Below are 57296 nucleotides of genomic sequence, written 5' to 3'. Positions count from 1 at the left end.
CCCGTGCGGCAGAGAGGCGGATCGGCCGAGGCATGTGGACAACCCGTATGCCGCCTGCGACGCATCCCCTACTCTCGACGGCATGGAATGGGACCGGCTGTTCGAAGACCTCGAGGACCAGGTGGCCTCGGGCTGGGAGGCGGAGCGCGCAGCCCTCGACGCCGAGACCGAGCGTCTGCGCATCGCCCGGCTCGACCTTCGCACGCGGCTGGGGGCGCTCGTGGACGACGGCGCGGCGCTCACCGCCGTCCTCACCGATTCCACCCGGGTGCATGGCCGGCTGCGCGCGGTCGGCGCGGACTGGACGGCCGTGCAGCCGCAGGGTGCGCCGGGGATCCTGCTGCTGCCCTCGCACGCCGTGGAACTGTGGGCGCTGGACCACGGGGCGCTTCTGAACAGCAGCAGCGCCCCCGCGCCGCTCTCGCCGTTGCGCGAGCGGATGACGTTCGGGTTCGTGCTGCGGGACCTCGCCCGGCGACGCAGCGGCGTCACGGTGCGCACCCGCTCCGGCACGGTGCTGGCCGGGACGATCGACCGCGCGGGATCGGACCACCTCGATCTCGCACTGCACGACGCAGGCTCGCCGCGAAGAGCCCGCGCGGTCGCGGGGTTCCGCATCGTGCCGTTCGCCTCGGTGCTCTCCCTCGGCACGGACCGCCCCGCCCCCGGCCTCGGCTGAAGGATCCGAGTCGTCCCCACCAACGCACGCCATAGCCCCCGCTCACGGGGACGACCCGAAGGAGGTTTGCCCCGATGTTCCGAGTCGTCCCCGTCAGCGCACGCCGGGGGCTCCGCTGACGGGGACGACTCGGATGAGGGGTTCGGACGGCGCGGGCCTCACTCGCCGAGGCGGACGGGCGGCCCCCACAGCTCGGGGAAGCTCGCCGCGTTAGCCTGCCGCCACAGCGCCCTGCGCCGCGCGTCCTCCGCCTGCTCGGCGAGGTACTCCGCGATCGAGGCCTCCTCGACCCGCCATACGGGAGGAGCCCCGAGCCTCGCTCCGCGCAGCCGGCTCTGCATGATGAGTTCGACGATCTCGTCGACCTGCACCCCGAGGAGCTCTGCCGCCTGAGCCAGGGCGAGATAGCGCACGGCAGGCGTGAATGCGTCCGGCATGCCTCCATTGTGCTCCGCGGCGGAGCATCCGAGGCGGAGGCGGGGGCGCTGTGGATAACTTCCTCGCCTGCGTCCGGATTCTGTGACCATGGGCGGATGACCACCGCACGCGCCGTTCGCCGGCCCTGGACCGATCTGCGCTTCTTCATCGGCCTCGCTCTGATCGTCCTGTCGGTCGCCGGGGTCTGGCTGATCGTGGACGCGGCGAAGCAGACCCGTCCTGCGCTGCAGGCGGTGCGCACGATCGTTCCCGGCGATCCGCTGACCTCGGCCGACGTGCGGGTGGTCGACGTCGTGCTCGGCGCCGTCGGATCCGGCTATCTCACCCCCGCCACGCTCGAGCCGGGCCTGATCGCGACGCGCACGATCACCGAAGGCGAGCTCGTGCCTTCGGCCGCTGCCGCCGACGCCGACGAGGGGCGCACCACCTCCGTCGTGGTGCGCAGCGCAGTGCCGGTTCCCGGCTCGATCGGCCGGGGCTCCGTGGTCGAGCTGTGGGCGGCCGATCCGCGCGCCGAGGGAAAGGGCTTCGATGCACCGCGCGTGCTGCTGCCCGAGGCGACCGTCGCCTCGGTCGACCGCGAGGACGGTCCGCTGTCGGCGAAGTCCACGACGCTCGAGCTCGTGGTGAGCCGGGCGACGGTCGGCGAGGTGCTCGCGGCGCTGACCGGCGGATCCTCCCTATCCGTCGTGCCGGTCGGAGCCCGCTCGTGACCGGCGTCGTCCTGGCCATGCCCCCGGACCGCGCCGAGACGCTCGCGGAAGAGCTGGAGCTCGCGGGCGTCGCAGTGATCGCGCGGATGCCGCCGCACCAGGCCGCCCGCCTGGTCGCACATGCCGAGGAGCTCCGCGATGCCGAGGCTCTGCTGATCCCGGCGGAGCGGACGTGGCTGAGCCCGGCGCTGCGCGGGGCCTGCGACCGCGCGGGCGTGCGGATCCTGACCCTGGGCGACGGATCGGCCGCAGCACGGCTCGCGCACCGGCACGGACTGAGCGCGCCGCTGCCCGCGGCCGCGAGCGGATGGGACGTCGCGGACGCGCTCCGCGACGGGGGCGCGGACTCGGAGAGGGATGAGACGAGCACCGACAGCCCCGGTGCCGGAGCCTCAGCGAACCGGCTGATCACGGTGTGGGGTCCGCACGGCGCGCCCGGACGCAGCACGGTCGCGGTGCAGCTCGCCGCGCTCCTTGCGGCACCGGATCGCGGGGTCGCCCTCGTCGATGCCGACACCCACGCGCCGGCCCTCGCCCTCCTGCTGGGTCTCACCGACGACGGACCCGGCATCGCCGCGGCATGCCGCCGTGCGGAGCTGGGCCTGCTCGACGGCGCCGAGCTCAGCCGTCTCTCCCGTCCCGCCGAGTCCTCCGGCGGCACCATCGACGTGCTGGTCGGCATCAACCGCCCGTCGCGCTGGCCCGAGCTGTCCGCCGCGCGCCTGCATGCCGCCTTGGACGTCTGCCGGCGCTGGAGCACGATCACCCTCGTCGATGTCGCCGCTTCGCTCGAGGCCGATGAGGAGATCAGCAGCGATCTGGACGGCCCACGACGCAACGCCGCCACGCTCACCGCCCTGCACAGCGCCGACCGCATCGTGGCGGTGGCCGCCGCTGACCCGCTCGGGATCGCCCGGTTCGTGCGCGGCTATGCGGAGCTGTGTGCCGAGGTCGGCGACATCCCCGTCACGGTCGTGGTGAACAAGGTGCGTCCCGGCCCCCTCGGCGTCGACGCGCGCGGTCAGGTCCGGCGCGCCCTCGACCGGTTCTCCGGCATCCGCGACGTGCATTTCCTGCCGTACGATCGACGCGCGCTGGACGCCTCGGTCCTGCACGCGAGGCCTGTGCCCGACGTGGCAGGGCGCTCCGCGCTCACCATCGGAGCGCGCGCCCTTGCCCTGACACTGCTGCGCGACGCGCACAGCCCCGGGACGCGGCGCGAACGGCGTCTCGGGGCTGCCGCGGGGGTCTGATCCCCACCGACCGCGGGCTACTGCTTGTAGCTCGCCAGGAAGTTCCCGAGACGCTCGATCGCCTCGGTGATCACACGCGGCTCCGGCAGCGTCACCACGCGGAGGTGGTCGGGCGTCGCCCAGTTGAAACCGGTGCCCTGCACGAGCAGGATGTGCTCCGCGACCAGCAGATCATAGATGAGCTTCGCGTCGTCGTGGATCTCGTGAACGTTCGGATCCAGCTTCGGGAACGCGTACAGGGCGCCCGTGGGCTTCACGCAGCTGACGCCGGGGATCGCGGAGAGCCCCTCCCAGGCGGCGTCGCGCTGCAGATGCAGGCGCCCGCTCGGGGCGATCAGCGACGCGATCGACTGCACCCCGCCGAGCGCCGCCTGCACCGCGTGCTGCGCCGGCACGTTCGGGCACAGGCGCGTGGATGCGAGGAGGGTGATCCCCTCGATGAAGCCCCTCGCGTGCTGCTGCGGGCCCGTGATGACGAGCCACCCCGAACGGTATCCGGCGACGCGGTAGGTCTTGGAGAGCCCGTTGAAGGTCAGGCAGAGCAGGTCGGGCGCGAGCGTCGCGGTAGGGATGTGCTGCGCGTCGTCGAACAGGATCCGGTCGTAGATCTCGTCCGACAGCAGCAGCAGGTCGTTCTCCCTCGCGACCTGCACGATGCCCTGCAGCACTTCGCGCGAGTACACGGCGCCCGTCGGGTTGTTCGGGTTGATGATGACGATGGCCTTGGTGCGCGGGGTCACCTTGGAGCGCAGATCCTCCAGATCCGGGTTCCAGCCGTTCTCCTCGTCGCACAGATAGTGCACCGGGGTGCCTCCGGCGAGGCTGGTCATCGCGGTCCACAGCGGATAGTCCGGGGCGGGGATGAGCACCTCATCGCCCTCGTCCAGCAGCGCCTGCATGGTCATCGTGATGAGCTCGGAGACGCCGTTGCCGAGGTAGACGTCCTCGGGATCGACGAGCGGGAAGCCGTCGACCTGCTCATAGCGGCTGACCACGGCGCGGCGCGCGGAGATGATGCCCTTGCTCTCGCTGTAGCCGTGCGCACTGGGCAGCGTCGCGAGCATGTCGCGCACGATCTGCTGCGGCGCCTCGAATCCGAAGACCGCGGGGTTGCCCGTGTTCAGCTTGAGCACCGAGTGGCCTGCCGCCTCCAGCCGCGCCGCCTCGACGAGCGCGTTGCCGCGGATCTCGTACAGGACGTTCTTCAGCTTGGACGACTGGTCGAAGGTTCTCGGTGTCATCGGCCAAGATTACCGCCCGCGCGAGGCCTCCTCGTGCACGCGGGTCTCGCTACCCGCCGCCGGGGGCGCGCATGCCGTCGAGGATCGCGTCCCGCAACCACGACGCAATCCGCGTGGATTCGAGCTGACGTCCCCCGTGCTGATCACGGCCTCCTTCTTCCATCGAGCGATCGCCCGGAACGCCACGCGAAGGAGGCCGGCACCCTGGACGGGTGCCGGCCTCCTTCGCGTCCTGGAACCGGAGTTACTTCTTCTTGGCCTGGGCGCGGCGCTCTGCGCGGTTGACCGGAGCGGCCTCGTCGGCCTCGACGCGCTGCCCGAAGGCGCCGCGCGCGGCGGGCTCTGCAGGCTCCTCGCTCTCGGACTGGGCGCGTGCGGCCGCCTGGCGGAGGCGATCCGTCGCCACCTGCTGCACCTGGCCGCGGTCGTTGCGGACCTCGACGTCACCCGCGTCGTTGGGAGCGGAGTACTCGAGGCGCTGATCGCCCGCCGACTCGGCGAGACCCTTCGCCTCGACCTCGGTGATGCCCTCGTCGCCGGCCTGGCGCACCTCGACCTCGAGGTTGTAGAGGTAGCCGACCGACTCCTCCTTGATCTGGCCCATCATGGCCTGGAACATAGAGTAACCCTCGCGCTGGTACTCGACCAGCGGGTCGCGCTGCGCCATCGCGCGCAGGCCGATGCCGTCCTTGAGGTAGTCCATCTCGTAGAGGTGGTCCCGCCAGCGGCGGTCGAGCACCTGCAGCACGACGCGTCGCTCGAGCTCGCGCGTGGCGGCCTCGCCGAGGGCGCTCTCGCGCTTCTCATAGGCGACCATCGCGTCCGAGACGAGCTCGCGCTTGAGTCCCTCCGCGGTGATCCCGCCCTTGCGTCCGCCTGCCTCGGCGACCACCTCGTCGATCGTGACGTCGACCGGGTAGAGCGTCTTCAGCTCGGTCCACAGACTGTCGAAGTCCCAGCTCTCGGTGTGGCCCTCTGCGGTGTGGTCGTCGACGACCGCGCCGATCGCGTCCTCCACGAAGTGCTTCACCCGGTCGGCGATGTCGTCACCCTCCAGGATGTGCCGGCGGTCGGTGTAGATCGCCTCGCGCTGACGGTTGAGGACGTCGTCGTACTTGAGGACGTTCTTGCGCATCTCCGCGTTGCGCGCCTCGACCTGGCTCTGCGCGCTGCGGATCGCGCGGGTCACGAGGCCCGACTCGATCGGCATGTCCTCCGGGAAGTTCGTGCGCGCGAGGATGGCCTCGGCGGCGCCCTGCTGGAAGAGACGCATGAGGTCGTCGGTGAGGCTCAGGTAGAACCGGCTCTCACCGGGGTCGCCCTGACGACCGGAGCGTCCGCGCAGCTGGTTGTCGATGCGGCGCGACTCGTGGCGCTCGGTGCCGAGCACGTAGAGGCCGCCGGCGTCGACGACCTTGGCGCCCTCGACGGCGACCTTCTCCTTCATCGCCTCGTAGGTCTCGTCCCACGCGGCCTCGTACTCGTCCGGCGTCTCCACCGGATCCAGTCCCTTGGCCTTCAGGTCCTGCACCGCAAGGAACTCGGCGTTGCCGCCGAGCATGATGTCGGTGCCGCGGCCGGCCATGTTGGTGGCCACGGTGACGGCGCCCAGGCGTCCCGCGCGGGCGACGATCTCGGCCTCGCGAGCGTGGTTCTTGGCGTTCAGGACCTCGTGCTTGATGCCCTTCTTGCTCAGCAGCCGGGAGAGGTACTCGCTCTTCTCGACGCTCACGGTGCCGACCAGCACCGGCTGCCCGTTCTCGTGGCGCACCGCGATGTCCTCGACCACCTGCGCGAACTTGGCCGTCTCGTTCTTGTAGACGAGGTCGGACTTGTCCTGGCGGATCATCGGCCTGTTGGTCGGGATGGGCACGACGCCGAGCTTGTACGTGGACATGAACTCGGCGGCTTCGGTGTCGGCCGTTCCGGTCATGCCCGCGAGCTTGTCGTAGAGACGGAAGTAGTTCTGCAGCGTGACGGTGGCGAGAGTCTGGTTCTCGGCCTTGACCGGCACGGCCTCCTTGGCCTCGATCGCCTGGTGGATGCCCTCGTTGTAGCGGCGTCCGACCAGGATGCGGCCGGTGTGCTCGTCGACGATCATGACCTCGTCGTTCATCACGACGTAGTCGGTGTCGCGCTTGAACAGGGCGAGCGCCTTGATCGAGTTGTTCAGGAACGAGATGAGCGGCGTGTTCGCCGACTCGTACAGGTTGTCGATGCCGAGGTAGTCCTCGACCTTCTCGATGCCGGGCTCGAGCACGCCGACGGTGCGCTTCTTCTCGTCGACCTCGTAGTCCTCGCCCGCTTCGAGCGTACGCGCGATCTTCGCGAACTCGGCGAACCAGCGGTTCGCCTCTCCCGACGACGGCCCGGAGATGATGAGCGGCGTCCGCGCCTCGTCGATGAGGATCGAGTCGACCTCGTCGACGATCGCGAAGAAGTGCCCGCGCTGGACGAGATCCTCCTTGCGCCACGCCATGTTGTCGCGCAGGTAGTCGAATCCGAACTCGTTGTTGGTGCCGTAGGTGATGTCGGCGTTGTACTGCTCGCGGCGCACCTCGGGCGTCTGTCCCGAGACGATCACACCGGTGGTCATGCCGAGCGCGCGGTAGACGCGGCCCATGAGCTCGGACTGGTACGTCGCGAGGAAGTCGTTCACGGTGATGACGTGCACGCCCTGCCCGGCGATCGCGTTCAAGTAGGACGGGAAGGTCGCCACGAGGGTCTTGCCCTCACCGGTCTTCATCTCGGCGATGTTGCCCTCGTGCAAGGCCGCACCGCCCATGATCTGCACGTCGTACGCCCGCATGCCCAGGGTGCGCTTCGCGGCCTCGCGAACGGCGGCGAACGCCTCCGGCATCAGCTGGTCGAGGGTCTCGCCCTTCTCGAACCGCGCGCGCAGCTCGACGGTCTCGTTGCGGAGGTCCTCGTCGCTGAGCTTCGCGAAGTCGTCCTCGAGCGCGTTCACGGCCTTGACGACGCCGTTCAGACGGCGCAGGATCCGTCCCTCGCCCGCGCGCAGCAGCTTCTCAAGAGGATTCGCCACGGATTCCATCTCCCTAGGGGTCTGACCCGCGCGCGACGCGCGCACGGCATACGAACCCCATGTTACCGGGCCGTGACCTGTCGATCCCCTGCACCGGGTCGGCGGATCCGATCCGAGCCGGCCCGCGGCGTTCCGGGCGACGACCCGCCGCGCGGCGGAGGCAGACGGATGTTTCCGAGTATGCATATACTCGGAAACAGATTCCGGGAAAGGAAATACCGATGTCCGTTCGCCAGAGCCTCCTCGCCATCCTCGATCAAGGTCCCTGCTACGGGTATCAGTTGCGCGCCGAGTTCGATCGCCGCACCGGCTCGACCTGGCCGCTCAACGTCGGCCAGATCTACAACACGCTCGAGCGCCTGGAGCGCGACGGGCTCGTCGAACGCGGCGACGCCGACGACCAGGGGCACGTGTACTGGGCGATCACGCCGGCCGGATCCGTCGAGGTCTCCGGCTGGCTCTCCTCCCCTGTCGAGCGTGGCACGGGCACCCGCGACGAGCTCGCCATCAAGCTCGCGGTCGCCGCGACCCTGCCCGGCGTCGATGTGACGGCCGTCATCCAGTCGCAGCGCAAGGCCTCGCTCGCCCAGCTGCAGGAACTGCAGCGCACGAAGTACGCCGGCCCCCAGCCGGACAGCCCGCAGGAGCTGGCCTGGACGCTCGTGATCGACAGCATGATCTTCCAGGCGGAGGCGGAGGCGCGCTGGCTCGATCACACCGAGCAGCGCCTCGCGCAGCACCCCCGGCACGCGCTGGAGCTCGAGCTCTCCACGGAGCACCCGAAGCGCGGCAGGCCCTCCCGCGCCGTCGCGCTCTGATCGCCGAGGGCGTAAGGGATCCACAGCCCGTGCACGGTCCGGGACCATAGGATCGGCGCATGGCCGGATTCTGGGGCAGACGCAAACGTGAACAGGAAGAGCTGCAGGCGCAGGACGCGGATCTCGCGCGCCGCGCCGAGCAGGCGATCGTCGCCGCCGACGAGCGGATCCGCACGTCCTCCGATGAGCTCGCCTTCGCCACGGCCGAGCTCGGCGACGAGATGACCGCGGACTTCCACTCCGCGCTGGAGGCGGTGCGCTCGCACATGGGCGAGGCGTTCCAGCTGCATCAGCTGAACCACGACGAGATCCCCGACACGGCCGAGGAGCTGCGCACCCGCAACGCCCGCATCGTGCAGCTGTGCCAGTGGGCCGAGGATCTGATCGACGAGAAGTCCGCCGCGATCGCCGACGCCGTCGCCCGGGTGCGCAACGCGCCGCAGGTCGTCGCCAGGGTGCGTGCGGACGCCGCCGCGCTGGAGGGCAGGGTGCCGCAGGCGCAGGCATCCGTGGAGCGGCTGGCCACGCGTTACTCCGACGCCGCCATGCAGCGCATCGCCAAGAGCGCGGAGGAGGCCGCCCAGCTCGTGGTCTTCGCGAACCACGGCGCCGACGTCTTCGAGCGTCGCCGCGACGCCGGCCGCAACCAGGAGGCCGTGCTCGCGCTCGAGACGGCGACGGAGGCCACGCGTCGGGCAGCCGCGCTTCTCGATGCCGTGGACGACTTCGAGATCGAGGCGCTGCGCGCCGAGTCCACGCTCGCCGAGGTCGTCGCCGACTCGCGCGGCGACCTGGCCGCCCTGCCGATGGCGCCCGACGCGCCGGCCGTCGCCGCTGCGGCCACCGAGCTGCAGCGCGCGCTGAACGCCCTCGCGCCCGCCGGGAGCCGTACCGATCCGTTCGGCGAGCTCACTCGCCTGCGCGCGGCGAACACCGCGCTGGACGCGGCGATCGCGGCCGCACGGTATCGCGCGGAGAACCCGCTGCCCACGATCTCCACCGTGCAGCACGCGCTCGACGACGCGGACCGGCAGCTCGGCGTCGCCCGCGGCCTGATCGAGGGTCACCGCGGCTGGATCGGCGCCGACGCCCGCACGCGTCTCGCCGAGGCCGAACGACTCCGCGTGGACGCGCCGGGACTGCTGCCCGCCGAGGAGACCCGCGAGCAGGCCCTCAGCACCGCGCGTCGCGTCGCCCAGCTCGCCGCGGAGGCGCTTCAGCTCGCCCAGCACGACATCGACCGATCCCGCCCCGACCAGGGCTGGGGCGGCGGCGGGGGCAACGGCTGGGGCGGCGGCAACAGCTGGGGCGGCGGCGGCCGCGGCTCCGGCGGCGGCGACGTCGTGACCGGCGTGCTCGGCGGCCTCGTCATCGGCGGCCTTCTCGGCGACATCTTCGACTGACCGCTTTTCGGCCCGAACTCCTCGCGTCGTCCCCGTGAGCGCACCCTCTGGCGTGCGCTCACGGGGACGACTCGTTGCTGCGCTCCCGTGCGCAGCGCTGCGCCCCGGCCTTCGTGGACCGGGGCGCAGCGTCGTCTGTCAGAGCAGCGTCGTCTGTCAGGGCGGCGTCAGCTCACGAGCTCCTCGGCGGGGGCCGCCTGGGTGGTCAGCGAGATCACACCGTAGTCCCAGCCCTTGCGGCGGTACACGACACTCGGGTGGTCGCTGCGCGCGTCCACGAAGAGGAAGAAGTCGTGGCCGACCAGCTCCATGCGGTCCACGGCCTCTTCGACGGTCATCCACTCGGCATCGAAGTTCTTGGTGCGGATGACGACCGGGGAGTACTCCTCCTCGGTCTCGAGCGTCGGGATCGCGCCGGTGGCGACCGCGTGCAGAGTGTCGGCGGAGACGGGGTGCACGTCGATGCCCGCGAGCTCGCCGGTGCCCTTCTCGAACCGCGCACCGCGCGGATGGTGCCGCCCGTCGATGCGGCGCTCCTTGGCACGCCGCACCTGCTCGATGAGCTTGTCCACGGCGAGGTCCAGCGCCACGAACTTGTCCGCGTCACGAGCCTCGGCGCGGACCAGCGGGCCCCTGCCGATGAGGGTGAGTTCGACGGTCTCGTCCTCCACGTGACCGCCGCGATAGGAACGATGAGTGACCTTCACGTCCAGGCTCTGCGCCTTCGTCGCGATAGTCGCGATCCGCGCGGTCTTCTCCTCGACCACCGCTCGGAATCGATCGCTGATGCCGACTCCGACACCGACGATGTTCGTTTCCATCCTGACCTCCTTGTTCCGGTCCGCCCGGCCAAGGGCGGACCGTGGTCGCCTTTGTGAGTCCCCACCGTAGTCGCCCGACCCCGACATGTCATCCACAATTCATCTGCGTGTCGTGCGGATCCGCTACGACGCCCCTGATGCCGACCGCGCAGAGCCGCAGGGCGTCCTCCCGCCGCGCTCATCCGCGCCGCAGGGTGGCGGCGACGGCCACCGCGCCGACGACCCGGAACCCTGCCGATCGGAGGGCTCTGGCCGCCTCCGCGCAGGTCGCCCCGGTCGTGATCACGTCGTCGACGATCAGCGCCGACGCTCCGCCTCCGAGGCGGGATGCGACGAGGCCGCCGGCGAGGTTCGTCCGGCGCTCGTGCGCGCCGAGCCCGCGCTGATCCTGCACGCGGCGCACGTACGACAGCGTTCGCAGCACCGGGATGCCGATGCCGCGCGCGAGGATCTCCGGCACGCGGTACCCGCGCCGCCGGAAGGCCGCTCGCGTGCTCGGCACCGGCACCACGACATCGATGCGGCCTGGCGAAGCCGCTCCCGCGCACAGGTCGTCCACGGCTGCGGCGAGCGCCGCGCGCAGGGGCCGGATGAGCGAGGTCTGCCCGTCCTCCTTGACCGCGCGCAGCACCGACGCCGCGACCCCGTCGAACACGAGGCCCGCACGCAGCGGCACGCTCTCGGACCGAGGGCGCACCACCCGGGGCGCGAGCGCGGCCTCGCATGAGGCGCACAACGCCGTCCCCGCGGCTCCGCATCCGGCGCACACCGAGGCGAAGACGAGATCGGCGATCTCCTGGACGAGCCGGCGCACGGAGGACCGCGCGGGCCGCCCGTCGTTCGGCGACGAGGATCGGGGCTCGGAAGTCATCCCGCGAGTCTGCACGCGGAGGAGCGCCGGCGGGCAGGACAGGCCGTGATCCGTGCACAGCCGCCGCTCCAGAGGGGCTGTGCAGGATGATCAGCCCGGCGCGTGCACCCGTTCCGCGAGCGCTCTCCGCGTCGAGGAGGACGAGGCGCTAACCGCCGAGCTGGCCGCCGAGCTGCACGGCGAGCACCTTCACGTTCGTGCTCACCTGCGTCGGGGCGGGGCCGCTGCGCACCCACAGCACGCCGTTGCCGAACAGCTGCACCGTGGTCGTGGGCGACGCCGGCGCGATCGTCTGGGTCGCCGCCGGCACGTCGACGGTCCTCGCCGGTCCGCCGACCTGCTGCTGGCGCAGCACCGGGGCCACCCCGTCGGTCGCGAGCACGCCGACGGTCGTGTCGTCCAGCCAGGCGATGTCGAGCGCCGCGGCCGGCCAGGCGATCACGTTCGGATCCGCCACGCCGATCGCCGTGGGCGCGCCACGGTCATCCCGCGTGATCGCGACGACCTCGATGCGGACCTGCCCGTTCGCCGTCACCGCCATCGCGAGCCGTGCGCCGTCCCTGCTCACCGCCGTCGCCGTGATCTGCCCCGCGTCGGGCGGGCCGGCGATCGGGCGCGACGCCGAGGCCGAACCCGAGTTCGACCAGGCCAGGATCGATGAGGGCGAGGTACGCGGAACGGTCCAGATGTAGCCGAAGGGATCCAGGACCGGTGGGATGAGACCGGGACGCCCGTCGATCTCGTCGGCGTGCCCGTCGGTGACCGCGTAGACGACGCCGCTCGCCCCCTGCACCGCGACGCGCTGCCCGCCGCTCGCCGCGCGGATCGAGGTGATCGGCTCGGGGAAGTTCGCCACCGGCGCGGAGACGCCGGCGATCGGGCTGAGTTCGCCGCCGGCCAGATAGCCGAACCCCTTGTCGGTGAGCACGAGCGGACGCGGGTCGACCGTCGTCGGCGCGGGGACGGGGGTCGATCCCGCTTCCAGATCGCGACCCGAGACCGTGAGCTTGACCTGCAGCACGCCGACGCCGCTCAGGCTGCTCAGGCTGCGCTCGAGCTGGGTGCGCATCCGCGCCAGCGTGATCGGTTCCGCCTTGAGCGCGGCGTCGTTGAGTGCGACCTCGGCGATCTGAGAGTCGGGAATCACCGCGTTCCGGCCGAGCGCGATGTCCCCGGTGAAGGCGGTGCGCACGGACCCGGCCAGCCAGGGACTGGGCTTGCCGCTGACGAGGGACTGCACGATCCTGCTGGCGGTGTTCTCCCGCTTCGGGAACCAGCGCACGTCGGGCACCAGGTAGGTCCAGGTCGGGTCGAAGTACTGCAGCGCATAGGGGGCGAACACATCGGCGGCGGCGAACGAGTCCGCGTCCAGCACGATGCCGTCCGGCGCCGCCGAGATGCGCCACTGGCCGTCCTTGTTCTTGGCGAGGGTGAACATCAGCTCGGCCGCGCGGTTCACGGGGGCCCCGGAGTAGGCGCCCGTCTCGTCCACGGTGCCGGTCTGCTGCAGCCCGAGGTGCACGGAGGTCGAGGCGGCCTCCTTGGGGACGTCGGGGACGTCGAAGCGGCGCTCGGCGGACCCGGTGTCGATCGTGACGCCGGCGTCCGGCTTCCACTTCTGCGCCTCGTCGGCGGTGAGGAACTGCCGCGCGATGCCCCAGCTGTCCTTGGGGCTGGAGGCCGCGTCGATGAACCCGCGGACGATGTCCTTGGGATCCATGCCGTCCGACGGACCCTGCGGCACGAAGGCGAGGTCCGAACCGCCGCCGCTCTGCCCCGCGGCGAGGCCGGGGCGCACATCACCCGTGACCGGCAGCGACGCGCAGGCGGTGAGCCCCAGGAGGGCGAGCGCGACGACCGCGCCGCGCAGCATCCGTCCGACCCTCATGACTCCTCCTGTCCGTGCGCCGGCGACTCCGGCTGCGCCTGGTCGCCCGGCTGGACGATCGGCGCGGTGGTGACGCCGATCTCGGCGATCGCCTCGACCGGCTCCAAGGGCACGGGTGACGCGCCGTCGAGCGGCCGGGATCCGCGCGGAAGGATCAGCACGAAGTTGGTGCCCTCCCCCGGCTGCGACCACACGGTCAGCGTGCCCCGGTGCAGCCGCGCATCGCCCAGGGCGATCGAGAGTCCGAGCCCCGTGCCGCCGATCGTGCGCTTGCGCGAGGGATCCGCCCGCCAGAACCGGTCGAACACGCGCTCCGCGTCCTCCGGAGTCATGCCCATGCCCTGATCCCGCACGCCGACCGCCACCGCGTTCTGGCTGCTGTCGACCGTGATGACGACGGGATGCCCCTCACCGTGCTCGATCGCGTTGCCGATGAGGTTGCGCAGAACGCGGCGCACGCGGCGCGGATCGAGATCCACCGGGGTGTGCCCGCCGGGAGCGACGAAGCGCAGCTCGGTGTCGTGCGTCTCGGCGAGCGGCCGCATCTCGTCGACCAGGTCCTCGGCGAGATGGGCGAGGCTCACCGCCTCGGTCTCCAGCTGCACGGATCCGGCGTCGTAGCGGCTGATCTCCAGCAGATCCGCGAGCAGCGTGTCGAAGCGGTGCACCTGCGCCTGCAGCAGCTCCGCGGTGCGGGCGGTGGTCGGGTCGAACTCCTCGCGGCGGTCGTTGAGCATCTCGGCGGCGAGCCGGATGGTCGTGAGCGGCGTGCGCAGCTCGTGCGAGACGTCGGAGACGAAGCGCTGCTGCACGAGCGACAGCTCCCCGAGCTCCTTGATCTGCGCCTCGATGCTGTCCGCCATGGCGTTGAAGGACCGGCCGAGCGTCGCCAGCTCGTCCTGCCCTCGCACCGGCAGGCGCACGTCGAAATCGCCGCCGGCGAAACGCGCGCTGGACTCCGCGGCCTCGGTGATCGGCTGCACCACGGTGCGCAGCGAGAACCAGGCGATCACGCCGATCAGGGCGACCAGCACGATCCCGGCGATCCACAGGCTCGACTGCACGAGCACGAGCGTCTGCTCGGTGTCGGCGAGGTCGTAGGCGATGTACAGCGCATACGTCCCCGCACCCGGGACGCTGAGCTGCTGGCCGACGAGGATCCCTGCACGCACGGAGCCGTCGGCGTCGTGCAGCGCGACCGGCTGCCACCACTGCTTCGTGGCGTCCTTCGCGACGCGCTGCGTGAGCTGGTCCGAGACGAGATCCTGGCTGAAGCCGGTCTGGGTGAATCCGAGGCCGGCCTGCGAATCGAGCGGGATCACTCCGTACAACGGGGAAGCCGAGACCGACTGCACCTGCACGCTGACGTCGCGCATGAGCCCGGTCAGCGCGGTGCGGTTGCCCTGCGTGTCCGCCGAGGACAGCATCGACTGCGCGGAGTTCGCCGCGCGCCCCGCGTCCTTGAGCGCCTGGTCCTTCCGCGACTCCCAGAGATTGTTCTGCACCGCGAGGGCCATCGCCACGCACGTCACCAGCACGGCGACGCTGGTGAGGGCGAGGGCGATCACCATCGTGCGGAACCGCAGCGACTGCCGCCACAGCTGCGCCATGCGGTGCCCTCCGCCGCGCGCGCCGCGCACCGCCGCGTTCGCGAGCGCCACGGTGTTCGTCATCAGCGGACTTTCAGCATCGGCGGGGACCGCTTCTTCTCGACCGGGGCGTCGGCGTGACCCGGGTGCGGGTCAGACCACGCTCCCCGCGCGGTATCCGACGCCACGCACGGTGGTGACGATGCGCGGGTTGTCCGGGTCGAGCTCGACCTTGGCGCGCAGGCGCTGCACGTGCACGTTCACGAGACGGGTGTCGGCCTTGTAGTGATAGCCCCAGACCTGCTCGAGCAGCATCTCTCGCGAGAACACCTGCTGCGGCTTCGAGGCGAGCGCGACGAGCAGCTGGAACTCGAGCGGCGTGAGCGCGATCCGGGCGCTTCCGCGCCGCACCTCGTGCGCGTCGACGTCGATCGTGAGATCCCCGATGCGCAGCACCTCGCTGGTCGACTGCGGCGTGGGGCGCAGCCGGGTGCGGATGCGGGCGACGAGCTCCTTCGGATTGAAGGGCTTGACCATGTAGTCATCGGCGCCGACCTCGAGGCCGCGGACCACGTCGGCGGTGTCGCTGCGGGCGGTGAGCATGATCACCGGAACCCCGGACTCGGCGCGGATGCGGGTGCAGATCTCGATGCCGTCCATGCCGGGGAGCATGAGGTCCAGCAGGACGAGGTCGGGGCGCTGCGCGCGCCACTCGTCCACGGCCTTCGCGCCGTCCGCGCAGAACACGGGCTCGAAGCCCTCCGTGCGCAGCACGATGCCGATCATCTCGGCCAGGGCCGTGTCGTCATCGACCACGAGGATGCGTGAGGTCATGGGCGGGCAGTCGTCTTTCGGATCTCGCGGTGTATCGGATCTCTTGCGGGACGTGGGCACGGATGAGCGCCCCACGTCGGTCCAGCGTACTTCACGACCCGCGGAAGTCGGCCGAAGGGCACCGCACGCACGCTGTCGCGTCGCCGATCCGGGCGTCGCGGCGGTATGACACGATGGACGCACACGCGAACCGGAGGACTCGTGAGCCAGCACAGTGTCAATGCGCAGGGCTGGACCCCCGCGCCCAAACCCGGCCTGATCCCCTTGCGACCCCTCGGGTTCGGCACGATCCTGGGGAAGTCCTTCGCGGCGCTGCGGCACAACCCCAAGGTGCTCTTCGGCTTCGCCGTGGTCGTGCAGCTGATCGTGATGATCGTGGTCCTGGCGGTCGTCGGCGCGGTCTCCTTCGCCACCCTGAGCCGCCTCAGCACGGTGCGTCCCGGCAGCGACGAATGGCTCACCCTGTACCTCGGATCGATCGCGTTCATCGGCCTGGCCGGCGTGCTCATGGGGTTGTTCTCGGTCGCTTTCACCGCGATCGTGCAGGGCATCGTCGCCGCGGACGTGCGCGCGGCGGTGCTGCGGGAGAGCGCGACGCTCGGCGTGCTCTGGCGTCGGGTGCGGCCGGCCGTCTGGCGCCTGATCGGCTACACGCTGCTCTACGGCGTCGCGGGCATGGTCGCCGCCGTGCTCATCATCGGCGTGCCCTTCGTCGCGATCGGCGTTCCGACCGGCTTCGACGGACCGAGCATGATCTTCGCGGTCCTCGCCGTGCTGGCCGGGATGGCCGGACTCGTGGTGCTGTCGGTTTGGGTCGGCACCAAGCTCATGCTCGTGCCGTCGCTCCTGGTGCTCGAGGGCGCGGGGGTGCGCGCCGCGATCGTCCGGTCCTGGCGCCTCACCCGTGGGCGGTTCTGGTTCGCTTTCGGGATCGTGTTCCTCATCGGCGCGATCATGTACGTCGGCACGCAGGCGATCAGCATGATCGGCGGGCTGGTCACCTCGCTGTTCGGCCCCGTGCTCAACCCCACGGGCAGCACGGAGCTCGCCCTGGGCGTGAGCGCGATCGTCGGCCTCGTGATCACCCAGGTCATCGTCGTCGTGCTGCAGTCCATCAGCTCCGTCGTGCAGGCGACGGCAGGTGCGCTCGTCTACATCGACTGCCGGATGCGGTACGAGGGCCTGGATCAGGACCTGATGGCGACCATGGAGCGCCGTGCGGCCGGCTACGAGGACGGGACGGATCCGTTCGGAGTGGATCCGACCAGGGCCGTGCGGGCCGGTTTCCGACCCGCCCCCGCCGCGGTGCCGTATCCCCTGCCGCCCGGCCCCGTTCCCGGCTATTCGGCACCGCAGGGCTACCCGGCCATGCCCCCGGGGTACCCGACCGCGCCCTCCGCCTTTCCGACGGCGCCGCCCTCCGCTGCTCCTGTCGCGCCCCCGGCCGCTCCCCCCGCGCCACCTGCGCCGCCCGCGCCGATCCCGCCCGCGCAGCAGAGCCCCTGGGCCGTGCCGCCGCAGGACGAGGGGTGGACCGCGCCGGGATCCGATCCGCGATGATCTCCCGCGCCCTCTGCGTCGCGCTGATCGCCCTCCCCGAGGCGTTCGGCGCGAAGCTCGCCGCGATCCCGCTGATCCCCGACGGCGACGACGCTCGCGCGCTCGCGGAGAAGGAGCTGTCCAAGCCCGAGTATCAGGAGGCGAAGCCCACCCTGATCGATCAGTGGGCGCGCGCCGTGATCGATTGGCTCATCGACCTGCTCACCCCGCAGCACGCCGTGGACCTCGGTCCCTGGGCCGCGATCGTGATCGGCGCCCTCCTGGTCGCCGCGCTCATCGCCGTGCTGCTGATCTGGGGACGCCCGCGCCGCTCCCGGACCGGCACGACGGGCGCCGTCCTCCTCGGATCCGCGGACGATCGCACCGCCGCGCAGCTGCGCGCGGACTCCGACCGCGCCGCGCGCGAGGGCGACTGGCCCGAGGCGATCGTGCTGCGCTACCGCGCGGTCGCCCGGTCTCTCCTCGAACGAGACCTCATCGCCCCGGCTCCCGGCGCGACCGCGCAGACGATCGCCCGTGAGGCCGCCGCGCCGTTCCCCGCCGAGGGCGAGGCGCTGCACGCCGCCGCCGTGGCGTTCGACGACGTGCGCTACCTGGGGCACCCCGGCTCGGCCGCCCAATACCGCGCACTCGCCGAGACGGACGACCGACTGCGCGCACTGCGTCCGCAGGCGCTGCCCGAGGCGGTGTCCGCATGAGCGCCGTCGCTCCCCCGCCCGCGCCCGACACGGCCGCGGACGACGGATCCGGCGTCGCCTCCGCCGAGGCGCGTGGCACCGCAACGCTCGTGCGCGCCCCGCGCCGGCTGCGCCGCGCACTCGGCTGGGTCCTGGTCTCCGCCCTCCTGCTGGTCGTCGCCGCCGCCGGACTGCTGCTCACGGCGCCCTCGCCCACGCAGCGCGACGCGCTCGATCCGGAACGGCCGGGCCCCGGCGGCATGCAGGCGCTCGCGCAGATCCTCCGGCAGCAGGGAGTCAGCGTCGACGTGGTGCGCTCCCGCGCGGACGCCGCCGCCCGGCTCGACGCGCACACGACCCTGGTGATGAGCGATCCCTACACGCTCAGCGAGGCGGCGGTCACGGAGCTCACCGACGCCGCAAGCGACATCGTGCTGATCTCCCCGAGCTCGCGGATGCTGCGGATGCTGCAGCTCGGCACGTACGGATCCCCGTCCTCGCCTCCGACCGCAGAGGCCGACTGCGAGGTCCCCGCGTTCGCGCACGTCGGCACCATCGCGCCCGGCCAGCTCTTCCTCCCCGACCCGGACGTCACGGCCTGCTTCGGCGACGCGACCGACGGCGCTGCCGTCCTGATCTCGGAGCACGACGGCGCCCGCCGCGCCGTGGTCGACGGCGCGGCACTGTTCACGAACGAGCACCTCGCCGAGAACGGCAACGCAGCGCTCGGGCTCGGGATGCTCGGCGCACAGCCGCACGTCGTCTGGTACGTCCCCTCGTACGAGGACTCCGACCGGACCGACATCGACGTGCCGAAGAGCCTGGCCGACCTCACCCCCGGATGGGTGACGCCCGTGATCGTGCTCGGCATGATCACGGCCCTGCTCGCCGCGGCGTGGCGCGGACGGCGCTTCGGGCCGCTCGTCGCCGAGACGCTGCCGGTCACGGTGCGCGCCTCGGAGACCATGCTCGGCCGGGCGCGCCTCACCGCGAAGGCGGCCGACGCCGCACACGCGGCGGACGCGCTGCGCGCGGGCACGATCTCCCGCCTCGCCGCACGGCTGGGCCTGCCCGCGAGGGCGGATCCCGCCGCCGTCGCGGATGCCGCCGCCGACCGGATCCGCGTGGACCGGGCAGGCGCCAGAGCCCTCCTCACCGGCCTGCTGCCCGGCAGCGACGCCGAGCTCGTCCCCTACGCCCGCCGTCTCGCCGAGCTGGAGACCGCCGTCGAGAACGCCGTCCGCATCGAAAGGAGCACCCCGTGACAGATCGTCCCGGCACCGACCCCGCAGGATCCGCCCCGCTCGGATACCCTCCGGCGCCGCCCGCCCCTCCTGCGGTCGTGCAGAGCCCGCTCACGGCGGCATCCGCCCCGCACACGACGACGCCCGTGCAGGCCTCACCGGCGGCGTCCCCGGCGGCCTCCGGATCCGACGACGCGGCGCTCCGCCAGGCTATGCAGCGCGTGCGCGCCGAGGTGGACAAGGCCGTGGTCGGCCAGGCCGGCACCGTCACGGGGCTGCTCGTGGCACTGCTCGCGCGGGGCCACGTGCTGCTGGAGGGCGTGCCGGGCGTCGCGAAGACCCTCGTCGTGCGGTCCTTCTCCCGCGCCCTGGGGCTCGACACCAAGCGCGTGCAGTTCACCCCCGACCTGATGCCGGGCGACGTCACCGGATCCCTCGTCTACGACGCGCGCACCGGCGAGTTCGAGTTCCGCCGCGGCCCGGTGTTCACGAACATCCTGCTCGCCGACGAGATCAACCGCACCCCGCCGAAGACGCAGGCGGCGCTGCTGGAGGCGATGGAGGAGCGTCAGGTCTCCTCCGACGGCGCGAGCCTTCCCCTTCCGGATCCGTTCCTCGTCGCGGCGACGCAGAACCCGATCGAGCACGAGGGGACGTACTCGCTGCCGGAGGCGCAGCTGGACCGGTTCCTCATGAAGCTCGTGGTCGGCATGCCCGAGCGGGACGCCGAGGTCTCGGTGCTGCGCCGGCACGCCGACGGCTTCTCACCGCGCGAGCTCACGGATCTGCACCCCGTGGTGAGCGCCGCGGAGATCCTCGCCGCGCAGCAGGCCGCGGGGCGCGTGCAGGTCACGGACGACGTGCTCGGCTACGTGGTCGACCTCGCCAGAGCCACCCGGCAGTCCCCCTCCGTCCAGCTGGGCGCGAGCCCCCGCGCCTCGACCGCGCTGCTGGCCGCCGCGAAGGCCTGGGCCTGGCTGAACGGCTCGAGCGCCGTCACCCCGGACCACGTGCAGACCATGCTGATCCCGGTCTGGCGGCACCGCCTGCAGCTGCGTCCCGACGCCGAGATGGAGGGCGTCTCCGCCGACGCCGTGCTCACCAGCGTCGTGCAGCAGACCAGGGTGCCGATCTGAATGTTCCTCACCGGTCGCCTCGTCATCGTCGCCGCCCTCGGCGTCGTGCCGCTCGTGCTGCTCGACGCCCTCGGGGTGCCGCCGTGGTTCGTCCTGCTCGGCTGGCTCGCGCTGTGCGCGCTGCTCGTCGGCGTCGACGTCCTGGCGGCCGCCCCGCTCGGCGCGCTGCGGGTGACCCGCGAGGTGCCGAACCGTGTGCGGCAGCACGAGCCGGTGACCACGACCGTGATCGTGCAGAACCTCGGCGAGCGCCGGCTGCGCGGGCAGCTCCGCGATGCCTGGCAGCCGACGGCCGGAGCCGCGGGGCACGGCAGGGCGGTGCTGGACCTGCCCGCGGGCGAGCGCCGGCGGGTGCCGATCATGCTGCTGCCGCGCCGCAGGGGGGAGCTGTCGAGCGAGTTCGTCGCGATCCGCTCCCGGGGGCCGCTGGGGCTCGCCGGACGTCAGGGACGCCACAGAGCGCGCGGGGCGATCCGGATCCTGCCGCCGTTCACCTCCCGGCGGCACCTGCCCTCGCGCCTGGCCCGACTGCGGGAGCTCGACGGCAACACCAGCGTCCAGGTGCGAGGGCAGGGCACGGAGTTCGATTCGCTGCGCGAGTACGTGCGCGGCGACGACGTGCGCTCGATCGACTGGCGCGCCACCGCCCGCGCCGGCACCACGATGCTGCGCACCTGGCGCCCGGAGCGCGACCGGCACGTGGTGATCCTCGTCGACACGGGCCGCACCGCCGCGGCGCGCGTGGGCGACGGCACCCGCCTGGATGCCGCCTACGAATCGGCGCTGCTCCTGTCGGCCCTCGCCCAGCGCGCCGGCGACCACGTGCATCTGCTGCTGTTCGACCGCGCCGTGCGCGCCAGGGTGAGCGGCGTGGACGGACCGGCACTGCTGCCCGCGCTCTCGGATGCCATGGCCCCCGTGCACGCCCGCCTCGTCGACACGGACTGGGGAGCGGCGTTCGCGGCGATCCGCACCCTCACCACGCGGCCCTCGCTCATCGTCGTGCTGACAGCGCAGGACGCGGTGGAGAGCGCGCGGTCGTTCCTCGGCGCCTTCCCGAACGCCTCGCGCGCGACGACGATCCTGGTCGGATCCGCCACGGATCTCTCGATCGACGCGCTGGCACGCGCGCGCGAGTCCCGCGAGGACGTCTATCTCGCCGCTGCCGCCGAGCGCACCCTCGCCGACGCCGCGCGCGTCGCCGACGCGATCCGGCGCGCGGGCGGCGAGCCCCTCACCGCGGATCCGGACGATCTCCCCCCGCGCATCGCCGATCGCTACCTCGAGCTCAAGGCCGCCGGCCGCCTCTGACCCGGCCACTTCCCCCTCTCCACTGACCGCGAGACTGCAACTCCGCGACGAGACTGCAGTGCGCGGGCGCAGTCTCGTCGCGGAGTTGCAGTCTCGCGGTCAGGGAGGGGGTGGGACACGCCAGTGTGAACGCGGGTTTTCCTGAATCATTCAGGAAAAGGATACGGTGGAGTCATGGACACGTCGGCGATCCTCCGCGGCGCGGGTCTGCGCGTCACCGTGCAGCGCATCGCGGTGCTGCAGGCCCTCGCGCTCGCTCCGCACAGCTCCGCGGATCGCATCCACACCGCCGTCGACGGCGCCGGCATCGCCCTGCCCACCGTGCACGCGATCCTCGGAGACCTCGCGACGGCCGGCATCATCCGCCGGGTGAGCCTGCCCGACGCCGACCGCGCGCTCTTCGAGGTCGAGCCCGGCGACAACCACCACCACATGCAGTGCGTGCGCTGCGGCCGCCTGGAGGTCGTCTCCTGCGCGGTCGGCGCCTCCCCCTGCCTGCACCCGGCCGAAGACCACGGCATGAGGCTGCTCGAGGCCTCCGTCACCTACCGCGCGGTCTGCCGCGCGTGCGACGAGGCGCCCGCGTCCGCATGACCGAGACTCGCGCCGCCTCCGCCCCGGGACCACTGCCTCGGAGCGGTGCCCGGCGCACCATCGACCGACCGAAAGAAGAGGAAAGGACCAGCCTTGTCTGAGAACACCTGCCCGATCGACCATGCCGGCAGCACGCCCGCCCCGCGCCCCGCGGGCGGCCGCACCGGCAACACCGACTGGTGGCCGGAGCGCCTGAACCTGCGCCAGCTCGCGAAGAACCCCGCCGTGGGCGACCCGCACGGCGAGGACTTCGACTACCGCGCCGCGTTCGAGGCGCTCGATCTCGACGCCGTCAAGCGCGACATCGCCGCCCTGCTCACCGAGTCGCAGCCGTGGTGGCCCGCCGACTTCGGCAACTACGGCCCGCTCATGATCCGCATGGCCTGGCACTCCGCGGGCACCTACCGCGTGTTCGACGGCAGAGGCGGCGGCGGCACCGGCCAGCAGCGCTTCGCCCCGCTGAACAGCTGGCCCGACAACGTGGGCCTGGACAAGGCGCGCCGTCTGCTCTGGCCCGTGAAGAAGGCCTACGGCAAGGCGCTGAGCTGGGGCGACCTGATGATCCTCGCCGGCAACGTCGCGCACGAGCAGATGGGCATGCCCACATTCGGCTTCGCGGGTGGACGGCCCGACGTGTGGGAGCCCGACGAGGACGTGTACTGGGGTTCCGAGAAGATCTGGCTCGACTCCAGCGCCCGCATCGGCACCGACGAGCAGGGAGAGCGCTCGCTCGAGAAGCCGCTCGCGGCCACCATGATGGGCCTCATCTACGTCAATCCCGAGGGACCGGAGGGCAACCCGGATCCGGTGCTCGCAGCGAAGGACATCCGCGAGACGTTCGGCCGGATGGCGATGAACGACGAGGAGACGGTCGCCCTCATCGCCGGAGGCCACACGTTCGGCAAGACCCACGGCGCCGCCCCCGAGGCGGGCAACGTCGGCGAATCGCCCGAGGGCGCGCCGATGGAGCAGATGGGCCTGGGCTGGAAGAGCAGCCACGGCACGGGATCCGGCATCGACACCATCGGATCGGGCCTCGAGGTCACCTGGACCTATCACCCCACCCGCTGGGACAACGAGTTCTTCCACATCCTGTTCGCCTACGAGTGGGAGCTCACCACGGGTCCCGGCGGCGGCAAGCACTGGAAGCCCGCCGACGGCGCCGGCCTCGACATGGTGCCGGAGGCCCAGGGCGAGGGCCGTCGCGAGCCGCGCATGCTCACGACCGACCTGGCGCTGCGCGAGGACCCGATCTACCGGGAGATCTCGCTGCGATTCAAGGACGACCAGGCCGCGTTCACCGACGCCTACAGCCGCGCGTGGTTCAAGCTGACCCACCGCGACCTCGGGCCCAAGGCCCGCTACCTCGGCCCCGAGGTGCCCGCGGAGGACCTGCTCTGGCAGGACCCGGTCCCCGCGCGCACCGGCACGCTCATCGGCGCGGCGGACATCGCCGAGCTGGAGCGGCGCATCGCCGCGACCGGCCTCAGCGTGTCCGACCTGGTGTCGACCGCGTGGGCCGCAGCGGCCTCGTTCCGCGGCAGCGACAAACGAGGCGGCGCGAACGGCGGCCGCATCAGGCTCGAGCCGCAGCGCAGCTGGGAGGTCAACCGGCCCGCCGAGCTCGCGCGGGTGATCGCGGCGCTGGAGGGCGTGCAGGAGGCGTTCAACGCGGAGGGCGGCGCGCCGGTGTCGTTCGCCGACCTCGTGGTGCTGGCCGGCAACGTCGGCGTGAAGCAGGCTGCGGCCGCCGCCGGGCGCGCCGTCGAGATCCCGTTCACCCCGGGGCGCACCGACGCGACGCAGGAGCAGACGGACATCGACTCGTTCGCGTACCTCAACCCGCAGGCCGACGGCTTCCGGAACTACGTCAGCGACGTCGCCAGGGCGATCCCCGCAGAGGTCCTGCTGGTCGACCGAGCGGGACTGCTGACGCTCTCCGCGCCCGAGATGACGGTGCTCGTGGGCGGCCTGCGCGTGCTCGGCGCGAACTGGGACGGCTCCTCCTACGGCGCGTTCACGCACACGCCAGGCGTCCTCACGAACGACTTCTTCGTGAACGTGCTCGACCTGAATACGACCTGGAAGCCGCTGGATCCCGGATCCCACGCGTTCCAGGCCACGGACGACGCGACGGGTGAGAAGACCTGGGTCGGCACGCGCGCGGACCTCGTGTTCGGCTCGAACTCGGAGCTGCGGGCGCTGGCCGAGGTCTACGCCAGCGACGACGCGGGCGCGAAGTTCGTGGACGACTTCGTGAAGGCCTGGGTCAAGGTCGCCGAGCTCGACCGCTACGACGTGCGCTGAGCGGATCCGCCCCTCGGGGTCGTTGAGCGAAGACGCCGCAGGCGCCTGAGACGAAACGCGGTCATCCCGCAGGTTCATCGCGTTTCGTCTCGCGCGGCCTTCGGCCGTGCTCGCTCAACGACCCCTCTTCGCGCAACGGCGTCGCCCTTGCGACGCCGGAAGCGCCTTCGCCGGTAGTGTCGCTGACGGACAGCGGCGCCCGACTTCCCGCGGCGCCAGAGAGCAAGGAGCCCCATGTCCTCCTCCCCCATCGACGCACCGGCCGCTCCGGCCTCGTCGCTCGCTCCGCGCCTGATCGCGGAGGGCCTCGGCACGTTCCTGCTCGTGGCGGCCGCGATGGGCACCGCCCTTTTCGCGTCCAGCCACTTCACCGATCCGGGCGCGCAGGGCTCGGTCTACCTCGCCGTGGCGCTCGCCGTCGGCCTGTCGGTGCTCGTCGGCGTCTACGCCTTCGGGCCGATCTCGGGCGGGCATTTCAACCCCGCCGTCACCCTCGGCGCGGCGGCCGCGGGGCGGATCGCGTGGCGGGACGCCGGTCCTTACATCGTCGCGCAGTGCGTCGGAGGCGTCGTCGCGTCGACCGTGCTGACGCTGATCGGCACGTTCGGCCCCGACGGCTGGCTGCCCCGGGCGCAGGACGCCGGCTTCGCGAGCAACGGCTGGGGAGCGCTCTCTCCAGGGGGCTTCGGGGTGTGGGCGGCGATCATCGCCGAGGTCGTGTTCACGGCGCTGTTCCTCTTCGTGATCCTCGGGGTCACGCATCCGACGCGCGGCACCCCCTTCGCGGGCGTCGCGATCGGGCTGACGCTGACCCTCGGCGTGCTGGCGACCCTGCCGATCGACAACGCCTCGCTGAACCCGGCACGCTCGCTGGCCACGGCGATCTACGGAGGAATCGCACCGCTCGCGCAACTGTGGGTGTTCCTGATCTTCCCGATCCTCGGCGCGCTGATCGCCGGTTTCACCTATCGCGCGCTGTTCGACCAGCCGAACCCCGCCACGCAGGCCTGACTTCTGAGGCGGCCCGCCCGCGGACGACGGCGCGCTCAGCCGGCCACGAGCGTCGGCGTTCCCGCCTCGAACTCGGTGAGGTCGCCGCTCTCCCCGAGGCGCTGCGCGCGACGGCCCAGGATCAGCATGTACGCGAGGAAGACCGCGAGCGCGAGCGCGCCGATCCCGATCTTCACGGGCCAGGGCAGCCCCCAGCCGGTCACGAAGCCCTCGACCATGCCGGAGAGCCCGAGCGCGAACACGAGCCCGATGGCGACCGTGCCGAGCGAGCGTCCCGCGACCGCGAGCGCCTCGCCACGGGTGCGCTCCCCCGGCACCAGCCAGGCCCAGAAGATGTGCAGGCCCGCCGCTGCCGCGACGAAGATGCAGGTCAGCTCGAGCATGCCGTGCGGGAGCAGGTAGAGCACGACGACGTCGCCGCGGCCGAACGCGAACATGATGCCGACCGCGAGTCCGACGTTCACGGCGTTCTGCATGAGGACCATGACGGGCCAGATCCCGGTGACCCCGAGCAGCACGCACTGCGCCGCGATCCAGGCGTTGTTCGTCCACACCATGCCGGCGAACTCGGCCGCGGGATTCTCCGTGTAGTAGTCCGTGAAGGAGTGCTCGGCGTAGTACTGCAGGTCGGCCTGGGAGCCGAGTGCGGCGACGAGAGCGGGATCCGACGTGATCCAGATCGCGACCCCGACGATCACGGCGAGGCTCGCGAGCGCGATCACGAGGGTGGTCCAGCGCAGCCGGTACAGCGCGGCGGGCAGCTGCAGGGTGAAGAAGCGGGCGGTCTGACGGAGGACGTTCTCGCTCTGCCCCGTCAGCCGCAGGCGCGCTCTGGCCAGGATCGTGGAGAGGTGCGCGCTCTGCGGCGAAGAGCCCACCGAGCTGCGCAGGTCGGCGAGGTCCGCCGAGGCCGCGCGGTAGCGCGTGATGAGCTCGTCCACGCCGGCGCCGTCCAGCGACCGCCGGCTGAGTTCGTCCAGGCGCGCCCACTCGCGGCTCCTGGCATCGGCGAGTGCGTCGGCGTCCACGTGTTTTACTGTACCCATGTCGGATGCCAGCGCCTCGAACGCCGTGGGCGCCGCGCACTCGATCGCGGCGCTCGACAGCGACGACGAGGTGCTGTCCGGCGAGGCCGTCGCGATCGAGGTCCAGCCGGTCGGTCTGTTCTTCCGCACGCTGGGCGCGATGATCGACGCCGTCCTCAGCTGGGCGGTCTTCCTCGGGTACATCGCCGTGCGCTACTGGCTGCTGGGCGCCTTCGGCGATCCCGCCCTCGATCGGATCCTCGCCGTGCTGGCTCTGGTCACGGCGTTCCTGATCGTGCCGTGCACGATCGAGACCCTCACGCACGGCCGCAGCCTGGGCAAGCTCGCGGTGGGCGGACGGATCGTGCGCATCGACGGCGGCGCCGCCGGATTCCGGCACGCCCTCATCCGCGCCCTGATCGGCGTGTTCGAGACCTATCTCACGTTCGGAGCCGTGGCCTTCCTGACCGCGGCCTTCACCGCGCGGTCGCAGCGGCTGGGCGACCTCGTCGCCGGGACGTACAGCCAGAAGGTGCGCACCCCGCATCTGGCCGCACGGGTGCTCGTGATGCCCCAGGGGCTCGAATCATGGGCGGCGATCGCCGACGTCGCCCGCATGCCGGATCGGCTCGCACGGCGGATCTCGCAGTTCCTGGACAGCACGCCGCAGCTGCTGCCCGCCGCCCGGGCGCGGATCGCGCACGAACTGCTGACCGAGGCGTCGGCCTACATCTCGCCCCTGCCTGCGGCTCCCCCGGAGGCCGTGCTCGTCGCGGCGACCGTGCTGCGCCGCGAGCGGGAGCGGCGGGGGCTTGCTCTCGCCGACACGCGCGTGCAGCGCCTCAGCGGCGTCGACGTCGGCGTCTGACCGGACTCGCCGGTCCCTGAGCGAGCGCGGCGAGACGAAGGGTCAGGCCTGCAGGGTCTCGTGCCGGACGACGATCCAGCCCGCCGGCACCGAGAGGCGGTCGGCGTGGATCGCGCACAGGTCGTGCGCGTGCGGGTCGTTCTCGGCGCCGAGGGGGCCGAGCGCCGCCATCTGGTCGCCGTAATCGTAGGTGAGGGTCGCCACGGCCTCGCGCGCGCAGCCCACCTTGGAGCAGAGTCGTCCGTACATCCCCCTCAGGCTAAGGGCCCGCAGGACGCACGCCGGGAGGCCGCGCGCACGACCGCCGGATCCGACCGCTGCCGCAGAGCGCGCCGGCGACGCCTAGACTTGCGGCATGCGCCGTGCCCGCCCCTCCCGCCGCACGGTCGTCCCGCGTCGTGGCGACCGGCACGGCCGGCACGGCCGCCTGGGCCGCAGCTCCGTCGTGCGACCGCCGCTTCCGCCCCTCGACGGACGACTCGACACGTTCGATCTGCACGTCGGATCCGCCGTCGAGCTGCTGCGCTCGATGTGGCCGGATCTGCGCCCCGTGCGCATCGAGATCGCCGCGATGCCCGCCCACTCGGATCCGGACGGACTGCCGCGCTGGCTCGTGGACACCCAGGCGCAGCGGATCGTCCTGTTCCGCGTGCCCATCGAGCGGCTGCTCGAACCAGGACACGACGACGCGTCGCACCGTCGCGTCGCGATCGAGGGCGCGGTGTTCCGCGCCGCCGCGCAGTACATCGGGCGCGAGCCGTGGGAGATGGATCCACGCGGCTTCGACGCCGACGAGTGACGCACCCCAGGACGTCGGAGGCTGTGCGCTCCCGCGCCTACCGCTGGTAGACCGTGATCGGGGCCGCCGCGGCATCCGTCGCCCAGACCGGATACCCGGCGAGCAGACCGATGCCCGAGTAGACCACCGCGGCCCGGACCGACGTGGGAGAGGAGAGCGTGTACGTCGTGGACGCGCTGAGCGCGACCGTCGCCGCGCCGTCCGGCTGCAGCACGACCCGCTGGGTCGCCCCGCCCTGAAGCGGCGTCAGCTCGACCGTGGTCGCCTGAGGGGAGGCGTTCTGCAGATGAAGCTGCGGCGCGGGCCCCTCGGCCACGGCGAAGGCCGTGGTTCCAGTGAGCAGCGGGGCCGGCGTCATCCAGGCGAAGTCGGATCCCTTGGCGAAGCCGGTGGTCTGCCAGGCTGCGGCGACCACCGGGGTGCTCGCCTTCACGTCGATCGCGTACAGCCCGGGCTTCAGCGCGGAGAAGTTGACGGATCCGACCTGGCCGGCGGTGAGCTTCACCGTCTTCGGGTCGCCGACCTTGCTGCCGGTGGCGGCGTTGCGGGGCTGCAGGGTCACGGTGGCATCGGCCTCGGGGGCGAGCAGACGCACGGCGGTCGAGGCGTTGTCATCGTCGTCGGAGCCGACCAGGGCGCGCACACCGAGCAGCGAGGAGTCCTTCTGCGGCTGCGCGATCGCGTCCTGCACGTCGATGCCGACCGGATCCAGGGTTCGGATCAGGCTCGACTGCAGCGCTGCGCGCACTGGGGCGCCGCTCGAGGTCACCTTGACGACGGGGCTGCTCTCCCCCGCCGAGCCTGCGACGAGCGGCACGGTGGACTGGGTGCCCGCGGGAACCACGAGCTCCGAGGAGTGCGTGCCGCCGGCGGATCCATACTCGGTGAACGTCACCGTCGCCGTGACAGCCCCGGGGTTCGCGATCAGCAGGATGTCGCTCGAGCCGGTGGTGCCGGCGCCGCCCACGATCCAGGATTCCATGCTGGGCGGACGGCAGGCGGACGCCGCGAAGCCGGACAGGTCGTCGGCGGAGACCGTCACGGACTGGGCGGCGGCGGCCAGCGCCGGCTCCCTGTCCTGCGCGGAAGCGGTGAATCCCGGCGCAGCGCCGGTGCCCACCACGTCGGACATGGCGAGCTCGGTCGAGGTCAGGTTCGCGCCCTCCGAGGCGCCGCTCACGAGCTTCGGCGTGCCCGCCACGCTGAGCTGGGAGGCCTGGGCGGCATCGCGCCCGAGCGCGAGGAAGGATCCTGCGCAGCTGAGCAGCGTGTCGCCCGCGACGGGCGTGACCGTCGTGTGCGCGGGCGCGCTCGCGATCGTGGGCCAGGCCGCGGGGATCGCGATCACCGCGCCCGCGACGCAGGCGGCCGAGACGACGATGCCGACCGTAAGCCGGGCGCCGGTGGCGACGAGCCGGACGGAGGTCCTGCTGCTCATGCGTCGGCCTCCTTCTCGGGTGTGGATGCGGTCTCGGCGGGTGCGGATCCTGGAACCTGGGGTCCGTGCTCGGGCTCGGCACCGGGTTCGGGATCGGGTTCCTCGCGGTCGGGTTCCGGATCCGCGGACTCCGCGACGGCGTCCGCGGCGCCCTGGCCGGGTTCCTCCCCCGCGGGCTCGCCGGCGGCCGCGGGTTCGCCGGCGGTGGGCTCGTTCGGGACGGCGGCCTCAGCCGCGATCGCGCCGGGCTCGTCCTCACCATCGGCCGGTGCCGCCTCGTGCTCCGGCTCCGCAGGAGCCTCGACGACGGCCGGGGCCTCAGCCTCGACCTCGTTCTCAGAATCGGACGCGGATACGGAATCCGTCGCGGTCGCGTCGCCGGGTGCCGCCACGGCGGCGGGGACCACGACGGACGCCGGCGCGGCCTTGCGCTTCTTCGGGGCGCGCGCGGGGCGCTCCCGCTGCGGCTTGACCGGGCGGGGAGCCCTCTCCGGCAGCACGCCGACCGCGCGGGGAACCGCTCGCGCGGCCCGGCGCGAGGCACGGGTCGGGATCGAGAGCAGGAGGGCAGCGAGGAGGACGATGAGCTCGACCGTCACCACGAGCTGCGCGGTCGCGCGCTGTCCGACGCTGAGCCCCTCGCGGGCTGCGGGCTCGGCGTCCATGCGCCACAGCACGCCGCGGACCGTCTCGCCGACGCGCACGAAGCCCGCGCGCTGGTCCAGGGCGGTCGCGGACTGCAGCCGCAGCGCACGCTCGGCCGAGGTCTCCTTGTCCGTTCCCGCCTGCAGCAGCACGAAGCGCACGCCCAGCGCGCCGAGGGCCTTGGGGGCGTCGAACTGTCGCGCGGAGACGAGGTCGACCGTCAGCTCGGTGTAGTCCTTGCCCGGCACGGAGGGCGCGGTGTTGATGATCGTGGACTGCGCACCGAGAGTCGCGCTCGCGCCCCAGACGACGGTGCTGGCGAGGGCGCCGTCCGGCTGCGCGCTGAGCACGAGCGTGCCGAGCTCGCGATCCGCGCGCGCCTGCGCATTCACGTAGGCCGGCAGCGTGGTCAGGTCGCCGCGCTGGATCGTCGCGGTCCCCGCGACGAACGACACGGCGGTCGGCACCGCGCACACCACGACGCCGGCGACGGCGATGAGCGCGGCGGCGCTGCGCAGAGCAGGGCGGCGGATCGCGCAGTCCAGGGTCACCAGGGCTCCGGCCAGCACGCCGATCCAGGCGAGGCTCAGCCCGGTGCCGGGCCAGAGCGGCACCGCCTGCGACTGCGCGAAGGCGACCGTGACGCCGACCGCGGCGAATGCGGTGGCGAGGCCCGCCGCGGCGACGAGAAGAGCTCCGATCCCCACGCTCCAGCGACGCGTGATCGTGGAGAGCAGTGCGAGCAGCGCGAGCGGGGCGGCCAGCCAGAGCACCCAGGCGGCGTCCTTGATCCCCAGGAGTGCGGGCCAACCCGCCTGGTCCATGGTCGGCAGCCCCGCGAGCAGCGACAGCCGCCCCGCCGCGTCCGCGCTCGCCTGCGGCGCCGCCACGATCGCGCCGGGATCAGAGAGCAGCGCCCACAGGGTTCCGTGCGCGGCGTGCCAGATCGCGAGAGGGGCGAACACCACGGCCGCGGGCACCAGCACCCAGACCATGCGGACGGCGCCGCGCACCGAGCGGCGCGCGAGCAGCCACACGATGGCGATGAGCCAGAGCAGCACGAACGCGGGTGCGAGCGAGGGCGCACAGGCCAGCGCCGCCGCGGTCAGCAGCGATGCCGCCCCTGCCGCGCCCCAGGAGCGCTGGGCGACGAGAGCCGTGTGGAGCACCCACGGCAGCAGCAGGTGCAACAGCACCGCGGCGGGGCGCCCCTCGGCGAGCGCGATCAGGAAGGTCGGTGCGAGCGCCCACACGGCACCGGCGAGAATGCGCAGTCCCGGCTTGTCGGTGATCCGGGTGCCGGCGAACCAGCCGCCGAGCATGGCGAGCGGCAGAGCGGCGACCCAGAGCAGCAGCAGCGCGTAGGAGGGCGCTCCCGGCCAGAGCGAGCCGAGCACCGCGAGGACGCCGGAGAACGGATCCGCGGGGCCGACCACGTCCACCCCGAAGCCGCGCTGTCCGTAGGCGGCATCGCGCCACAGCGCCTCGACGGTCTGCCGCAGGGGCAGCAGTGCGCCGCCGCCGAGGGCCGGCCAGGCCAGCAGGGAGGCGAACAGCGCGACACCGGCGACCAGCGCCGCGAGCACCGCCCAGGCGCCGCCGCCGGAGAAGAACCCGAGGTCCTCGTGCACGCCGGCCTCGGTGCCGTGGCCGTCGTCCAGGCGCTGGTGCAGCTGCGCGCGGGTGACCCGGAGCGGGGCGATGCTCGCCCAGCTCGCGCTGCGGTCGGCGTGGATCGCCCGGCGTGAGCGCGCGACGGCGGATCCGGAGACCATGGCGGCGGCGGCCGCGCCCCATTCCGGGAGCACGGCGGCGGGACGCTTTCCCGTCAGGTGCGTGATCGAGCGCCAGAGCGCGAGCGGCAGCAGCGAGAGCCAGTGCAGCGGCACCACGGCGGCGGGAGCGTAGCTCAGGCGACGATGCAGTTGCGCGCGGCGACGGGCGAAGGCGTCCGCGGCGGTGCCCTCCGTCTCGGCGCCGTCGTCGACGACGATCCGCGCGCCGGCGGCGAGCACCATGCGACCGCCGGCGAGGCGCGCGCGGATGCCGAGGTCGAGCCCCTCGTCGCGTCCGCCGAGCCCCGCGTCGGGACGGAGTCCGCGGCCGGCGCGCAGGAGCAGACCCCGCGCGTCGGCGCCGAGTGCGTCGTCCATGCCGTCGTGCTGCCCCTGGTCGAGCTCCCCGCGTGCGGGGTCGACGGCACGGCCGAGACGGGTCATGCTCTGTCCGAACGACACGATGCGGTGCTCGTCGAGGGCGCTGACGAGCTTGGGAGCGGCGATCGCTGCGGCCGGCGAGCGCTCCAGCGCCCCGGCGAGTTGTGCGAGTGCCGCGGGAGCGGGAGCGCAGTCCTCCGTGAGGATCCACAGCGCCGCGTCGTCGGCGACGCGCGGGAGCGCGAGGGCGACCGCAGCCGCGAGCGTCGTGGACGCCTTGGTCTCGATCACCGCTTCGGCGGCCTCGGCGACGCGGGCGCTGGTCCGCAGCGCGCTCGAGGAGCCGCACGCGACGATCGTCAGCGCATCCGGCCGGCGCGTCTGGGCGCCGAGCGCATCGAGGGCGCGCAGCAGGCGCGCGAGGGAGGTCGCACCCGAACGGGCGACGAGGACGGCGTGTACTCGGGCAGACATGACGGGGTCAGCCTAAGCGGGCCACCGCCGGCAGGCGGGATGGGACGCGGGCGCGTCCCGCTTTTCCCGGCAGAACCATTCAGCCGGCGCGGCGCTTGAGCTTGCGTCGCTCGCGCTCGGAGAGACCGCCCCAGATCCCGAAGCGCTCATCGTTGTTCAGCGCGTACTCGAGGCATTCGCCGCGCACATCGCAGGAGGTGCAGATGCGCTTCGCGTCGCGGGTCGAGCCGCCCTTCTCCGGGAAGAAGGCCTCCGGATCGGTCTGCGCGCACAGCGCGTCGCTCTGCCAGGCAAGTGCGTTGTCATCGCCCTCGGTCGGGCGACGGACGCCCGGAACCCCCAACTGGACCGGATCAACGAACCAGTCGTCGGGAACGTCTGAACGGTATGCCGTCATGTCGCCCTCTCCCTCGTATCCCCCCGGGTGCCCCGCGGGCCGCGTTGCACTACTAATTACACCCGTGTCATTCGCCCCGGTCAAGTCGCGGATCGTAAACCCTCAAGCACGCGTTGAACGTTCTTCGTCGCATACGGCGTGTCGCGCCGGCGTGTCGAAGACCGGTCCCGCTCCCGACGTCACAGGGTGCGGGCGGTACTCTGAACCACGATGGCGCAGCACTCCCGACTCTCCACGGCCCCCCCGCCGAGCGCTCCGGCACGCGAGTCCACCGGACACCTCTTCCTGCGCGCGCACATCGTGCTGCTGCTCTTCTGCGTGTTCGCGCACACGGCGATCTTCAACCTGCTCGGCGCGGACGGGGCGGCCGTCGTGCTGGGCGTGCTGCTCGTCGGCACGCTCGGCCTCGCGATCCCCCGCATCGCGCTGGCCAAGCCGGCGCGGTTCCCGTGGCGCCGGATGCCGTGGACGGCGCTCGGCTACACGGCGCTCGCCCTGCTCTCGGTGTTCTGGTCGGGGTGGCCGTGGGCGACGCTGCTCACCTGGACCCTGCAGGCGGCGATCACGGCCGTCGCCTTGTTCATCGCGTTCACGCTGAGCTGGCACGAGATCGTGCGGGCGCTCTCGAGCGCGCTGAAGTGGGTCCTCGGGCTCTCGCTGCTGCTCGAGCTGTGGGTCGCGCTCGTGCTGCGGCATCCACTGCTGCCGTTCTTCTCCGAACTTCCCGCGGGCAAGCCGGATCCGCACTGGTACTGGGTGCGCGGCGACCTGTTCGACGGCGGCAGGGTGCAGGGCATCGTCGGCAACTCGAACACGCTCGGCATCCTGTGCGCCTTCGCACTGGTCGTGTTCGCGCTGCTGTACGCGCAGGGAGCGCGACGCAGACCGGCCCTGCTCGTCTGGATCGTGCTCGCCGCGTTCCTGTTCCTCCGGGCCGGCTCCGCCACCGCGTACGCGTCCTTCGCGGTCGGCGCGCTCGTGCTCGTCGCCGCCCTGCTCATGCGCCGCGTGCGCACGCCGCGCGGACGCGCCAGGATGTACGCCTTGTTCACCGCGGTCGCCGTGATCGGGGCAGCGGTCGCCTGGTTCGCCCGCGACGTGCTGTTCGGCGCCCTGGGCAAGTCCTCCGACCTGACCGGTCGCCTCGAGATCTGGCACAAGGTCTGGTCACGCGCCGTCGAGCGTCCGGTGTTCGGCAACGGCTTCTCCTCCCCGTGGGTGCCGTGGGACCCGGCCTTCCACGACTGGATCATCGACCACCGCATCACGGTGTTCATGGCGCACAACATGTGGCTGGACGTGTTCCTGCAGCTGGGCGCGATCGGCGTGCTGCTCATCGCGATCGCCTTCTTCGCGTTCGCATGGCGCGCCTGGTTCTTCGCCGTGGACCGGCCCCGGTGGGATCTCGTGCAGGACCGCCCCTATGCGGCGCTGTCGCTGCTGCCGACGGTCCTCGTCGCGATGCTCCTGGTGCTGGGGCTCGCGGAATCCACGCCGATCATGCTGTGGGGCTGGCTGCTGCTGATCCTGCTCTCGTTCAAGATGAAGATCTCGCCGTTCGTGGGATCCGGTCCCGGTGAGGGCGCGCCGCCGCAGTCGCGCCGGCGGACGGCATGACCACTCCGCGGCGACGCCTGGCGAGGACGCTCGCCTCGGTCGAGATGGCGCGCGCCTACACGACCTGCGCGCTGCTGAGCGTCTTCGGATCGTTCGCGATCGCCGCGTTCACCTCGTCCGCGACCCGCAACACGATCATCGCCGTGCTCTGCGTGATCGGCGTGGGCATCCTCTGGGTGCGCCGCGAGGAGCTCAGCCCGCTCCGCCTCGCGCCGTCGACGCTGCTCGCCTTCCTCGCCTGGACGCTCGCGAGCGCGGTCTGGTCCACCGCGTCGGGAGCTTCGCTGAAGGCCTGGGCCGCGCTCGCCGGATACGCGGTGATCGCGGTCGTCGTCGGCCACATCAGAGACACCCTGCAGACCGTGCGGGCGCTCGGGGACGCGCTGCGGATCCTTCTCGGCGCCTCGCTGATCGCCGAGATCATGAGCGGGATACTGCTGGACATGCCGTTCCGCTTCCTCGGGATCCAGGGCGAACTCGCGGCCGGAGGACCGATCCAGGGCCTCTTCGGCACGCGCAACATGCTCGGGTTCATCGCGGTCATCGCGGTCATCACCTTCGTGGTGGAGTGGCGCTCCCAGTCGCTGTCGGCGGCGATCGCGATCCCGTCGGTGGTGGTGGCGGGATTCCTGGCGCTCTTCTCCGCCTCCCCCACGGTGCTCGTGCTCGCGGCCGCCGTGGGTGCGGCGAGCGTCGCGCTGGTGATCGTGCGGCAGGCACCCGCCGCCCGCAGGCGCCCTCTGCAGTGGGCGATCGGCGGAGTGGTCCTCGCCGTGCTCATCACGATCGCGATCTTCCGCACCCGCGTCATCGCCGTGCTGGATGCGGGCAGCGACTTCAACATCCGTGTCGAGCTGTGGAGCAACCTGCTCACCTACGTGCAGCAGCGCCCGGCACAGGGGTGGGGCTGGTTCGGTCTCTGGAGCGACGCGCTCTACCCGTTCAACTCCATCAACTACTTCACGAACGACCACCACGGCAGCGCGCTGAACGCCTTCTTCGACACCCTGCTCCAGGTCGGCGCCGGCGGCCTCCTGCTGTTCTGCCTGCTCGGCGGTGTCGCCCTCGTCCGCTCCTGGCTGGTCGCGAGCGTGCGCCGCTCGGTCGTGTACGCGTGGACGCCCCTCGTGCTCGTCGCCCTCGCCGTGGATTCGGTGTTCGAGAGCTTCACGCTCGTCGACGCGGGATGGTTCCTGCTCGCGCTGTGCGCCCTGCGGGCAGGCCAGTCCCGGTCCTGGCGGGAGAACATCGACGCCGTGCAGACGAGCTCGACGCCGCTGCCGGACCGCTGACCCGCCGCCGCCGCGGACGGGCTGCGAGGCGCGCGCACACGTGCGCAGGGTTGCACGGGCTTCCGCGGGTAGGCTGAAGACCTCCCCTTCACCCTCTCTGGAGCGACATCCGTGACCCCTGACCGCCAGAACGGCGCCGCCGGCTTCGACCCGGCCACCGCGACGATCGTCGTCGTCACCTACAACCGCTCGCACCTGCTGCAGGGGCTGCTGGACAGCATCGTGCAGATGGACCCGAAGCCGGGCCGCGTCGTCATCATCGACAACGCCTCCTCGGACGACACCACGGACGTCGTCGACTCCTACCGGTCGCGGATCGACGCGGAGATCGTCTACCGGCGCCTGGAGACCAACACCGGCGGATCCGGCGGGTTCAGCGAGGGCATGCGCACCGCGTACGAGCTGGGATCCGAATGGATCTGGATGATGGACGACGACGTCGAGGTGCTGCCGGACGGACTCGCCCGCATGGGGGCGTGGGCCCCTCGGTTCAAGAGCATCCAGGGCCGCCGCTACGACTACGACGGCAGTGCCTTCTACTGGCAGTACCGGATCGCCGAGCGCATGGGCATCCCGATCCCGTTCGCCCCCGCCGGTTTCGACGCCACCGGGTTCAAGCCGATGAACAGCGGCTGCTTCGAGGGCATGTTCATCCACCGCTCGATCGTCAAGGAGATCGGCCTTCCGGATCCGCGGTTCTTCATCTACTGGGACGACCAGATGTACGGCTGGCTCGCCTCCCGCCGCACGCAGGCCGTCATCGTCGACGAGTTCGTCCTGCGTCGCACCCGCGAGATCAAGCAGTGGGACATGGGCGTGCGGCACATGAACGCGTCCAGCAACGCCTACCGGTACTACATCATGCGCAACCGCGCCTACCTGAAGCAGTACTACCGCGTGCACCGCGTGTACAACCCGGTCCTGTTCGGCCTCGGCACGGCGATGACCTTCGCGAAGGAGCTCATCCGCCTGGTGTTCGTCGAGCGGACCGTGCGCGGCACGAGCAACCTGTTCCGCGGCCTGCGCGACGGAGGCCGGATCGGCCGCGATCGCAGCTGGCGTCCGATGCCCGCGCTGGAGGACTGATGAGCGACCAGAAGCCGGAAGCCGTCTGGGTCTTCCCCGATGAGCCGAAGAAGCGCGGCGGCCGCATCGCCCTGATCATCGGGCTCGTGGTGGCGGCGCTCGTCGTGGCGGGGGTCGTCGCGCTGTTCCTGATCCCCCGGGGCGACGGGACCCCGACCCCGACGGCGAGCCCGTCGGCATCGAGGACGGCGACCCCGACCCCGACCCCGACACACGCGCCCTCCCCCACGGCGACGACCGTTCCCTCCGATCTCCCGACCGCGCCGGCCACCACGCCGCCCCCGGTTCCCGACCCGTCCGTCGACGCGTTCCGCGGGCAGGTGCAGCCCCGGCTCGACGACGCGTCCACCGGCCTCGAGCTGGTGCAGAGCCAGAGCGGCGACGCGGCGGTGCAGGTCGTCGACTCACTGCAGAACGATGCGCAGAACCTGGCGGGCCAGCCCGCGCCCTCCGCGATCGCGACGCAGTGGGGTGAGGCGGTGAACGCCTACGCCGCCAAGCTGCAGTCGCTGCGCTCGGCGTACGCCGGCGGATCCGACCCGTCCGGAGCGCTCGACGACGCGAAGGCCGCGCTCGCGCAGCTGCGCTCGCTCGTCGGGCTCTGATCGGGCGCAGGTCCGCGTCTGGCGCCGGCCACGGTCGGCGGCGCTCAGGGATTGTCGGCGTTGTAGCGGTCCAGCACCTCGCCGATCGACGCATCCAGCACGAGGGCGCCCTTGTTCAGGTAGAGGCCCCGCGTGCAGAACCGGCGCAGATCCTTCTCGTTGTGCGAGACGAAGAACAGCGTGCGCCCCTCGGCGAGAAGCTCGTCGATGCGCTGGTAGCACTTGTCCCGGAAGGCTTTGTCGCCCACCGCGAGCACCTCGTCGACGAGCAGGATCGGCTCCTCGAGCTGCGATACGACGGAGAACGCCAAGCGCACCTTCATGCCGTTCGAGAGGTGCTTGTACGGGGTGTCCTGGAACTTCTCCAGCTCGGCGAAGTCGATGATGTCGTCGTAGCGCGCCGAGACCTCGGCACGCCCCATCCCGTGCAGACCCGCGGTCAGCCGCACGTTCTCCCGCACGGTGAGGTCGCCCACGAAGCCGCCGGTGAGCTCGATCAGCGGCGCCACGCCGCCGTGCACGCGCACCTGGCCCTCGTCCGCAAGGAGGACACCGGCGACGAGCTTCAGGAGCGTGGACTTGCCCTGACCGTTCCGGCCCACGACGCCGATCGCCTCGCCCTGCCGCACGCGGAAGGAGACGTCGCGCAGGGCCCAGAACTCACCGGGCCGGTTGCGCCGCTTCTTACCCGCGAAGAGATCCTTGAAGCTGCGGCGTCCGCGCCGGCCGAGCCGGAACCGGACGCCGAGTCCGTCGACCTCGATCGCGGAGTGCTGCTCGGTCATCACAGCTCCTTCAGCACGTCGCGCTCGAGCGAGCGGAAGGTGAACAGTCCGAGGGCGAGGAAGAGCAGGGTCACGACGACGCCGATGATGACCGGCTCGGGCTGCCACTGACCGGGGAACAGCCCGACCCGATACAGCATGAAGATCCCGGACAGCGGGTTCAGCGCGCCGATGATGTGCAGCTGCTGCGGCAGGTCCTTGAAGCCGTAGATGATCGGCGACACGTAGAACAGGGCGCGCAGGATCAGCGCCGTCGTGCGCTCGAGGTCGGTCCAGAGCACGCAGAGCGGCGCGATGAGCAGGCCGAGGCCGATCAGCAGCACGGTCTGCCAGATCATCGCGACGGGGAAGAGGAGCAGCGACCAGTTCGGCTCGGCTCCCGCGAACACCGCGAAGAGGACGAGGACGGGGATCGCGAAGGCGAACTCGAGCCCCTTGGTCAGGATGACCCGGATCACCCAGATCGATCGCGGGATCGCCGTCGAGCGGATCAGGCGCGCGTCCTTCTTGAACGCGCGGGTGAACTCCCCCACCGCGGTGTTGAACCACACCCAGGGAAGCAGCGCCGTGATGAGGAACACGATGTAGGGCTGTTCCCCCACCTGCCCGCGGTGGAACACCTGCGTGAACACGAACCAGTAGATCGCGCTCATCACAAGCGGATCCAGCACCGACCAGAGGTAGCCGAGCACGCTCGTCGCGTAGCGCACGCGCAGGTCGCGCGCGGACAGCAGCCACAGCGAATGGAAGTAGCGCCGGGGCGTTCCGGGTGCGCCGGCCGTCGTGTGACTCACGGTTCCGAGTCTAGGCGGCGGCGATGACCATCCCTGTGTCACGGCTTCAGGAAGTCGCCGAGCTGCTGGTCCAGTGCGGGCGCGAGCGTCCGGGCGAACTGTGCGCTGACGTGGTTCATGTCGAGGTAGACCGCGATATGGCCGATGACCACATGGCATGTGCCCTGCGGGCAAATCCAAGGCGTGAAGTCAACGAGCCTCATCCGCCCGCCGTATGCGGTCACGGGGTTCTCTGCGGCGAGCGCACCGGCAACGGGGAAATCGCACGGCAGACGCTCGACCGCGCACGTGAAGTAGTTCGTCACGGCCGAACGCGGCGTGTCGCGCAGTCCGACGACGGGTATGCCCGCGCCATCGAATCCGTCGAGGAGATCGTCCAGTCCCGCGATCATCTGCTCGTCCGGGCTATCCATGGCAGCCGCGGTCACCACCGTGAACACCGCGTCCGGATGAATAGCCGCGATGTGATCCAGTGCGGCCGTCTGCCACTCGTCGCAGCGCATCTCTTCCGTCGCCACGGGGTGATCCGCCGCGAGCGAGCACCACGGTCGGAAGATCATGACGATTCCCCAGCCCCGCTGTTCGGCGACCGCTTGCACAGCGGACGTCATCTGCTGTGCGTGCGAATTGCCTATGACGACGACGACGCGCTGCGCGTCTTCCGCGTTCGAAGTCTGACGGCAGTGCTCCTGGACGAGGTCCGCCTGCGACGCGAAACGTCCGGTGCAATCCAGGTCAAGCGAGGTCCAATTGTCATCCCACGGCGTGTTCGCGCCCGGGACGACAGGAATCTCATCGTCGACGGTCGCCACGCCTGGCTGCCCCTGCGCCCCGGTGTACGCCTGTTTGTGATCCTGCTGCAGAGTCGCCACATGCATCGTCGTTCCCCACTGCCAGGGAACGAGGACCGCAGAAACGATCGCAGCGCAAGTGAGGATCACCACGGCATTCCGCCATCCGACGCCGCGCTCGCCGGCGCGCAGTCGGAGGGGGCGTTCCACCAAGACGGTTACGAGACGCGCAAGTGCCAGCGAGATCGCGATGATCGCCGCACCGTCGAGGAACGACGCCTGGGGCCGCTCCCGCACGCTCAGCCAGAGGATGAGCACCGGCCAGTGCGCCAGGTACAGCGCGTAGGCGTCGCGCCCGAGGAACAGCACGGGCCGTGTGGCGAGGAATCGGCCGGGGCCGAACTCTCCGAGTTCGGGGTGCTCGCCCTTCGGGCGGGTTCCCGCGACGATCACCAGTGCCGCCGACACGATCGGCCAGAGCGCCAGGTACCCCGGGAATCCGCCGCGGACGTCGATCACCATGCCGCAGACCACGATACCCGCCAGCCCGATCCAGCCCAGCGCCGCGCGCAGGAACCGGTTCAGCCGCAGGAGCGGAACGACGAGCGCAAGCAGAGAACCGGCCGCGAACTCCCAGAGCCGCGCACCGGTGTCGAAATAGGCGAAGGTCTGCAGATCCACGGTCTCCCAGATGGAGAACGCGAGCGATCCCGCGAACACCAGCCCGAACAGCCATGCCATGACCGTCGTCGTGGACTTCTTGGTCCACCGCACGAGGAGAGCTCCGAGCAGGAACAGCACGGGCCAGAGCACGAAGACCTGCCCCTGCACGGACAGTGACCAGAAGTGCTGCAGCGGGGAGGCAAGGGCGGAATCGTGGGCATAGTAGTCGACCCCATCGATCGCGAGCACCCAGTTCTGCACATAGCCGAGGGATGCCCACCCCTCTTTCCAGAGTTGAGGCCACGCAGTCTGCGGCAGCAGCAGCCAGCATGCGCCCAATGTCGCCGCCAGGACGACCGACGCCGCAGGCATGAGCCTGCGGAACCGGCTCAGCAGCAAGGAGCCGACCGCGAGCGGCTTGCCCGCGTCCATCCTGCGCACGAACGAACCCGTGAGGAAGAAGGCCGAGATCATCAGGAAGACGTCGACGCCACCGGACACCCGCCCGATCCAGACGTGGTACACCACGACGAGGAGGATCGCGACGGCACGGAGTCCGTCGATGTCGCGACGGTAGCCCGGAGCCTGCGGACGCACGGCGCTGTGGCGCACCGCCGCGGCCCGCGGGGCCCGTCGGGATTCTGCGTCGACCGTCATGCCAGCTGGTTGTTCCACATCGACAGGGCGGATCCGATGGCCATGTGCATGTCGAGGTACTGGTAAGTGCCGAGGCGTCCGCCGAAGTGCACGCCCGCCTCGCCCTTGCCGAGTTCGCGGTACGCGAGGAGTCCCTCGCGGTCGGTCGACGTGTTCACCGGGTAGTAGGGCTCGTCACCGCGCTCCGCGAAACGCGAGAACTCGCGCATGATCACGGTCTTGTCCGTCGGGTACCGGTCGGCCCGCTCGGGGTGGAAGTGCCGGAACTCGTGGATGCGCGTGTACGGCACGTCCGCATCCGGGTAGTTCATCACGCTCGTGCCCTGGAAGTCGCCCACGTCGAGGACCTCCTGCTCGAGGTCGATCGTGCGCCAGCCCAGCTCGCCCTCGGCGTAGTCGAAGTAGCGATCCACCGGCCCGGTGTAGACGATCGGCACCTGCCCGACCGTCGCCTTCTTGTTCAGCGGCTGCGACTCGTCGAAGAAGTCCACGTTCAGCTTCACGTCGATGTTCGGGTGATCCGCCATGCGCTCCAGCCACGCGGTGTACCCGTCGGTGGGCAGCCCCTCCCACGTGTCGTTGAAGTAGCGGTTGTCGTAGTTGTAGCGCACCGGCAGGCGGCTGATGATCGAGGCAGGGAGCTCCCTGGCGTCGGTCTGCCACTGTTTGGCGGTGTAGTCGCGGATGAACGCCTCGAACAGCGGGCGGCCGATGAGCGCGATCCCGCGCTCTTCGAGGTTCTTCGCCTCGTGCGCATCGAACTCGCCCGCCTGTCCCGCGATGAGGATCTTGGCCTCGTCGGGCGAGTAGGCGGAACGGAAGAACTGGTTGATCGTGCCGAGGTTGATCGGCAGAGGATACACCTCGCCGCGGTGGGTCGAGTACACCCTGTGCACATAGCTCGTGAACGTGGTGAACCTGTTCACGTACTCCCAGACGGTCGGGTTCGACGTGTGGAAGAGGTGCGCCCCGTATCGGTGCACCTCGATGCCCGTGGTCGGCTCGTCCTCGCTGTACGCGTTCCCGCCGATGTGATGACGGCGGTCGATGACGGTGACCCTGCGGCCGGCCGCCGCAGCCCGCTCTGCGATGGTGAGGCCGAAGAAACCCGACCCGACGATGAGGAGGTCCATGTGTGAAGCCCTTCTGCGCGGCGCGACTCGGTCGCCACACGCCCTGCGACCATTCGGGATCGATCGCAAAACACGTCAATCCTACGTCTTCGACTCGACGAACCGTGGATCGGCCCTGCTCGTGCGGGCGGTCGTCGAGCGCCGCGTTCGGGGCGCTGTCCTCCGCTCCGGATCCGGCCCGACGAGAGCGCTGCGCTAAAGTCGATGCCGGCTCGCGTCTTCGCGGGCCGAGTTTCGCACGACGTCGCGTCGAGCGCCGCTGAGCACGTCGGAACGTCTGAGGAGAGCATCGATGTCAGAACATGTCCTGATCACCGGCGGGGCCGGCTTCATCGGAACCCGCTTGGCCTCACGGTTCGTGCGCGACAATCACACGGTCACGGTCCTGGACTCACTCATCCCGCAGGTGCACGGCGAGGATCCCGCCACGACATCGACTCTGCTGCGCTCTCTCGACGGGATCGCAGACGTCATCGTCGGAACCGTGACGTCGAAGGAGGATCTCCGGCGCGCCCTTCACAACGCGACGATCGTGATCCATCTCGCAGCTGAGACGGGCACGGGCCAGTCGATGTACGAGATCGACCGCTACGTGGACGCCAATGTGGGCGGAACAGCCAAACTGCTCGACATCCTCGCCAACGAGGAACACACGGTCCGCCGCATCGTGATCGCCTCGTCCCGGTCCATCTACGGGGAAGGAGCGTACGAAACCTCGAGCGGTCGGCGCGTGTACCCCGAGCATCGGGCCGACGCCGACATGGCAGCAGGCGACTTCGAGGTCCACGCGCCGGGCGAAGGCGCGCTGCGACTCATCCCGACCGACGAGACGGCCCTCGTCCACCCGTCGTCCGTGTACGGCATCACGAAGCAGATGCAGGAGTCTCTCGTCATGACGGTAGCTCCCACCACCGGCGTCGAGCCCGTCTCCGTGCGCTACCAGAACGTCTACGGTCCCGGTCAGTCGCTCAAGAACCCCTACACCGGCATCCTGTCGATCTTCTCCACGCTGATCAGGCAGGGCAAGGAGATCAACATCTTCGAAGACGGCGAGGAGAGCCGTGACTTCGTGTACATTGACGACGTCGTCGAGGCGACGTACCTCGCTGCGACCGCTCCCGCGGCGGCGGGCAGGATCTTCAACGTGGGATCCGGCGTGGCCACGTCCGTCAACGAGGTTGTCGCCGCGCTGTTCGCCGCCTACGGTACGGAGGTGCCGACGCGCATCTCCGGGAATTACCGCCTCGGCGACATCCGTCACAATGTCGCCGACACGAGCGCGCTGCGCGAGATCCTCGGCTTCGCACCCACCGTCGCCTTCGAGGACGGCGTGAAGCGGTTCGCCGAGTGGGTGCTGACCGAGCCCGTCGAAGCCGACGGATACGAGCGCTCTCTGAAGGAGATGGCCGAGCGCAAGCTGCTCAAGTGACGGCCGGCGGTGTCGGCCGGGGGTTCGCCTCGCGGCGCAGGCGACACCCGTACGTCACTCCGCCTTGGCGTAGATCTCCCGCCAGAAGGCCTCCCCCGCGAGCTCCCGCGCCGCATCCCGGTAGCGCCGCGAGAGCGTACGCCAGGACCACCACAGCCGGATCCGGAGTCCTGCCGAGCGTCGGAGCAGCGTCAGGGCCTCTGACACCGAGCGACGCAACAGGAAGTACCCGGAACCGGATGCACTGCGCAGCCGCGCCTCGTCGAGGAGTCCCAGTCGCCACCACTTGCCCGAAGCCCTCGCCACCGTCTCAGCCTCTCCCTCGCCCCGTCTGACCGGCGCGAGCTGGTGCATGACCACCCGGGCGAGCCGCCGCGCCTGGGCGACTGCGCCGCGCGGAGCGGACTCCTCGCGCCGCGGCACAGGCGCATCATCCGCATCCGGACGGACGGCCTGGCCGGCATCGGCCAGGATCCGCTGGGCCCTCGCCCTTCCGCCACGCAGGGTCGGGGCCAGATGCTCAGGCCCGAACAGGATGTCCTCCAGGGCGACGTTGCGCAAACGGACGGACCCGTACTGCAGGCACAGCAGATGGTTCACGTCTTGCGTCCAGGTCGACCACAGCACCCGCCGAGGACGCCGTTCGTGCACTAGAGCAGTCACGAGCCTGTTGCGCAACTGGAAGTAGGCCTGCCAGTCCAGCCCATCATCCTTCGACGTCCACGGAACGTGCCACAGAGCCACGCCGGGCACCGTGACCGTTCGATGTCCGGCTGCCGCGGAGCGGAGACCGAACTCGGCGTCATCCCATTTGATGAAGAGCGGCAGCGACGCACCGACGGCGCGCACCACGGCCGTCGGCACGAGGCACATCCACCATCCGTTGAAGTCGACCGGACGGAACCGGCGCAGTCCCGGCGTGCTCTCCAGAGGCCGAGTCGAGAGATCTGCGGCGGAGAGCTCCGGTTCGGTCGAATGCCACCACATCCGAGAGCGATCCATCTGCTCGCCCATCGAATGCAGAACCGTGGGTTCGAGCATGCTGAGCATCTGCGCGCCGAGCACAGGATCGTCGACGGCCATCGAGGCGAGGATGTGCAGACGCCGGATCGATTCCGGCTCGATCCGCACGTCGTCGTCCAGCAGCAGCACATGCGTCGCGCCGGTGTCGAGAGCCTCGATCATTCCGCGGCTGAAGCCCCCCGAGCCGCCGAAGTTCTCCTGCACGATCACCCGCAGTGGCGCGCCGTTGCGCAGTGACCCCTCCGGCGCGTGCGGAGCGATCGGATCCGTGCCCTGGTCGACGACGACGACGTGCGCGAGCACCTCTGCGAGCTCCGCATCGCCGAGCGACTGCAGAAGCCGCGCGCAGTCGTCGACACGGTTCATCGTGGTGATGGCCACGTCCATCCGGACTGGTCGAGATGGAGCATTGATGTGCCACTCGGCGGCGCTCACCCGAACGGGCTCTGGGCCCGTCTCGACCTCCAGCCAGACCCAGGTCAGGCCCTCAGGGAACACCCCGGAGTCGAGCATGAGCGCGCCGGAGCCCCGTGCCTCGGCGAGTGCGAACGGCACGCCGGCAGCGGTGACCCCACGGAGTCGATGCGTCCCTCCACCCTCAGCGCGCAGATGCAGCACGGCACGGTCGATACCGGCGACGGACGCCCAGATCCCCGCCGGGAACGCGTTGAAATAGGTCGCGAAAGACACACGCCCGCCCGCGGGCACCCGGACGGCACGGCGCCCCTCCACCACCGCGGCGCCACGCACGTACAGCGCGTCGACGTCGACGTCGGCGGCGAACCCGCCCACGGGGAACACCAAGCGCTGGGCGACGACCTCGGTCTCAGCGCCCACGGAACCGGCGCCATCCTCGCCGGGCGACCTCCGTGGCTCGCTGTCCGAGCGAGGCGTGCTCGGACAGCTGGCGCTCGACCTCGTCCCGGATGTAGCGCGACAGATAGAGCATCAGCCCGTCGCCGTGCGCTGCAGCAAAGGCGCGCAGCGCCTCATCGCGGATCATGCGGTCGTACCGGTCGTGCTCGTCCGCGAGCACAAACATGCTATTGCCGAGGATCCCCTCCACGCCGCGACGCTGCATCCAGTAGGCACCCACACGCTCACGGAGGTAGCCGATCGGATGCAGACGCAGCACGCGGAGGTTGAACTCCCAGTCCTCGGCCGCGTGCACGTCCTCACGATAGAAGCCCACCTCGTCGTGCAGCGCGCGACGGTAAACGTAGGCGATCGGGACGAATCTGTTGACCTGGAGCACGTCGGCATACGTGATGCGAGCCATCTCGCCCCAGAAGGGCTCGCGCCCCGTCTCGACGAGCCGTTCGCCGTCCACACGCTCGTAGACGATCTCGGTGCGGCTCACGACCCCGGCGTCCTCCGGAGCCCCGAGCAGCCACGCGACCGCATCCGCAAGGAAATGCGGTGCCCACAGATCGTCGTCGTCGTGCAGGACGACGAACTCCGTGGACAGCGCACGTACGCCCGCGTTCGCCGCCGCCGAACGGCCCAGTCCCGCGGTACGGTGGATCACCGCGGCCCGGGAGCCGAGCTCCGGGGATAGCATCGCCACGATCCGGTCCACGGGCGCGGGATCTCCCCCGTCGTTCACGACAACGACGGTCCAGTCGGCGAAACTCTGCCGTGCGATGTCGCGCAGCGCCCGTTCCAGGAAGACCGGCCGATCCTTGGTTCTGACGACGATACCGACTCGAGCGGACGTTTCAGGCAAGAGATTCTCCTGTGGGAACCGGGGCTTCGGTGCTCGAAGGCTACCATCTCCCGCTGTCGCATCCCTGGGACCGCATAGACTCCGAAGGGTGCTGACCCGCCTCCGAGGACTCTGGCGCGCCGCGCGCTCCCTGCCCGCCCTGAGTGCGGTGCTACTCGCCGCCGACCGGTTCTGGTGGGCGCGCACGATCCGCCGCGCAGACATCGTCGACGCGGAGTTCACGTCAGGCCAGCTCGGCCGGCCCGTCACGGATCGGCAGGCGATCCGCGCCTACGTCGGCGGCGGCTTCCGTTCAGGACTGTCCCTGAACCCGCTGTTCTCGGAGCGTTTCGTCTCCGCGCAGTTGCCGGATTCCGACCGCGTTCCGGCGATGTATGCGTATCTGATCGCGGATCAGACCGAGATCGAGACCACCCTCGCCTGGGACGCCCCGGCGCATGCGCGCTCCGACCGGATCTGGTCGAATGCACTGGGCGGAGTGCTCGGCAGCGCGTGGCGCACGCTGCGCTCGGGCGGCGCCGTCGTGCTCCGCGGGGGGACGACCGTCGATCTCGGCGCCCTGCACGCGGCCGCGCTCGGCCTGGCGCACCATACCGTTCGTGCACGGGATTCATCGCCGCGCGCCGTGCTGCACTGGTGGCTGGACGGCGACGACGCCGACGGCGAGGGCCTGCGCGGCGCCCTGGAAGTCCTGCGCGAAGACCACACCGAAGGCGCCGCGGAGGGAGGCCTCCGGCTGATCCTCGACGTGTCGGAAGCGCCACGGAACGTACGCGTGCTCGCCCGTCTCCTCGCCCTCGGAGACTCGCGCATCCGCATCGTCGAGAACGAGGGATCGGACTCGGCCGAGCAAGGATCCGGGGCCGTCGTCATTCGCCGCGCCCCGGGGGCCGCGATCACAGCCGCGTCGATCCGGTTCCTCGCGGACCAGGCACGGCTCGGGCCGGTCGCACCGGTGTGGATCTCGCCCGAGGGTTCCATCTCTTCCGCCGGCGTGCTCGTGGAGGAAGGCCATGCGTATCGGGCGCTGCGGGGGTTCCCCCGCGAGGATGCCGCCGCCGCAGGCGCCGAACTCCTCGTCGCCGCCCTCGACTCCCCCGTCGTGGCGGACATCGCCGGCGACCGTCGTCCTCCACGCACGCTCCTGGGGGAGACGGTCCTCGGCGCCGACGTCGACCGGGCCCCACGTGCGGTCGGAGACCCGAATGAGGCGCTCCCTGGCGTCGTCCCGCGGGGCCTGCGCCGCGCGGGATGGACCACCACCGAGGACGGCGCCCGCCCACGCTACGACGCCGACCCCGGATCCATCGCCCTCCCGGACGGCACAAGGGTGCCGCGTCTGCGCTGGGCGATCAAGACCGCGGCCCCCGCAGGGCCGCGGGGCGAATCATGGGGGGAGACGCATTTCGCACGCTCGCTCGCCGCCGCGCTCGAGCGGCTCGGTCAGTACGTCGCGGTCGACTCCTTCCCCGCGCTGAACCGCGCGTCGTCCGAGTACGACGAAGTCGTCTTGTGCCTGCGCGGACCGCATCCGCTGCCCGCGCAGGACGCCCGGCACCGGCTGCTCTGGATCATCAGTCACCCGGATGAGATCACCGCGGAGGAGCTCAACGGGTACGACCGCGTCTTCGCCGGCTCCACGGCGTGGGCGCGCATCGCGGCCCAACGCTTCGGCGTGCCGATCGCTCCGCTCCTGCAGTGCACGGACGCGCGCAGATTCCACCCGTCGGGAGTCAGGCGCGGCGACGATCTCGTGTTCGTCGGAACGGCGCGCGGGATCGCCCGCCCGGCGGTCGTCGTGCCCGTACGCGCCGGGCGGCGCATGCGGGTGTACGGGCCTGACTGGCGCGGCTACATCCCCGGATCCGCGATCGCGGGGACTCATCTGCCGAATGACGAGGTGCCTGCCGTGTATGAGTCGGCCGGAGCCGTTCTCAACGACCACTGGCCAGCGATGCGCCGCGAGGGGTTCATCTCGAATCGCCTCTACGACGTCGTCGCGGCCGGCGGGCGCGCGATCAGCGACGACGTCGAGGGCATCGCCGAGATCTTCGGCGGCGCGGTCCGGCAGTTCCGGGATGAACGGGAATTGCTGGCGTTGACGGACCAACCGCTCGACGAGCGCTTCCCGCCGGATGCGGAACTCGCGCAGATCTCGGAGAGGATCCGACGAGAGCACTCCTTCGATGCACGCGCCAGACGCCTGGTCGACACGATCCTGGACGCGAGCGGGGAGGTCCGCTAGCGCCTCCAACCGAAGGCCGCATGCCAGGAGGCCCCGATGAGCGGCCCGCCGATGAGCCCGGCGACCGTTCGCGTCCCGATATCACCGGGGAACACCGCGACCAGCACCACCGAGAGGACGCAAGCAAGCACCCATCCGGTCGCGAACACGGTGTGCCGCTTCGCCGCGAGCACCGACGCGCCCGTCACGGTCAGCACGCCGAGGCATCCGGACGCGCCCACAAGGAAGCCGAGCAGCATTCCGTCGAGTGCGAACCCGTCGCCGAACAGCCATGCGAAGACGGCCTCCCCGCAGAGAGCCGCCAGGAACGCGGCAAAGGCCGTGAAAACGGCGAGACAGCCGATCAGGAGCAGCGCGAAGCGGATCGAGGCGCTCCTCGATGATGCGCTGAACCGGGTGATGAGCATGCTCTGCAGCGCCGTGAGCGGAACCAGAATCGGGGCGCGCGTGAGCGTGAGCGCGAGCACCACGGCACCAAGCGCGGCGCGATCCCCTCCCCCGAACAGCGCCAGGACGACGGGGAATCCGTTCACCAGCACCGCGTTGGCCGCCGAGGCCACGACCGTCCGCGCCACGTTCGCCGTGAGCCGGCCGTAGCTCTCTCCGACGACCGAATGACGCGCGATCCCCGACCGCCAGAAGAGCGCGACCACGACAAGCGACAGGGGGAACGGGACGGCGACCGCCCAGCACAGGGCCGTGGTGTCGGCGCCCGTCAAGAGCACGATGCCCACGAGCACGAGACGGCTCACTCCGTCGACGAGCGGCACCAAGGCGAAGCCGCTCCAGTTCGCACTGCCCGCGAGGACCCCATTGACGGCCGCGACGCCGACGTAGGAGGCCACGGCGATGGCGAGCGGGAACGCCCAGACCGTATGTCCTGCGCCGAAGACGGGCTCGGCCCAGAGCGGTCCTGTGGCCGCGAGGATGGCGAGCGCCCCGCCGCCGAGCACGACGGCGAAGTGCACGAGCGACGCCCCGCGGCGCGACGTGTCGCGGGGCACCGCATCGGCGACAGCCCGCGTCGCTTCCTGCTGCACGCCGAACAGCACCCCGACGAGCATGAACAGCGCCGCCCAGAACACGGAGAACGACGCGTAGCCCGCGGGTCCGAGAGCGGGAGCCACGATGAGAAGGATGACGAAACTGCTCGCGGCCGATATCGCCGTGGCGGCGAGCACGAGGGGCAATCCACGGCGAGACGTCACGGGCACGGCGTCCGCATCAGCCGTCATGATGTGCGCTTCCTCGATCGTGAGCCGGGAGCGGCATCCAAGGGACGTCGCCTACCATGATTCGGAACCCACCCCGCAAGTATGCCAGCAGTCCAGGGTTCCGGGAGGGCGCGAAGTGAACGTAGGCACGATCGACATCATCATGCCTTTCTACGGGGACCCGGCGCAGTTCAAGGAGGCGGTACTCAGCGTGCTGGCGCAGGACGACCCCGACTGGCGACTGGTCGTGCTCGACGACTGCTACCCCCATTGGAACCCGTCGTCCTGGCTCGCAGACCTGCAGGAACCGCGCATCACCTACGAACGGAACCCGGAGAACCTCGGAGTCAGCCGGTCCTTCGATCGCTGCATCGACCTGGCGCGAAACGACTACCTGGTGATTCCGGGATGTGACGACCGCTTCCTGCCCGAATACATCTCGACGGTGCGGGCGCTCATAGCGCGCTTCGATCGGCCCGAGTACGTGCAGCCCCGCGTCGAGGTCATCGACGACCGTGGGACGCACGCGACCCCGCTCGCCGACCGGGTCAAGGCGCTCATCCAACCTCGTCTGTCCCAGGACACGGTGCTGTCAGGCGATGCCGTGGCGACCACGCTGATGCGCGGGAACTGGTCGTATTTCCCAGCGATCTGCTGGCGCGTAGACGTCCTGCGTACCTTCCATTTCTCTGACGAGTACGAGATCGTCATGGATCTTGCGCTGCAGCTCGACATCCTTCTCGACGGCGGGCGATTCGCGCTCTCTCCGACCACCGCGTTCCAGTACCGACGGCACGCGGCGAGCGCATCGTCGTACACAGCGACCGATGGCACCCGGTTCGTTGAGGAGCGCGACTTCTATCGCGCAGCGCGATCCCGGCTGCGAGTGGCCGGGTGGCGTCAGGCGAGTCGGGCGGCCGGCGCGCGGATAACCTCTCGCCTGAACGCTCTCTATCAGGTTCCCTCGGCCCTTCTGCACGGCGATCGTGCAGCCGTGTCGCTGCTTCTGCGTCACGTCCTCACCCGGTGAGGGCGCACGAGCGCTCAACGGCGCCACTATATGATTGCTGACATGACCTACCCCCTCGAGCAAGTGCTGGTCGTCATGCCGGCCTTCAACGAGGAAGCGGTGATCGGACAGGTGATCTCCGAAGTGCGTGTGACGCTTCCGGGAGCCCAGGTCCTCGTCGTCAGCGACGGGTCCACCGATCGCACCGTGCAGATCGCCCGCGGCGCAGGCGCGCGCGTGTTGGAACTGCCCTTCAACCTCGGGGTCGGCGGTGCGATGCGCCTCGGGTTCCGATTCGCGCTGGAGAACGGAATCCCCGTGGCGGTTCAGCTCGACTCGGACGGTCAGCACAATCCTTCTGACGTGCCCGCGTTGGTCGCCCGACTCGACGAATACGATGTCGTGATCGGCGCCCGCTTCGCCGGCGAAGGCGATTACGAGGTCCGCGGGCCGCGACGGTGGACGATGCGATTCCTCTCGGCGACGCTGAGTCGCGCTCTGGGCACCCGCCTCACCGACACCACGTCGGGGTTCAAAGCACACGGTCCGCGCGCCATCGCGCTCTACGCTCATGACTTCCCCGCCGAGTACCTCGGCGACACCATCGAGTCGATGGTGACCGGACATCGAGCAGGTTTGCGCTTCACCCAGATCGGCGTCGCGATGAGAGAGCGCGCAGGAGGCACTCCCTCGCATAATCCGGTGAAGTCAGCGATCTACCTCGGCCGTGCGTTCTTCGCCCTGGTTATCGCGTTCCTCCGTCCCCGAGCATGGTCGGCGCCCGCTGCATGATCCTCACCCGCTATCTCGTCGGCATCGTAGGCGCGCTGCTGATCCTCATCGTCGTCATCGAGCTCCTCCGCCGTGGGCGTCTCCGAGAGCGCCACACGATCTGGTGGCTGATCGCCGGAACGTTGAGCCTGCTCTTCGCGCTCTTCCCGTCCATCCTCGAGGGTGCGGCCAGGATACTCGGGATCGATGTCCCGGTGAATCTCGTCTTCTTCGTGAGCATCGTCGTACTTTTCCTGGTCTGCATCCAGCAGGCGACCGAACTCACCCAGGCCGAGGAGAAGACGCGCACGCTGGCGGAACGCGTCGCGTTGCTGGAGGATCGGGTCGGTGAACTGGAGCAGCGCGGCGCGCCCTCCGACCGAGGTCCGCAGGGCTGACAGTCAGCAGCCGAGCCGACACCAGGGCCGAGCCATGGCCTCACGCACGAATGGACTGAGATGACCGATCCGACGGCCCCACCCGCCGCGGAGCCGCGCACCGCGAGCCCCGTCACCTCTCCGGCCCGAAGGTCCGCCATCAGCGCCCTCGTGGTCGCCGCGCTCGCGTTTCTCGCGCTGCTCGGCTGGGCATTCGCGTCTCCAGTCGGCGCAAGCCCGGACGACAACTTCCACCTGACCAGCATCTGGTGCGCACAGGGCGAGCGCGCTGGATTCTGCGAGGCCGGGGCGAGCGCCGACCAGAGAGCGGTTCCGGCCGAGGTCGCGTGGTCCTCGGCCTGCTACGCCACCAGGCCCGAGCACAGTGGTCGGTGCGACCTGCCGCTCACGGGCATGGTAAACACCGGCCACGGCAACTTCGAGGGACTGTATCCCCCGGTCTACTACGCCACGATGAGCGTCTTCGTGTCCTCCGACGTGCAAACCTCCGTGCTGCTGATGCGCATCTTCAACTGCCTTCTCGCTGTGGCTCTGATCACCGCGGTCTATCTCCTGGTCGATGACCGGCTCCGGCGGCCTTTGCTCTGGGGGCTGGCCCTCACAAGCGTTCCGACCGGCATCTTCCTCATCTCCAGTGTGAATCCGAGCGGCTGGGCGATCGTTTCGGCGACAACGCTCTGGGTCTCGCTCGTCGGCTTCATACGGGCTCCGAGCCTCGCGCACCGAATCGCGCTGGGCGGGCTGGCCCTGCTGTCGGCTTTGATGGGGGCCGGATCCCGTGGCGACTCGGCGGTCTTCGTGGCGTTCGGCGCCGTCCTCGCAGCCGTCATCGCCTTTGAACGCAGCCGGCGCTACCTGTTGCTGCTGATTCTTCCTCTGATCACGGTGGTGATCGGTGCCGCCTTCTATCTCAGTTCGAATCAGGTCGGTTCCGCCCTCGACGGAGAGATGGCCGGGCAGCGCCCCACGAGTGTTCACTTCGTCGCAGACATGCTCCGAACCCTGCTGAACATCCCGAAGCTCTGGGTCGGGAACTTCGGCACCCAGGCCCTGGGCTGGGGCGACGTCGCGCTACCGGCGGCCGTCTGGTTCATCGCGCTCGCGCTCTACGCCGGAGTGGCATTCTGGGGTCTGTCTCGCACGCGCAAGCTGGGCACGAGCATCGCGACCGTGCTCGCGGGCGTCGCACTGGTGATGGTGCCGAGCCTGATCATCGTGCAGAACGGGGTGGAGGTCGGTGTGCTCGTCCAGCCGCGCTACATTCTTCCGCTTCAGATCCTGTTCCTGGCGATGATCCTGCTCGACAACGGTCGCGTACCGCTCACGATGACGGGACTCCAGCGCTGGGTCATCATCGTCGGGCTCTCCGCCGCGAACGGGATCGCCCTCTACAAGACCTTCCGGCGCTTCCTGACGGGAACGGGTTATCCGGGCATCGATCTCGATCAGAACGTGCAGTGGTGGTGGCGCGGCCTGGCCGTTTCCCCGGACGTCTTCTGGATCGTGGGCACTCTCGCGTTCGCGGCGCTGCTGTTCTTCGCATCCCGCGGGCTGGTCCGCCGCCCCGCCCCGGACACGCTCGCTCTCTGATCGAGAGTCCTCGCACCGGATGAGAAGTATCGCATCCGGTGCGAGGTCACTCCACCGGCAGGCTCGGAGGCGCTTGCGAAAAGTAGCGCTCGGTGAAGACGTAGAGCACGGCGTCGGCGCCGCACTTTTTGGCTTCTGCGACGACATCGGGGCGTGTGTTGTTCGCGCTCTTGTCGGAGTAGTCGAGATTGTGACGGATCTGGCAGGTGTCCTGGAAGGCCTGCGCCCAGGAGGGCGCCAGCGCCTCGCCGGTCGAGTCGCGAAGGATCAGCGCACGACCCGCCCCCAAGGGGTTCGCTGTGCGCGCCGGCAAGTCCAGCAGCCCGACAGAGCCGTCTGACGGCCCTGCCTTCTCGACGCCGTCGGCGCCGGTGATCGTGGAGTGCACGGCCGTCTGTTGGCCCGCGGTCGTCGGAGTCGCCCAGTCCTCAGGCGACGACGAGTCGCCGAACGCTGAGAACTCGTTCGGCGCGACGGAAATCGTCGCTCCGGTCACCGCCGGGACCGCGAGTTTTCCCCACGATGACTCCGGATACAGCACCGACGCACAGGCGACGGTCTGACGCCAGGCGGCGTAGGCGCCGTACGGTGTCCAGTGAGAGTTCACCGAAGAGTAGACCGGTGCGTTCTGCCTGGCCTTCTCCATCGCGTCCCGCACGTCCACCACCGGCAGGTCCCCCGAGTGCTCGAGGAACTGCTCGAGATGGGTGCGCCCCTGCAGACCGTCGGTCCATTCGGGGAGACGATCGCGGTAGAGCTCCCACTTCGCGGGAGCGACGACGATCACGAGGTCACGTCCGTCCTTTCGGAGTTGTCTGTCGAGTCCGTCGAAATAGATCAGCCATTGGGCGAGCTGCGAGTCGAGCCAGGGCGCGCGTCCGAGCGCTTGAGACATGTTCTGGGACTGCGCGTCGCCCCAGAAGTCGAAGCCGTCGCGCCCCTGGACGCGCATGCCCTGAGCGTCCGGGTGGGCGGCGAACTTCGCCTCTGAATCTGCTGTCCGCGCCCCTGTCCATATGTCCTTCGGATGGGCGGGGAACCCTGTCGACGTGCAGCTCTGCGGCAGCGACGTCTGCTGCGAGGGCTGGGCGAGGACGGCCCGCTGCTGCTGCGCAGCGGCCTCGTGCATCGCGATCCGTGTGCTCGCGCCGATGATGGCGAGCACCAACACGATGACCATCAGCACCGTCAGCGGTACGAAATGCCAGATGCGTCGAGCACGAGATCTCGGCTTCTCCTGCTCCACGGCGTGCACGCGGTGGAGCGGTGTCCCGCTGCTCACGACTTGGCTCCGTTCTGCGCACGGAGAGACTCGGCGAGCCGCGTCGACGAGTAGTCCGGGTTGACGATCAGACGCTTGACGCGCATCGTCAGCGGAGACAGCCTGTGCAGCGCGGCCGCGAGCCAGCGCGGAGTCCAGTCCTTCAACGACATGGCCGGCTTCTCGATCAGATGCCAGGAGAGGATCGCGAGGACGTGCACGATCACGACGATCGTGAGGTGGTAGACGATCCAGCCGTGCTTCTGCAGGCCGAAGTACGTGGCGAGCGTCATGAGCGGCCAGGCGTAGATGTAGATGCCGTAGGAGAAGTCGCCGAACTTGGCCCAGCGGGTCAGGCGCAGGCGGACGCCGCACCACATCAGGAAATAGAGGAATCCGTACTGGCCGACGACGTTCCACCCGCCGAAGGCATACGTGAACAGCCCCAGTCCGAGCATGCCGAAGGCGGCACGGTCGTCGATTGGGATCTTGTCGCCGTGTAGGGCGAAGAGCATGCCGAAAGCGTACGGCGCGAAGAACATCAGGATGAACGGGTCGCCGAACACGCGGTTCAGACCCGCGATGTTGCCCGCCCCCAGCCACTGCAGCGCGTTCAGGCCGATCACGATAACCGCGAAGGCGGTCGCGAAGCGCTTGGACGCCAGAGCTCCGAAGAGACCGAGGAGGCCCACGACGATGTAGCAGAGGAACTCATACGACAACGTCCAGGCCGAGCCGTTCCAGTCCCGCACGCCGTGGATCTGGAAATATGGCACGGTCTCACCGAGTCCGGCGATGTTGCGCTGGTTAAGCAACAGGAACATGTTGTCGAAGAAGTACGTCTTCGGCGACTCGATCACGGCGTTCCAGTAGCCGTCGAACGTTCCATGCACGGTTCGCCAGGCAATCGGCGCGAAGACGAGGACCGTGAGAATGAGGGACGCCCAGAAGGCGGGGAAGATGCGCAGGCAGCGTCTCCAGAGATACCGCCACATCGTCGATCGCCCCATCCGCGACTTCGTGATGAGGAATCCGGAGAAGAAGAAGAAGCCGGCGACGGCGACGCCGCCCAAGGACTGCTCGCGCGAGATCTGTACGCCGAGGTCCTCACCGCCGTAGAAGCCGGCGATCGGGCCCGCGTGCGAGAAGATCACGAGGAAGGCCATCAGCCAACGCAGGAAATCGAGAGAGTTCGCCCTGGGGTCGAACGCCTGAGCCACGCTCAGCGGGCCGCCCTGGAGCGCGCTCACGCGCCGACTCGCTTCAAAGACCGGGCCGCCGAGGCGCGCATCCGGCGATACACCTTCCGGCTCGCGTCGTATGCAGGGAACAGCATTCGCGCCAGAGTCGGAAAACGACGGTTGATCACGCTCTTGCTGAACCCGAGCACGCTAGATGCCGATTTCAGCCGCTCGAGATACGCCGCCTGCTCCATGACCGTTCCGGGAAGATCCTGACTGAACTTCTGGAGCTTGTACTCGAGGAACGGATAGTTGATCGAGGCGAGCTCCGTGCTCTGCACCGTGTAGACGGGCATCCCTGCACCGAGCGACGAGTAGGTGAAGAGTCGTTCGATGACGTGGGCGATCGAGCCGTCGCTGTACGGCTGGTCCTCGAAGTCCGACCACGTGAGGCCTGCGTCGACCAGAGTGCGCAGGGCGCGGGGGCGGGCGATGAACATCGACCCGTAGGCGGACAGGGGGGTCGACTCGTCGAACGGCGTCGTGATACCGAGTCGCCCGCACAGACGTGCCGCCGGCTCCTTGTTGAGGTACCAGGCCTGGCCCATAGTGGGGAAGCCGATGTGGATCACAGGAGGGATGACCATCCCGATCTCGGGATGTTCGGCAAAGAGGTTCACGACATTGGCGGCGTAGTTCTCCGAATGCAGAAGATTGCCGAAGAGATGCCGCTTGAACCAGCCGCCGGCGACCGCGCCATCCTGCGGCGAACGCTTCGAATGGATCTTCA

General features: G+C 70.4%; 48 protein-coding genes (1 of these 48 only partly in view). 25 read left to right on the top strand and 23 right to left on the bottom strand.

The features are described from left to right. Positions 1 to 82: 82 nt before the first annotated feature. A complete protein-coding gene (locus tag ACFC1J_RS07330; protein ID WP_375903909.1) occupies positions 83 to 679 on the top strand; it encodes a hypothetical protein in 597 nt (198 codons plus the stop codon). A gap of 158 nt (positions 680 to 837) precedes the next feature. Here ACFC1J_RS07330 and ACFC1J_RS07325 read toward each other — a convergent pair whose 3' ends face one another. After that, positions 838 to 1116 carry a helix-turn-helix domain-containing protein gene (locus tag ACFC1J_RS07325; RefSeq protein ID WP_375903907.1) on the bottom strand — a complete coding sequence of 93 codons (279 nt, stop codon included), beginning with the start codon at positions 1114 to 1116 and terminating at the stop codon, positions 838 to 840. Between the two features lie 96 nt (positions 1117 to 1212). Here ACFC1J_RS07325 and ACFC1J_RS07320 point away from each other — a divergent pair, with 96 nt between their 5' ends. Further along, on the top strand, positions 1213 to 1830 hold the full coding sequence (locus ACFC1J_RS07320; RefSeq protein ID WP_375903905.1) for an SAF domain-containing protein: 618 nt from the start codon (positions 1213 to 1215) through the stop codon (positions 1828 to 1830). Then, on the top strand, positions 1827 to 3083 hold the full coding sequence (locus ACFC1J_RS07315; protein ID WP_375903903.1) for a CpaE family protein: 1257 nt from the start codon (positions 1827 to 1829) through the stop codon (positions 3081 to 3083). Before ACFC1J_RS07320 ends, ACFC1J_RS07315 begins: the two co-directional genes overlap by 4 nt. A gap of 17 nt (positions 3084 to 3100) precedes the next feature. Here the strand turns inward: ACFC1J_RS07315 and ACFC1J_RS07310 are convergent, their stop codons facing one another. Together ACFC1J_RS07310 and secA are read right to left on the bottom strand one after the other, a co-directional pair. Next, entirely contained in the window at positions 3101 to 4324 is a 1224-nt protein-coding gene (locus ACFC1J_RS07310; RefSeq protein WP_375903902.1) for a pyridoxal phosphate-dependent aminotransferase, read from the bottom strand. Between the two features lie 244 nt (positions 4325 to 4568). Further along, the gene (secA, locus tag ACFC1J_RS07305; protein ID WP_375903900.1) at positions 4569 to 7370 is read right to left on the bottom strand and encodes a preprotein translocase subunit SecA; all 2802 of its coding nucleotides are present in this window, start codon (positions 7368 to 7370) and stop codon (positions 4569 to 4571) included. Between the two features lie 221 nt (positions 7371 to 7591). On the opposite strand from secA, the gene ACFC1J_RS07300 reads away from it, so the two are divergent. Beyond that, positions 7592 to 8188 carry a PadR family transcriptional regulator gene (locus ACFC1J_RS07300; RefSeq protein ID WP_375903898.1) on the top strand — a complete coding sequence of 199 codons (597 nt, stop codon included), beginning with the start codon at positions 7592 to 7594 and terminating at the stop codon, positions 8186 to 8188. 59 nt (positions 8189 to 8247) lie between these two features. Continuing rightward, the gene (locus tag ACFC1J_RS07295; RefSeq protein WP_375903897.1) at positions 8248 to 9591 is read left to right on the top strand and encodes a hypothetical protein; all 1344 of its coding nucleotides are present in this window, start codon (positions 8248 to 8250) and stop codon (positions 9589 to 9591) included. A 167-nt stretch (positions 9592 to 9758) separates the two neighbouring features. On the opposite strand, the gene hpf is transcribed toward ACFC1J_RS07295, so the two are convergent. From hpf to mtrA, 5 genes are all read right to left on the bottom strand, one after another. Beyond that, on the bottom strand, positions 9759 to 10412 hold the full coding sequence (hpf, locus tag ACFC1J_RS07290) for a ribosome hibernation-promoting factor, HPF/YfiA family (protein ID WP_375903895.1): 654 nt from the start codon (positions 10410 to 10412) through the stop codon (positions 9759 to 9761). A 178-nt stretch (positions 10413 to 10590) separates the two neighbouring features. Next, positions 10591 to 11283 carry a ComF family protein gene (locus tag ACFC1J_RS07285; RefSeq protein ID WP_375903894.1) on the bottom strand — a complete coding sequence of 231 codons (693 nt, stop codon included), beginning with the start codon at positions 11281 to 11283 and terminating at the stop codon, positions 10591 to 10593. A gap of 148 nt (positions 11284 to 11431) precedes the next feature. Next, a complete protein-coding gene (locus tag ACFC1J_RS07280; RefSeq protein ID WP_375903892.1) occupies positions 11432 to 13171 on the bottom strand; it encodes an LpqB family beta-propeller domain-containing protein in 1740 nt (579 codons plus the stop codon). Continuing rightward, complete coding sequence (gene mtrB / locus ACFC1J_RS07275; RefSeq protein ID WP_375903891.1) at positions 13168 to 14844, bottom strand: MtrAB system histidine kinase MtrB; 1677 nt, start codon at positions 14842 to 14844, stop codon at positions 13168 to 13170. The genes ACFC1J_RS07280 and mtrB overlap by 4 nt, the downstream gene beginning before the upstream one ends. Positions 14845 to 14913: 69 nt before the next feature. Beyond that, positions 14914 to 15594 (bottom strand): MtrAB system response regulator MtrA, encoded by a 681-nt coding sequence (gene mtrA / locus ACFC1J_RS07270; protein ID WP_375903889.1) that lies wholly within the window; start codon positions 15592 to 15594, stop codon positions 14914 to 14916. A 201-nt stretch (positions 15595 to 15795) separates the two neighbouring features. Between mtrA and ACFC1J_RS07265 the strand changes: the two genes are divergently transcribed. The 8 genes from ACFC1J_RS07265 to ACFC1J_RS07230 all read left to right on the top strand — a co-directional run bounded on the left by ACFC1J_RS07265 (position 15796) and on the right by ACFC1J_RS07230 (position 25434). Beyond that, positions 15796 to 17154, top strand: a complete 1359-nt coding sequence (locus tag ACFC1J_RS07265) for a hypothetical protein (RefSeq protein ID WP_375903887.1) — start codon at positions 15796 to 15798, stop codon at positions 17152 to 17154. Further along, on the top strand, positions 17151 to 17852 hold the full coding sequence (locus tag ACFC1J_RS07260) for a DUF4129 domain-containing protein (RefSeq protein WP_375903885.1): 702 nt from the start codon (positions 17151 to 17153) through the stop codon (positions 17850 to 17852). The genes ACFC1J_RS07265 and ACFC1J_RS07260 overlap by 4 nt, the downstream gene beginning before the upstream one ends. Continuing rightward, complete coding sequence (locus tag ACFC1J_RS07255) at positions 17849 to 19096, top strand: DUF4350 domain-containing protein (RefSeq protein ID WP_375903884.1); 1248 nt, start codon at positions 17849 to 17851, stop codon at positions 19094 to 19096. Before ACFC1J_RS07260 ends, ACFC1J_RS07255 begins: the two co-directional genes overlap by 4 nt. A gap of 191 nt (positions 19097 to 19287) precedes the next feature. Further along, positions 19288 to 20211: an AAA family ATPase gene (locus ACFC1J_RS07250; RefSeq protein WP_375904482.1), complete on the top strand. Its 924-nt coding sequence runs from the start codon at positions 19288 to 19290 to the stop codon at positions 20209 to 20211. Next, positions 20212 to 21522: a DUF58 domain-containing protein gene (locus ACFC1J_RS07245; RefSeq protein ID WP_375903882.1), complete on the top strand. Its 1311-nt coding sequence runs from the start codon at positions 20212 to 20214 to the stop codon at positions 21520 to 21522. A 174-nt stretch (positions 21523 to 21696) separates the two neighbouring features. After that, positions 21697 to 22116, top strand: coding sequence for a Fur family transcriptional regulator (locus tag ACFC1J_RS07240; RefSeq protein ID WP_375903881.1), 420 nt, complete (start codon positions 21697 to 21699; stop codon positions 22114 to 22116). A gap of 93 nt (positions 22117 to 22209) precedes the next feature. Beyond that, the gene (gene katG / locus ACFC1J_RS07235; RefSeq protein ID WP_375903879.1) at positions 22210 to 24423 is read left to right on the top strand and encodes a catalase/peroxidase HPI; all 2214 of its coding nucleotides are present in this window, start codon (positions 22210 to 22212) and stop codon (positions 24421 to 24423) included. Between the two features lie 234 nt (positions 24424 to 24657). After that, positions 24658 to 25434: an aquaporin gene (locus ACFC1J_RS07230; protein WP_375903877.1), complete on the top strand. Its 777-nt coding sequence runs from the start codon at positions 24658 to 24660 to the stop codon at positions 25432 to 25434. A gap of 35 nt (positions 25435 to 25469) precedes the next feature. Here the strand turns inward: ACFC1J_RS07230 and ACFC1J_RS07225 are convergent, their stop codons facing one another. Then, positions 25470 to 26462: a stage II sporulation protein M gene (locus ACFC1J_RS07225; protein WP_375903875.1), complete on the bottom strand. Its 993-nt coding sequence runs from the start codon at positions 26460 to 26462 to the stop codon at positions 25470 to 25472. 16 nt (positions 26463 to 26478) lie between these two features. Here ACFC1J_RS07225 and ACFC1J_RS07220 point away from each other — a divergent pair, with 16 nt between their 5' ends. Next, the gene (locus ACFC1J_RS07220; protein ID WP_375903873.1) at positions 26479 to 27327 is read left to right on the top strand and encodes an RDD family protein; all 849 of its coding nucleotides are present in this window, start codon (positions 26479 to 26481) and stop codon (positions 27325 to 27327) included. Positions 27328 to 27369: 42 nt separating this feature from the next. Here the strand turns inward: ACFC1J_RS07220 and ACFC1J_RS07215 are convergent, their stop codons facing one another. Next, positions 27370 to 27576: a DUF3499 family protein gene (locus ACFC1J_RS07215; RefSeq protein WP_375903871.1), complete on the bottom strand. Its 207-nt coding sequence runs from the start codon at positions 27574 to 27576 to the stop codon at positions 27370 to 27372. A 106-nt stretch (positions 27577 to 27682) separates the two neighbouring features. On the opposite strand from ACFC1J_RS07215, the gene ACFC1J_RS07210 reads away from it, so the two are divergent. Next, positions 27683 to 28126, top strand: a complete 444-nt coding sequence (locus ACFC1J_RS07210) for a hypothetical protein (protein WP_375903869.1) — start codon at positions 27683 to 27685, stop codon at positions 28124 to 28126. A gap of 37 nt (positions 28127 to 28163) precedes the next feature. Here ACFC1J_RS07210 and ACFC1J_RS07205 read toward each other — a convergent pair whose 3' ends face one another. The 3 genes from ACFC1J_RS07205 to ACFC1J_RS07195 form a co-directional block, all read right to left on the bottom strand. Further along, the gene (locus tag ACFC1J_RS07205; protein ID WP_375903867.1) at positions 28164 to 29564 is read right to left on the bottom strand and encodes a DUF5719 family protein; all 1401 of its coding nucleotides are present in this window, start codon (positions 29562 to 29564) and stop codon (positions 28164 to 28166) included. Next, positions 29561 to 32839, bottom strand: a complete 3279-nt coding sequence (locus tag ACFC1J_RS07200) for a glycosyl transferase (protein ID WP_375903865.1) — start codon at positions 32837 to 32839, stop codon at positions 29561 to 29563. The genes ACFC1J_RS07205 and ACFC1J_RS07200 overlap by 4 nt, the downstream gene beginning before the upstream one ends. Before the next feature lie 79 nt (positions 32840 to 32918). Continuing rightward, positions 32919 to 33236, bottom strand: coding sequence for a WhiB family transcriptional regulator (locus ACFC1J_RS07195; protein WP_292718093.1), 318 nt, complete (start codon positions 33234 to 33236; stop codon positions 32919 to 32921). A 210-nt stretch (positions 33237 to 33446) separates the two neighbouring features. Here ACFC1J_RS07195 and ACFC1J_RS07190 point away from each other — a divergent pair, with 210 nt between their 5' ends. From ACFC1J_RS07190 to ACFC1J_RS07175, 4 genes are all read left to right on the top strand, one after another. Then, complete coding sequence (locus ACFC1J_RS07190; RefSeq protein WP_375903862.1) at positions 33447 to 34853, top strand: O-antigen ligase family protein; 1407 nt, start codon at positions 33447 to 33449, stop codon at positions 34851 to 34853. After that, positions 34850 to 36145, top strand: coding sequence for an O-antigen ligase family protein (locus tag ACFC1J_RS07185; RefSeq protein ID WP_375903860.1), 1296 nt, complete (start codon positions 34850 to 34852; stop codon positions 36143 to 36145). Before ACFC1J_RS07190 ends, ACFC1J_RS07185 begins: the two co-directional genes overlap by 4 nt. A gap of 111 nt (positions 36146 to 36256) precedes the next feature. After that, positions 36257 to 37231, top strand: a complete 975-nt coding sequence (locus ACFC1J_RS07180) for a glycosyltransferase family 2 protein (RefSeq protein WP_105689638.1) — start codon at positions 36257 to 36259, stop codon at positions 37229 to 37231. Further along, positions 37231 to 37836 carry a hypothetical protein gene (locus ACFC1J_RS07175; protein WP_375903858.1) on the top strand — a complete coding sequence of 202 codons (606 nt, stop codon included), beginning with the start codon at positions 37231 to 37233 and terminating at the stop codon, positions 37834 to 37836. Before ACFC1J_RS07180 ends, ACFC1J_RS07175 begins: the two co-directional genes overlap by 1 nt. Before the next feature lie 44 nt (positions 37837 to 37880). Here ACFC1J_RS07175 and ACFC1J_RS07170 read toward each other — a convergent pair whose 3' ends face one another. The 4 genes from ACFC1J_RS07170 to glf are packed head-to-tail and all read right to left on the bottom strand — an operon-like array spanning position 37881 to position 42659. After that, complete coding sequence (locus ACFC1J_RS07170) at positions 37881 to 38621, bottom strand: ABC transporter ATP-binding protein (RefSeq protein WP_375903856.1); 741 nt, start codon at positions 38619 to 38621, stop codon at positions 37881 to 37883. Continuing rightward, a complete protein-coding gene (locus ACFC1J_RS07165) occupies positions 38621 to 39415 on the bottom strand; it encodes an ABC transporter permease (protein WP_375903854.1) in 795 nt (264 codons plus the stop codon). The genes ACFC1J_RS07170 and ACFC1J_RS07165 overlap by 1 nt, the downstream gene beginning before the upstream one ends. A gap of 38 nt (positions 39416 to 39453) precedes the next feature. After that, positions 39454 to 41526 carry an acyltransferase family protein gene (locus ACFC1J_RS07160; protein ID WP_375903852.1) on the bottom strand — a complete coding sequence of 691 codons (2073 nt, stop codon included), beginning with the start codon at positions 41524 to 41526 and terminating at the stop codon, positions 39454 to 39456. Further along, complete coding sequence (gene glf / locus ACFC1J_RS07155; RefSeq protein WP_375903850.1) at positions 41523 to 42659, bottom strand: UDP-galactopyranose mutase; 1137 nt, start codon at positions 42657 to 42659, stop codon at positions 41523 to 41525. Before glf ends, ACFC1J_RS07160 begins: the two co-directional genes overlap by 4 nt. Positions 42660 to 42951: 292 nt before the next feature. Between glf and ACFC1J_RS07150 the strand changes: the two genes are divergently transcribed. Continuing rightward, complete coding sequence (locus ACFC1J_RS07150; RefSeq protein ID WP_375903849.1) at positions 42952 to 44088, top strand: NAD-dependent epimerase/dehydratase family protein; 1137 nt, start codon at positions 42952 to 42954, stop codon at positions 44086 to 44088. 54 nt (positions 44089 to 44142) lie between these two features. Here ACFC1J_RS07150 and ACFC1J_RS07145 read toward each other — a convergent pair whose 3' ends face one another. Together ACFC1J_RS07145 and ACFC1J_RS07140 are read right to left on the bottom strand one after the other, a co-directional pair. Continuing rightward, complete coding sequence (locus tag ACFC1J_RS07145) at positions 44143 to 45948, bottom strand: glycosyltransferase (RefSeq protein WP_375903847.1); 1806 nt, start codon at positions 45946 to 45948, stop codon at positions 44143 to 44145. Next, complete coding sequence (locus ACFC1J_RS07140; RefSeq protein ID WP_375903845.1) at positions 45938 to 46837, bottom strand: glycosyltransferase family 2 protein; 900 nt, start codon at positions 46835 to 46837, stop codon at positions 45938 to 45940. Before ACFC1J_RS07140 ends, ACFC1J_RS07145 begins: the two co-directional genes overlap by 11 nt. 88 nt (positions 46838 to 46925) lie before the next feature. On the opposite strand from ACFC1J_RS07140, the gene ACFC1J_RS07135 reads away from it, so the two are divergent. Beyond that, positions 46926 to 49082, top strand: a complete 2157-nt coding sequence (locus ACFC1J_RS07135; RefSeq protein ID WP_375903843.1) for a hypothetical protein — start codon at positions 46926 to 46928, stop codon at positions 49080 to 49082. On the opposite strand, the gene ACFC1J_RS07130 is transcribed toward ACFC1J_RS07135, so the two are convergent. Then, a complete protein-coding gene (locus ACFC1J_RS07130) occupies positions 49079 to 50317 on the bottom strand; it encodes a hypothetical protein (RefSeq protein WP_375903841.1) in 1239 nt (412 codons plus the stop codon). The two genes, ACFC1J_RS07135 and ACFC1J_RS07130, sit on opposite strands and share 4 nt — an antisense overlap. A 142-nt stretch (positions 50318 to 50459) precedes the next feature. Here ACFC1J_RS07130 and ACFC1J_RS07125 point away from each other — a divergent pair, with 142 nt between their 5' ends. The 4 genes from ACFC1J_RS07125 to ACFC1J_RS07110 are packed head-to-tail and all read left to right on the top strand — an operon-like array spanning position 50460 to position 54064. Beyond that, a complete protein-coding gene (locus ACFC1J_RS07125; RefSeq protein WP_375904480.1) occupies positions 50460 to 51326 on the top strand; it encodes a glycosyltransferase family 2 protein in 867 nt (288 codons plus the stop codon). 42 nt (positions 51327 to 51368) lie between these two features. Next, positions 51369 to 52097 (top strand): glycosyltransferase family 2 protein, encoded by a 729-nt coding sequence (locus ACFC1J_RS07120; protein WP_375903839.1) that lies wholly within the window; start codon positions 51369 to 51371, stop codon positions 52095 to 52097. Then, on the top strand, positions 52094 to 52474 hold the full coding sequence (locus ACFC1J_RS07115; RefSeq protein WP_375903837.1) for a DUF2304 domain-containing protein: 381 nt from the start codon (positions 52094 to 52096) through the stop codon (positions 52472 to 52474). The genes ACFC1J_RS07120 and ACFC1J_RS07115 overlap by 4 nt, the downstream gene beginning before the upstream one ends. 60 nt (positions 52475 to 52534) lie before the next feature. Beyond that, positions 52535 to 54064, top strand: coding sequence for a DUF2142 domain-containing protein (locus tag ACFC1J_RS07110; protein ID WP_375903835.1), 1530 nt, complete (start codon positions 52535 to 52537; stop codon positions 54062 to 54064). Positions 54065 to 54110: 46 nt separating this feature from the next. Here the strand turns inward: ACFC1J_RS07110 and ACFC1J_RS07105 are convergent, their stop codons facing one another. The 3 genes in view from ACFC1J_RS07105 to ACFC1J_RS07095 are tightly spaced (each overlapping or abutting the next) and all read right to left on the bottom strand, a layout consistent with a single transcriptional unit that may run on beyond the window. Continuing rightward, the gene (locus ACFC1J_RS07105) at positions 54111 to 55346 is read right to left on the bottom strand and encodes a hypothetical protein (protein ID WP_375903834.1); all 1236 of its coding nucleotides are present in this window, start codon (positions 55344 to 55346) and stop codon (positions 54111 to 54113) included. Continuing rightward, a complete protein-coding gene (locus ACFC1J_RS07100) occupies positions 55343 to 56575 on the bottom strand; it encodes an acyltransferase family protein (RefSeq protein ID WP_375903832.1) in 1233 nt (410 codons plus the stop codon). The genes ACFC1J_RS07105 and ACFC1J_RS07100 overlap by 4 nt, the downstream gene beginning before the upstream one ends. After that, positions 56572 to 57296: the end of a rhamnan synthesis F family protein gene (locus ACFC1J_RS07095; protein ID WP_375903830.1), read on the bottom strand. Its footprint extends 1159 nt past the window's final position; 725 of the gene's 1884 nt are visible here — the last part of the coding sequence; its start codon lies beyond the right edge, outside the window — the gene reads right to left on this strand; its stop codon occupies positions 56572 to 56574. Before ACFC1J_RS07095 ends, ACFC1J_RS07100 begins: the two co-directional genes overlap by 4 nt.

The organism is Microbacterium sp. NPDC056052, assembly GCF_042266785.1.
GTDB lineage: Bacteria > Actinomycetota > Actinomycetes > Actinomycetales > Microbacteriaceae > Microbacterium.
Note: the sequence above shows the minus strand (reverse complement) of the source record. Positions and strands in the feature narration are given on the sequence as shown.

Excerpts from the sequence above, each read along its gene's own strand:
- mtrA (WP_375903889.1), bottom strand. The coding sequence starts at position 15,594 with ATGACCTCACGCATCCTCGTGGTCGATGACGACACGGCCCTGGCCGAG.
- ACFC1J_RS07240 (WP_375903881.1), top strand. The coding sequence starts at position 21,697 with ATGGACACGTCGGCGATCCTCCGCGGCGCGGGTCTGCGCGTCACCGTG.
- ACFC1J_RS07320 (WP_375903905.1), top strand. The coding sequence starts at position 1,213 with ATGACCACCGCACGCGCCGTTCGCCGGCCCTGGACCGATCTGCGCTTC.
- glf (WP_375903850.1), bottom strand. The coding sequence starts at position 42,659 with ATGGACCTCCTCATCGTCGGGTCGGGTTTCTTCGGCCTCACCATCGCA.
- ACFC1J_RS07285 (WP_375903894.1), bottom strand. The coding sequence starts at position 11,283 with ATGACTTCCGAGCCCCGATCCTCGTCGCCGAACGACGGGCGGCCCGCG.
- ACFC1J_RS07125 (WP_375904480.1), top strand. The coding sequence starts at position 50,460 with ATGCCTTTCTACGGGGACCCGGCGCAGTTCAAGGAGGCGGTACTCAGC.
- ACFC1J_RS07190 (WP_375903862.1), top strand. The coding sequence starts at position 33,447 with ATGGCGCAGCACTCCCGACTCTCCACGGCCCCCCCGCCGAGCGCTCCG.
- ACFC1J_RS07150 (WP_375903849.1), top strand. The coding sequence starts at position 42,952 with ATGTCAGAACATGTCCTGATCACCGGCGGGGCCGGCTTCATCGGAACC.
- ACFC1J_RS07185 (WP_375903860.1), top strand. The coding sequence starts at position 34,850 with ATGACCACTCCGCGGCGACGCCTGGCGAGGACGCTCGCCTCGGTCGAG.
- ACFC1J_RS07120 (WP_375903839.1), top strand. The coding sequence starts at position 51,369 with ATGACCTACCCCCTCGAGCAAGTGCTGGTCGTCATGCCGGCCTTCAAC.
- ACFC1J_RS07310 (WP_375903902.1), bottom strand. The coding sequence starts at position 4,324 with ATGACACCGAGAACCTTCGACCAGTCGTCCAAGCTGAAGAACGTCCTG.
- ACFC1J_RS07160 (WP_375903852.1), bottom strand. The coding sequence starts at position 41,526 with ATGACGGTCGACGCAGAATCCCGACGGGCCCCGCGGGCCGCGGCGGTG.
- ACFC1J_RS07245 (WP_375903882.1), top strand. The coding sequence starts at position 20,212 with ATGTTCCTCACCGGTCGCCTCGTCATCGTCGCCGCCCTCGGCGTCGTG.
- ACFC1J_RS07325 (WP_375903907.1), bottom strand. The coding sequence starts at position 1,116 with ATGCCGGACGCATTCACGCCTGCCGTGCGCTATCTCGCCCTGGCTCAG.
- ACFC1J_RS07255 (WP_375903884.1), top strand. The coding sequence starts at position 17,849 with ATGAGCGCCGTCGCTCCCCCGCCCGCGCCCGACACGGCCGCGGACGAC.
- ACFC1J_RS07130 (WP_375903841.1), bottom strand. The coding sequence starts at position 50,317 with ATGACGGCTGATGCGGACGCCGTGCCCGTGACGTCTCGCCGTGGATTG.
- ACFC1J_RS07215 (WP_375903871.1), bottom strand. The coding sequence starts at position 27,576 with ATGTACGGACGACTCTGCTCCAAGGTGGGCTGCGCGCGCGAGGCCGTG.
- ACFC1J_RS07280 (WP_375903892.1), bottom strand. The coding sequence starts at position 13,171 with ATGAGGGTCGGACGGATGCTGCGCGGCGCGGTCGTCGCGCTCGCCCTC.
- ACFC1J_RS07260 (WP_375903885.1), top strand. The coding sequence starts at position 17,151 with ATGATCTCCCGCGCCCTCTGCGTCGCGCTGATCGCCCTCCCCGAGGCG.
- ACFC1J_RS07230 (WP_375903877.1), top strand. The coding sequence starts at position 24,658 with ATGTCCTCCTCCCCCATCGACGCACCGGCCGCTCCGGCCTCGTCGCTC.
- mtrB (WP_375903891.1), bottom strand. The coding sequence starts at position 14,844 with ATGACGAACACCGTGGCGCTCGCGAACGCGGCGGTGCGCGGCGCGCGC.
- ACFC1J_RS07115 (WP_375903837.1), top strand. The coding sequence starts at position 52,094 with ATGATCCTCACCCGCTATCTCGTCGGCATCGTAGGCGCGCTGCTGATC.
- ACFC1J_RS07110 (WP_375903835.1), top strand. The coding sequence starts at position 52,535 with ATGACCGATCCGACGGCCCCACCCGCCGCGGAGCCGCGCACCGCGAGC.
- ACFC1J_RS07295 (WP_375903897.1), top strand. The coding sequence starts at position 8,248 with ATGGCCGGATTCTGGGGCAGACGCAAACGTGAACAGGAAGAGCTGCAG.
- ACFC1J_RS07200 (WP_375903865.1), bottom strand. The coding sequence starts at position 32,839 with ATGTCTGCCCGAGTACACGCCGTCCTCGTCGCCCGTTCGGGTGCGACC.
- ACFC1J_RS07170 (WP_375903856.1), bottom strand. The coding sequence starts at position 38,621 with ATGACCGAGCAGCACTCCGCGATCGAGGTCGACGGACTCGGCGTCCGG.
- ACFC1J_RS07210 (WP_375903869.1), top strand. The coding sequence starts at position 27,683 with ATGCGCCGTGCCCGCCCCTCCCGCCGCACGGTCGTCCCGCGTCGTGGC.
- ACFC1J_RS07175 (WP_375903858.1), top strand. The coding sequence starts at position 37,231 with ATGAGCGACCAGAAGCCGGAAGCCGTCTGGGTCTTCCCCGATGAGCCG.
- ACFC1J_RS07205 (WP_375903867.1), bottom strand. The coding sequence starts at position 29,564 with ATGAGCAGCAGGACCTCCGTCCGGCTCGTCGCCACCGGCGCCCGGCTT.
- hpf (WP_375903895.1), bottom strand. The coding sequence starts at position 10,412 with ATGGAAACGAACATCGTCGGTGTCGGAGTCGGCATCAGCGATCGATTC.
- ACFC1J_RS07220 (WP_375903873.1), top strand. The coding sequence starts at position 26,479 with ATGTCGGATGCCAGCGCCTCGAACGCCGTGGGCGCCGCGCACTCGATC.
- ACFC1J_RS07330 (WP_375903909.1), top strand. The coding sequence starts at position 83 with ATGGAATGGGACCGGCTGTTCGAAGACCTCGAGGACCAGGTGGCCTCG.
- ACFC1J_RS07195 (WP_292718093.1), bottom strand. The coding sequence starts at position 33,236 with ATGACGGCATACCGTTCAGACGTTCCCGACGACTGGTTCGTTGATCCG.
- ACFC1J_RS07300 (WP_375903898.1), top strand. The coding sequence starts at position 7,592 with ATGTCCGTTCGCCAGAGCCTCCTCGCCATCCTCGATCAAGGTCCCTGC.
- ACFC1J_RS07250 (WP_375904482.1), top strand. The coding sequence starts at position 19,288 with ATGCAGCGCGTGCGCGCCGAGGTGGACAAGGCCGTGGTCGGCCAGGCC.